Source organism: Glaciimonas sp. GG7 (assembly GCF_052976905.1).
Window position 1 is genome coordinate 1 of sequence record NZ_JBRIIQ010000017.1, and the last position, 57,671, is coordinate 57,671.

At 49.1% G+C, this 57,671-nt stretch carries 56 protein-coding genes (1 of these 56 running past the window's edge); 28 read left to right on the plus strand and 28 right to left on the minus strand.

The genetic code is table 11. The features are described 5' to 3' along the window. The 9 genes from ACVBEF_RS06275 to trbB all read right to left on the minus strand — a co-directional run. Window positions 1-1,061, minus strand: a 1,061-nt coding sequence (locus ACVBEF_RS06275; RefSeq protein ID WP_447123079.1) for a type IV secretion system protein, incomplete at its 3' end; no start/stop codon positions are given. Window positions 1,062-1,074: 13 nt separating this feature from the next. Then, complete coding sequence (locus ACVBEF_RS06280; protein WP_447123080.1) at window positions 1,075-1,767, minus strand: hypothetical protein; 693 nt, start codon at window positions 1,765-1,767, stop codon at window positions 1,075-1,077. Window positions 1,768-1,789: 22 nt separating this feature from the next. Further along, window positions 1,790-2,971, minus strand: a complete 1,182-nt coding sequence (locus tag ACVBEF_RS06285) for a hypothetical protein (protein WP_447123081.1) — start codon at window positions 2,969-2,971, stop codon at window positions 1,790-1,792. A gap of 17 nt (window positions 2,972-2,988) precedes the next feature. Further along, window positions 2,989-3,624, minus strand: coding sequence for a hypothetical protein (locus tag ACVBEF_RS06290; RefSeq protein ID WP_447123082.1), 636 nt, complete (start codon window positions 3,622-3,624; stop codon window positions 2,989-2,991). 145 nt (window positions 3,625-3,769) lie between these two features. Further along, window positions 3,770-6,277, minus strand: a complete 2,508-nt coding sequence (locus ACVBEF_RS06295; RefSeq protein WP_447123083.1) for a TraG/VirB4 family ATPase — start codon at window positions 6,275-6,277, stop codon at window positions 3,770-3,772. Between the two features lie 159 nt (window positions 6,278-6,436). Next, a complete protein-coding gene (locus ACVBEF_RS06300) occupies window positions 6,437-6,745 on the minus strand; it encodes a VirB3 family type IV secretion system protein (protein WP_447123084.1) in 309 nt (102 codons plus the stop codon). 3 nt (window positions 6,746-6,748) lie between these two features. After that, window positions 6,749-7,057 carry a TrbC/VirB2 family protein gene (locus ACVBEF_RS06305; RefSeq protein WP_447123085.1) on the minus strand — a complete coding sequence of 103 codons (309 nt, stop codon included), beginning with the start codon at window positions 7,055-7,057 and terminating at the stop codon, window positions 6,749-6,751. A gap of 12 nt (window positions 7,058-7,069) precedes the next feature. Further along, complete coding sequence (locus tag ACVBEF_RS06310; RefSeq protein ID WP_447123086.1) at window positions 7,070-7,252, minus strand: hypothetical protein; 183 nt, start codon at window positions 7,250-7,252, stop codon at window positions 7,070-7,072. A gap of 20 nt (window positions 7,253-7,272) precedes the next feature. Further along, on the minus strand, window positions 7,273-8,253 hold the full coding sequence (trbB, locus tag ACVBEF_RS06315) for a P-type conjugative transfer ATPase TrbB (protein WP_447123087.1): 981 nt from the start codon (window positions 8,251-8,253) through the stop codon (window positions 7,273-7,275). A 110-nt stretch (window positions 8,254-8,363) separates the two neighbouring features. Between trbB and ACVBEF_RS06320 the strand changes: the two genes are divergently transcribed. The 11 genes from ACVBEF_RS06320 to ACVBEF_RS06370 are packed head-to-tail and all read left to right on the plus strand — an operon-like array spanning window position 8,364 to window position 19,815. Next, window positions 8,364-9,512 (plus strand): TcpQ domain-containing protein, encoded by a 1,149-nt coding sequence (locus tag ACVBEF_RS06320; protein ID WP_447123088.1) that lies wholly within the window; start codon window positions 8,364-8,366, stop codon window positions 9,510-9,512. Further along, window positions 9,512-11,197 (plus strand): PilN family type IVB pilus formation outer membrane protein, encoded by a 1,686-nt coding sequence (pilN, locus tag ACVBEF_RS06325; protein ID WP_447123089.1) that lies wholly within the window; start codon window positions 9,512-9,514, stop codon window positions 11,195-11,197. Before ACVBEF_RS06320 ends, pilN begins: the two co-directional genes overlap by 1 nt. Next, the gene (pilO2, locus tag ACVBEF_RS06330; RefSeq protein WP_447123090.1) at window positions 11,198-12,487 is read left to right on the plus strand and encodes a type 4b pilus protein PilO2; all 1,290 of its coding nucleotides are present in this window, start codon (window positions 11,198-11,200) and stop codon (window positions 12,485-12,487) included. Further along, window positions 12,474-12,992, plus strand: coding sequence for a type IV pilus biogenesis protein PilP (gene pilP / locus ACVBEF_RS06335; protein ID WP_447123091.1), 519 nt, complete (start codon window positions 12,474-12,476; stop codon window positions 12,990-12,992). Before pilO2 ends, pilP begins: the two co-directional genes overlap by 14 nt. 3 nt (window positions 12,993-12,995) lie before the next feature. Continuing rightward, the gene (locus ACVBEF_RS06340) at window positions 12,996-14,549 is read left to right on the plus strand and encodes a GspE/PulE family protein (RefSeq protein WP_447123092.1); all 1,554 of its coding nucleotides are present in this window, start codon (window positions 12,996-12,998) and stop codon (window positions 14,547-14,549) included. Continuing rightward, window positions 14,546-15,628 (plus strand): type II secretion system F family protein, encoded by a 1,083-nt coding sequence (locus ACVBEF_RS06345; RefSeq protein WP_447123093.1) that lies wholly within the window; start codon window positions 14,546-14,548, stop codon window positions 15,626-15,628. Before ACVBEF_RS06340 ends, ACVBEF_RS06345 begins: the two co-directional genes overlap by 4 nt. Window positions 15,629-15,657: 29 nt before the next feature. Next, window positions 15,658-16,185 (plus strand): type 4 pilus major pilin, encoded by a 528-nt coding sequence (locus ACVBEF_RS06350; RefSeq protein ID WP_447123094.1) that lies wholly within the window; start codon window positions 15,658-15,660, stop codon window positions 16,183-16,185. 26 nt (window positions 16,186-16,211) lie between these two features. After that, window positions 16,212-17,165, plus strand: a complete 954-nt coding sequence (locus tag ACVBEF_RS06355; RefSeq protein ID WP_447123095.1) for an ATPase, T2SS/T4P/T4SS family — start codon at window positions 16,212-16,214, stop codon at window positions 17,163-17,165. Continuing rightward, complete coding sequence (gene pilM / locus ACVBEF_RS06360) at window positions 17,165-17,614, plus strand: type IV pilus biogenesis protein PilM (protein ID WP_447123096.1); 450 nt, start codon at window positions 17,165-17,167, stop codon at window positions 17,612-17,614. The genes ACVBEF_RS06355 and pilM overlap by 1 nt, the downstream gene beginning before the upstream one ends. A gap of 11 nt (window positions 17,615-17,625) precedes the next feature. Beyond that, entirely contained in the window at window positions 17,626-19,338 is a 1,713-nt protein-coding gene (gene pilV / locus ACVBEF_RS06365) for a shufflon system plasmid conjugative transfer pilus tip adhesin PilV (RefSeq protein ID WP_447123097.1), read from the plus strand. 15 nt (window positions 19,339-19,353) lie between these two features. Continuing rightward, on the plus strand, window positions 19,354-19,815 hold the full coding sequence (locus ACVBEF_RS06370; protein WP_447123098.1) for a lytic transglycosylase domain-containing protein: 462 nt from the start codon (window positions 19,354-19,356) through the stop codon (window positions 19,813-19,815). A gap of 83 nt (window positions 19,816-19,898) precedes the next feature. Here the strand turns inward: ACVBEF_RS06370 and ACVBEF_RS06375 are convergent, their stop codons facing one another. Both ACVBEF_RS06375 and ACVBEF_RS06380 read right to left on the minus strand, forming a co-directional pair. Beyond that, window positions 19,899-20,150 (minus strand): type II toxin-antitoxin system RelE/ParE family toxin, encoded by a 252-nt coding sequence (locus ACVBEF_RS06375; RefSeq protein ID WP_447123099.1) that lies wholly within the window; start codon window positions 20,148-20,150, stop codon window positions 19,899-19,901. Next, a complete protein-coding gene (locus ACVBEF_RS06380; RefSeq protein ID WP_447123100.1) occupies window positions 20,147-20,416 on the minus strand; it encodes a ribbon-helix-helix domain-containing protein in 270 nt (89 codons plus the stop codon). The genes ACVBEF_RS06375 and ACVBEF_RS06380 overlap by 4 nt, the downstream gene beginning before the upstream one ends. 212 nt (window positions 20,417-20,628) lie before the next feature. Between ACVBEF_RS06380 and ACVBEF_RS06385 the strand changes: the two genes are divergently transcribed. Further along, the gene (locus ACVBEF_RS06385; RefSeq protein ID WP_447123101.1) at window positions 20,629-20,994 is read left to right on the plus strand and encodes an antitoxin VbhA family protein; all 366 of its coding nucleotides are present in this window, start codon (window positions 20,629-20,631) and stop codon (window positions 20,992-20,994) included. After that, entirely contained in the window at window positions 20,969-21,109 is a 141-nt protein-coding gene (locus ACVBEF_RS06390; RefSeq protein ID WP_447123102.1) for a hypothetical protein, read from the plus strand. Before ACVBEF_RS06385 ends, ACVBEF_RS06390 begins: the two co-directional genes overlap by 26 nt. 397 nt (window positions 21,110-21,506) lie before the next feature. Here the strand turns inward: ACVBEF_RS06390 and ACVBEF_RS06395 are convergent, their stop codons facing one another. The 13 genes from ACVBEF_RS06395 to ACVBEF_RS06455 form a co-directional block, all read right to left on the minus strand. Next, window positions 21,507-21,815 carry a hypothetical protein gene (locus ACVBEF_RS06395; protein ID WP_447123103.1) on the minus strand — a complete coding sequence of 103 codons (309 nt, stop codon included), beginning with the start codon at window positions 21,813-21,815 and terminating at the stop codon, window positions 21,507-21,509. 12 nt (window positions 21,816-21,827) lie between these two features. Further along, on the minus strand, window positions 21,828-22,271 hold the full coding sequence (gene radC / locus ACVBEF_RS06400; RefSeq protein ID WP_447123104.1) for a RadC family protein: 444 nt from the start codon (window positions 22,269-22,271) through the stop codon (window positions 21,828-21,830). Between the two features lie 264 nt (window positions 22,272-22,535). Beyond that, on the minus strand, window positions 22,536-22,892 hold the full coding sequence (locus ACVBEF_RS06405) for a nucleotidyltransferase family protein (RefSeq protein WP_447123105.1): 357 nt from the start codon (window positions 22,890-22,892) through the stop codon (window positions 22,536-22,538). 261 nt (window positions 22,893-23,153) lie between these two features. Next, complete coding sequence (locus ACVBEF_RS06410; protein WP_447123106.1) at window positions 23,154-23,393, minus strand: hypothetical protein; 240 nt, start codon at window positions 23,391-23,393, stop codon at window positions 23,154-23,156. A 175-nt stretch (window positions 23,394-23,568) separates the two neighbouring features. Continuing rightward, on the minus strand, window positions 23,569-23,913 hold the full coding sequence (locus ACVBEF_RS06415) for a hypothetical protein (RefSeq protein ID WP_447123107.1): 345 nt from the start codon (window positions 23,911-23,913) through the stop codon (window positions 23,569-23,571). A 62-nt stretch (window positions 23,914-23,975) separates the two neighbouring features. Next, complete coding sequence (locus tag ACVBEF_RS06420) at window positions 23,976-25,145, minus strand: hypothetical protein (RefSeq protein WP_447123108.1); 1,170 nt, start codon at window positions 25,143-25,145, stop codon at window positions 23,976-23,978. Window positions 25,146-25,314: 169 nt separating this feature from the next. Continuing rightward, a complete protein-coding gene (locus ACVBEF_RS06425) occupies window positions 25,315-25,626 on the minus strand; it encodes a hypothetical protein (RefSeq protein ID WP_447123109.1) in 312 nt (103 codons plus the stop codon). Between the two features lie 119 nt (window positions 25,627-25,745). Then, a complete protein-coding gene (locus ACVBEF_RS06430; protein ID WP_447123110.1) occupies window positions 25,746-27,569 on the minus strand; it encodes a hypothetical protein in 1,824 nt (607 codons plus the stop codon). Between the two features lie 22 nt (window positions 27,570-27,591). Then, window positions 27,592-28,020 (minus strand): hypothetical protein, encoded by a 429-nt coding sequence (locus ACVBEF_RS06435; RefSeq protein WP_447123111.1) that lies wholly within the window; start codon window positions 28,018-28,020, stop codon window positions 27,592-27,594. A 54-nt stretch (window positions 28,021-28,074) separates the two neighbouring features. Beyond that, window positions 28,075-28,797, minus strand: coding sequence for a nucleotide-binding protein (locus ACVBEF_RS06440; RefSeq protein ID WP_447123112.1), 723 nt, complete (start codon window positions 28,795-28,797; stop codon window positions 28,075-28,077). Between the two features lie 97 nt (window positions 28,798-28,894). Further along, on the minus strand, window positions 28,895-29,722 hold the full coding sequence (locus ACVBEF_RS06445; protein ID WP_447123113.1) for a P-loop NTPase: 828 nt from the start codon (window positions 29,720-29,722) through the stop codon (window positions 28,895-28,897). A 46-nt stretch (window positions 29,723-29,768) separates the two neighbouring features. Beyond that, window positions 29,769-30,479, minus strand: a complete 711-nt coding sequence (locus ACVBEF_RS06450) for a TraX family protein (protein ID WP_447123114.1) — start codon at window positions 30,477-30,479, stop codon at window positions 29,769-29,771. Next, the gene (locus ACVBEF_RS06455) at window positions 30,476-31,579 is read right to left on the minus strand and encodes a hypothetical protein (RefSeq protein ID WP_447123115.1); all 1,104 of its coding nucleotides are present in this window, start codon (window positions 31,577-31,579) and stop codon (window positions 30,476-30,478) included. Before ACVBEF_RS06455 ends, ACVBEF_RS06450 begins: the two co-directional genes overlap by 4 nt. Window positions 31,580-32,214: 635 nt before the next feature. Between ACVBEF_RS06455 and ACVBEF_RS06460 the strand changes: the two genes are divergently transcribed. After that, on the plus strand, window positions 32,215-32,550 hold the full coding sequence (locus ACVBEF_RS06460) for a plasmid mobilization protein (RefSeq protein WP_447123116.1): 336 nt from the start codon (window positions 32,215-32,217) through the stop codon (window positions 32,548-32,550). Between the two features lie 65 nt (window positions 32,551-32,615). Beyond that, a complete protein-coding gene (locus ACVBEF_RS06465; protein ID WP_447123117.1) occupies window positions 32,616-35,225 on the plus strand; it encodes a relaxase/mobilization nuclease domain-containing protein in 2,610 nt (869 codons plus the stop codon). Window positions 35,226-35,280: 55 nt separating this feature from the next. On the opposite strand, the gene ACVBEF_RS06470 is transcribed toward ACVBEF_RS06465, so the two are convergent. Further along, window positions 35,281-36,693, minus strand: a complete 1,413-nt coding sequence (locus ACVBEF_RS06470; protein ID WP_447123118.1) for a RepB family plasmid replication initiator protein — start codon at window positions 36,691-36,693, stop codon at window positions 35,281-35,283. Window positions 36,694-37,224: 531 nt separating this feature from the next. On the opposite strand from ACVBEF_RS06470, the gene ACVBEF_RS06475 reads away from it, so the two are divergent. Both ACVBEF_RS06475 and ACVBEF_RS06480 read left to right on the plus strand, forming a co-directional pair. After that, window positions 37,225-38,415, plus strand: coding sequence for an AAA family ATPase (locus ACVBEF_RS06475; RefSeq protein ID WP_447123138.1), 1,191 nt, complete (start codon window positions 37,225-37,227; stop codon window positions 38,413-38,415). A 1-nt stretch (window position 38,416) separates the two neighbouring features. Next, entirely contained in the window at window positions 38,417-39,400 is a 984-nt protein-coding gene (locus ACVBEF_RS06480; RefSeq protein ID WP_447123119.1) for a ParB/RepB/Spo0J family partition protein, read from the plus strand. Between the two features lie 674 nt (window positions 39,401-40,074). On the opposite strand, the gene ACVBEF_RS06485 is transcribed toward ACVBEF_RS06480, so the two are convergent. Continuing rightward, entirely contained in the window at window positions 40,075-41,256 is a 1,182-nt protein-coding gene (locus tag ACVBEF_RS06485; protein ID WP_447123120.1) for a tyrosine-type recombinase/integrase, read from the minus strand. A 225-nt stretch (window positions 41,257-41,481) separates the two neighbouring features. Between ACVBEF_RS06485 and ACVBEF_RS06490 the strand changes: the two genes are divergently transcribed. The 8 genes from ACVBEF_RS06490 to ACVBEF_RS06525 all read left to right on the plus strand — a co-directional run bounded on the left by ACVBEF_RS06490 (window position 41,482) and on the right by ACVBEF_RS06525 (window position 51,666). Further along, window positions 41,482-42,369 carry a DNA-binding protein gene (locus ACVBEF_RS06490; RefSeq protein ID WP_447123121.1) on the plus strand — a complete coding sequence of 296 codons (888 nt, stop codon included), beginning with the start codon at window positions 41,482-41,484 and terminating at the stop codon, window positions 42,367-42,369. A gap of 506 nt (window positions 42,370-42,875) precedes the next feature. Beyond that, window positions 42,876-43,247 carry a hypothetical protein gene (locus ACVBEF_RS06495; RefSeq protein WP_447123122.1) on the plus strand — a complete coding sequence of 124 codons (372 nt, stop codon included), beginning with the start codon at window positions 42,876-42,878 and terminating at the stop codon, window positions 43,245-43,247. Continuing rightward, window positions 43,244-45,739, plus strand: a complete 2,496-nt coding sequence (locus ACVBEF_RS06500; protein ID WP_447123123.1) for an Hsp70 family protein — start codon at window positions 43,244-43,246, stop codon at window positions 45,737-45,739. The genes ACVBEF_RS06495 and ACVBEF_RS06500 overlap by 4 nt, the downstream gene beginning before the upstream one ends. Before the next feature lie 4 nt (window positions 45,740-45,743). After that, complete coding sequence (locus ACVBEF_RS06505) at window positions 45,744-47,186, plus strand: ATP-binding protein (protein ID WP_447123124.1); 1,443 nt, start codon at window positions 45,744-45,746, stop codon at window positions 47,184-47,186. A gap of 9 nt (window positions 47,187-47,195) precedes the next feature. After that, window positions 47,196-48,047, plus strand: a complete 852-nt coding sequence (locus ACVBEF_RS06510) for a hypothetical protein (RefSeq protein ID WP_447123125.1) — start codon at window positions 47,196-47,198, stop codon at window positions 48,045-48,047. Window positions 48,048-48,101: 54 nt separating this feature from the next. Next, window positions 48,102-49,793 carry a hypothetical protein gene (locus tag ACVBEF_RS06515; protein WP_447123126.1) on the plus strand — a complete coding sequence of 564 codons (1,692 nt, stop codon included), beginning with the start codon at window positions 48,102-48,104 and terminating at the stop codon, window positions 49,791-49,793. Between the two features lie 1,046 nt (window positions 49,794-50,839). After that, window positions 50,840-51,058, plus strand: coding sequence for a hypothetical protein (locus ACVBEF_RS06520; protein WP_447123127.1), 219 nt, complete (start codon window positions 50,840-50,842; stop codon window positions 51,056-51,058). 290 nt (window positions 51,059-51,348) lie between these two features. Further along, window positions 51,349-51,666, plus strand: coding sequence for a tyrosine-type recombinase/integrase (locus tag ACVBEF_RS06525; protein ID WP_447123128.1), 318 nt, complete (start codon window positions 51,349-51,351; stop codon window positions 51,664-51,666). 148 nt (window positions 51,667-51,814) lie between these two features. Here ACVBEF_RS06525 and ACVBEF_RS06530 read toward each other — a convergent pair whose 3' ends face one another. Continuing rightward, complete coding sequence (locus ACVBEF_RS06530) at window positions 51,815-52,591, minus strand: hypothetical protein (RefSeq protein WP_447123129.1); 777 nt, start codon at window positions 52,589-52,591, stop codon at window positions 51,815-51,817. Window positions 52,592-53,003: 412 nt separating this feature from the next. On the opposite strand from ACVBEF_RS06530, the gene ACVBEF_RS06535 reads away from it, so the two are divergent. After that, the gene (locus ACVBEF_RS06535; protein WP_447123130.1) at window positions 53,004-54,353 is read left to right on the plus strand and encodes an IS4 family transposase; all 1,350 of its coding nucleotides are present in this window, start codon (window positions 53,004-53,006) and stop codon (window positions 54,351-54,353) included. Window positions 54,354-54,565: 212 nt separating this feature from the next. On the opposite strand, the gene ACVBEF_RS06540 is transcribed toward ACVBEF_RS06535, so the two are convergent. Beyond that, window positions 54,566-54,802, minus strand: a complete 237-nt coding sequence (locus ACVBEF_RS06540; RefSeq protein WP_447123131.1) for a hypothetical protein — start codon at window positions 54,800-54,802, stop codon at window positions 54,566-54,568. An 867-nt stretch (window positions 54,803-55,669) separates the two neighbouring features. Here ACVBEF_RS06540 and ACVBEF_RS06545 point away from each other — a divergent pair. After that, window positions 55,670-56,365 carry a VIT1/CCC1 transporter family protein gene (locus tag ACVBEF_RS06545; protein WP_447123132.1) on the plus strand — a complete coding sequence of 232 codons (696 nt, stop codon included), beginning with the start codon at window positions 55,670-55,672 and terminating at the stop codon, window positions 56,363-56,365. A gap of 687 nt (window positions 56,366-57,052) precedes the next feature. Beyond that, window positions 57,053-57,671, plus strand: the beginning of a protein-coding gene (locus ACVBEF_RS06550) for a carbohydrate porin (RefSeq protein WP_447123133.1). Its footprint extends 776 nt past the window's final position; 619 of the gene's 1,395 nt are visible here — the first part of the coding sequence; it begins with the start codon at window positions 57,053-57,055; the stop codon falls past the right edge of the window.

The window sequence follows — 57,671 nt, forward strand, 5'->3', positions numbered from 1 at the left end:
CCCAGATTACCGCCACCACCACTACCGCTCGCACCACCGAGTAACGACTGCATGCCTCCACCAATCGGTCCGTTACCCATCCCAGCCGGATTCGAGCTCGCGCTCATTGCCGCACTAGCCGCCGTTGCTCCCATAGTTCCTACCGCAGCAGCAGTACTGACCATTTGCAAACCACCTCGAATAGCATCAGAGCCACTGAAGTTCGAAGAACCGGAAGCGATTGCAGAAGCAATTTTCCCCGCATTGAAAGCCATCACAGCACAAGCAAATACGCCACCCAACGCGTACCACACAATTTCCAACGGGTTCACCTGCGGCATGTTCTCAAAAGCGTTAACAACTTCGGCTTGCACGCTCGCAAGAATCTTGACAATCACGCCTAAAATAATCAATCGCATGCCTAACGATATAACCCCCTTCAATGGCGCCATACCTTGATCCCGGAAGGCCTGTAAGCCAAGTAAAGCGATGGCGATAGGAGTCACTGTGAACATCAACCAAAATTCAGATACCGCGACCAGGATGGATATTGCGATCACCCCGTACGACACCAGAATCAACAGACAAGCCAGCATTAACAACAATGACGGCAGCAGATTTTTCAATGACGAATACAGCGAGTCCGCAGCCCCAGTGCGGTTATTGAAAGCGATCACCATATTGTTTTGGAGATCGACTCCGTTGGCCCACACATTTTCCGGCGTAAATTTGATACCAGTCACATTTGACGCCATGTTCAAATACCCGGTGAACATCGTGGATAAAATATCCTGATTCCCCATCGCCCAAAAACAGATTCCGGCCCATGTCACTAGTCCGGCAATCTTCTGAAATAACGACGTAATCTCACCACTGAATAGTTCTTTCCAGTTTGTCAGAATCCATTGCAACAACAATGCCGCACCCAGCGTCCGTAGCGCCATAGTAGTGAGCTGGGAATTGACGGCAACGGATGTCGATTGCAGGGTATTCATCACCGTTGGCAAAGACGTTTCAGCCGCCAGAACTGAAAATCCAGACAGCATCAGCGAAAGTAGTATTAAGAGATGACTCTTTTTCATGGACATAGCCCTTTTAGTTGATCAAAGATCGCATCGGCTTTACCGCGCCACCGAAAAACTGCTGTGTTTCAGCACGATCTTGTTCTTCTTTATTTTGGACCGCCAACATGCGCGCATTCATCGCGCTGGCCTGCGCCAGATTCATTTGTCGCAATTTTTGAAACTGCTGCAACATCTGAATACTGATTTGGTTACCCGTCTGTGAAACTTGCAAATTCCCTGCCGATGAATTCGACAAGGTCTTCAACGACATGATCAGATCCGCCTCGCTGGCCATATCGTCTTGCTGCACTCCGACACTTTTCATCGCGCCGCGAATACTATCCTTCGTGGTTTTCATCCATGTTTCAAAATCCTGACTGGAATACGCAGCATTTTTTTTGTAGTCCGACCCATAAGCAGTTTCAAGCTTTTTGGTGATGCGCGCCCCACCCAATCCAAGCGCCTCCCCGCCCTCAGCGGCATTTGCCAGGACGGTAATGTATCCCCTCGGATTTAACGTCAACAAATCTTTTTGCTTAAGAAGATTTTGCAACTGAGATTCATATTGCTGTATCTGCGTGGTGTATTGCATCACCAACTGGACATTGTTGAGCAGCTGGGTGATTTCTGTCGCACCACCGGTCCCAGCGACGGTACCAGCATGCACCGGTGCCGTGACAAGACTGATTACCCATAAGAGTGCTGTGATTATTTTATTTAACATAACATTTTAATATTTTAATAATTCAGAGATTAACCGATGAAATTAACTTCCAACCGAACAGCCTACTAATGGCATGCAACGACTGCGCTTGTACAGCTGGAATCGAAGAGTTACTAGCCCACCAATTATTAGCAATCCCAATGACAATTTCCGGCTGGGATAACTCAGAAAGAATAGCTGGCCACAGTATTAACTGTTCATAACATATTAATATTGCACTTTTATATCCTAATACACCCACAACGCCGTCACCGTACCAATCAGCAACAGCACCGGTGTTTTGCCACGGTCGCCACATCGCAACCGGGACCGGTACACGTTGTCGCACCACCAGGCCATCCAATGCACCCAGACCCATTACCGCATTCGTGAAACTACCCATCTCATGACCGGGTAACTCTGCGCCAATCAAAATACTACCGCCTCTGTTTGCCAGCGCTACTGACACCTCGCTAACTACCTTCGCCAACACAGGGTCAACCGATCCAAGAACTGTTTCTGGAAATAGTTGAAGTTCGCCGCGTGACTGATTCTTTGCAATGCGACGGACATCATTGATACGTCGAAAAGTCTCTCGACTATCTTCCGCACCGGCATCGCTGGATAACTTCCCATAATACGTGTTGATTCCAACCCAACCAACTGGAGCGGCTAGTGGCTTTTCTGTCGCGATAGCAACGGTGGAGAAAATCACGAAGCATAAGCCGAGCGTTTTAATCCTATATGCCCATGCAATGAATCCACAAACGAGCAGCAAAAGTCCTGAGAAACCAAAATTGGGAAAAATCACGCTTGCCGAGAGCAATGGCGAAGTCCAGGATATAAAGCCCAGCGGAGGAAGTACCGAGATAAGGAAGATCACTGGCAACCATAACGCCCTGCTTTTCCGAGAAGTTCGCCAAAACAACAACCACGGCAAACTACTCAAGAGCGCCGCGCCCAGCCAGAGAAATACACCCAACCACCACGAGGCATACTCACCAAAAAATACAGCGGCACCGGAAGGTAATCCTCTGCTTGCAGCTAAAAAATACGCCAGCATAGTCAAAAATGCGGGAACACGATGGGCCGACTCAATCCAAAGAATCGCAGGTAATACGGCCAGCGCCAACAGCCATGTCTGTTGCTGACCCCATACCATTCCGGCACACGCCCCCAAGCCTACCGACAGCAGCGAAATACTGAATCGTTGAAGGTTGCGCATCGTGCTATTTTCGATTTTCACAGCGGCCGCATCGGCTTCATTTTCGTGCCGAAAAACGCGTCATTACCGCTCTTCACAACTTCCCACCCGTTTGATGTTTCATGGAAATACTCAGTTGCGACAAGGACCTGACCGTCTGCTTTTTCTGCAATCACCGCATAGGCCAGTTTTACCTTCGTATTCTTCGCCCACTCAGGGATGTTATTGATGCGGTATGAAAAGGTTACTTCGCTGAATTCCTTTTTCCCGCTTTCTTTGATCGGCGTTACTTTCGTCACCTGAACGATGTCTGGAACGTCAAGACACAATTGTTGAGAACCATCTTTGCTAACAAAAACCGTATTGCCGATATCAGTCGGCGAAAAAATACTGCCAGATGTGCTGATCTCAACTTTCAATAATCCAGCACTGACGAAGCTGTCTAGCTTGCTATAAGTATTTGAACCTGCCGTCGCTGTCGCTGGCCAGCGAGAAGTGACAGTGATGCATTGATGTCGATTGGCAAGATAGGTGGAAATACCCTTTTCCAATGCTGATTGTGGTGCGACCACCTGCGGGGTGCTCGCTTCTTTACCGCAACCAGACAGAACAACCGTTACGCAAACAGCAAGAATCTTGGTGGCGTTGATTTTTGCATTGATTTTATTCAGCATAGTTATCTCTTCCGAGCAGTCAATGTGAGAGTCCGAAGCATACCCTCCTCGCGAGGCATCTACAACAAAACAACAATAGCATATATTAATTGCATAATAATTCTTTAGTCACTAAAACTTGAAGCAAATACTTTAAGAGCCTTGGCTATGTACCCACCAATACCCTCGGCGAAATCCCGCGTTCACTAAGCCAGTGACTTACCCATCCGTCACCATGCAGCTGTTTGAGCTTACGTGCATTCACACGATCGTCTTTGCCGGATGTAGCAACAAAAGATAATGCAACCGGTCCCAGTTCCAGTTGGAACATGCGCCTGCCTGAAGGTGAAGAAAAAAAGTAATCGCGTTTGTTCACACCATATTGGAGTAATTCTGCTTCGCGATATGTCAGCCCAAGCTCTTTGTAGAGCTTATAGCCGTCATCGCTTGTCGCAGCGGGATTAGGAAGCAGAATTCTTGTTTTACACGCCTGATAAATAGTGGATTTAATTTTCGACCCGGCCAGATCTTCCAACTCTTGCGTAGCAAAAATAACTAGTGCGTTTGCCTTACGCAAAACTTTTAACCATTCCTTAATTTTTGCCTGAAACAATGGATGATCCAGCATCAGCCATGCTTCATCCAAAATGATCATCACAGGGCTGCCATCTAACGCACGCTCAATCGCACGAAACAAATAAAGCAGTACTGGAACGACGTGCTTATCGCCCATAGACATCAAGTATTCCATCTCGAAAACCGTAAACCGGTTGAGTGAAATTGAATCCGCTCTGGCGTTCAGCATTCCAGCGGCGAGTTGCGTTTCATATAGTTTTAAAACTTCTCTGGCATGCTCAGATTGAACTATGATCGCCAACTCCGTAAAGGACCGCATGTGTACTGGCCTCGTCCCCAGCAATTCCAGTGCATTGAGTATCTCTTTCGACAGATTGTGATCAACCGTAATGCCGTTCAGTTGCAACAAAGTCTCTACATAGTCAGCTGCCCAAATCCGCTCTCCAATCCGATGTACTCGGGCAAAAGGACACAAGCCGAATTTTTTTGCGCTCTCATCGTCATCCGACAAAAAGGCGTAATGATCACCCCCGGCGGCATCGCAACCAACGAACATCGATTCTCCTTTTTCAAAGGCAAAAAGTTTGGCGTTGGGATACCTGAAATGCTGCATGGCCATCAAACCAAGAATGACGCTTTTACCCGCCCCGGTCGGCCCGACAACCAAGCTGTGTCCAACATCGTCGTTATGCAAAATAACTCTGAAAGGCGTCCCGCCTGACGCTGCGCCGTAAAACAGGGGCGGAACAATCTCTCCGGCTTTGTAGGCTTTCTGATAGAAGGAACAAGGGTGTTTAACCGGGCCTTGCCATACCGATGACAGTGGCAACAGATGGGCAAGATTCAATGAATGCATCAACGGCCGACGGACATTTTCATAGCCGTGTCCGGGAATGCTGCCCATGAACGCATCTACTGTATTGACATCTTCATCGCGGACCACAAAATGTGAAAACCGCAGCGTCTTCAGCAGATAACTAACAGCCGCCTCCAGCTCCGTGGGGTCTTCGTGCATCAGAACAATGGTCGAGGTGTAATGCCCATACGACACCTGACCAGAATCGATATCGGTATGCGCAGCTTCTGTGTCAGCGGCCATTTTCACCGCATCTTCGTTCACCTGTCCGGTATTACGACCAGTCGCTTGTGAAACAAAACCGCGTATTTTTTGCCGCCATTTGCGCCTGGTGTCGGCAAGAATAGACTTAGCGTGCTCAGCGTCACGCGCAATCCATCGCGTAGTCCAACGATACTCAACAGGAACGCTGTTGAGTATGTCCAGCATCCCGACCTCAGTACCCGACTCTGGCGGCGTCTCAATGGAGATGATCCGAATCAGTTTCTTGCCGACTTGAGGACGAATACCGCCGTAAAAAGGCTGTGAACCAATGATCGCATCCAGTCCGACTGGTGCCACCCGAAGCGGCAATCTGACCTGCTGATGAATCCCCACAGCACACCACAACAGAAAGCCTAACTGATGATCAACATGGATCATTTTCATCGTCGCAGGATCGTATATCCACTCTGAGCGAAGCGCTTCCATGCCGCCTAAATCTCTCGAAAGTTCAGACACAAGTTCGTCGACGCGTTTTTTAAAATACTGTAATTCTTTCCTGCCAAGCGCCGCATCATCGAGCACCTGGCCTTCCTCCTTTTCAAATACCAGCGAACGAATTTTGCTTGCCAGCAGAACTGGCGGCAAGTATGTCACCGTCAATACATAATCGTTTTGAAAATGCGTACCCTCTTGCTGATATTGGGTGCGTCGCTCTGCCTCAATCGCTCTTGTTACCGGATCGGGAAAAGCACCTTCATCAATATATTCTTCGCATGAGCGGCGCGAACTCGTGGTGTGCCACATCCAGCCTGTCCCGAGTTTTTTAACCGCAGTGTTAACCCGCAAAGAGATCTGCTCCAGCTCAGGCCTGGAAGCGCATTGCAAATCCTGTCCACGGAACCGGAATGACACAATGAGCTCACCACCCTTACCCAAAATAATACCGTTTTCAATCACCGATTCGTGTCGTAACAAATCCCCATACGATTGACGGGTATTGCGAAATTCACTCGCAAAAAAATCAACTCGGGCATGCATACAAACTCCTGATAATAATTATTCGCTTAACCCTGTATTACCCCAAATAGTTATAGGACTTACGCAAAACCGTCCCAGCAAGGCGTGCCGACGAAGACAGTACGAACGTACGGCTAGGAGAGCACAACGCCGCTGGGGCGATTTTGCGTAAGTCCAAAGTTAAATGAAATCTTTAACCTTTGGCACGGGAGAAGCATGGTGTGCGCCTGCCGAATAATATTTTTTATAACGAATATGCCGTCGCCAGACATCAAACGCGTACGGATCAGAAGCCACCAGCTCACGCCCCATCCAGATGCCTCCTAACCAAAAGAAAGCGCCTATAGGCAACGCATAGAACCAGCCATAAGAATTCATCAGCATCCATCCCAGCAAGATGCCGATGATCATTCCCACGCCCACAATGCGCCGGTCGCCCCCCATCCACGTCTGCCGCCTGATCAGTGACAAGCGAACTGGCGCTGCCATGAATTAACAACCTACCATGGCAGGGAAAATAAACTTCAGCACGCTACCGCCGAATACCAGAAACGCTACCGCGGTCACGAAACCGGCGATTTTTTTCATCATTTCGCTCATCTCGACACCGAACAGAAACGCGGTAGCAACCGACGCCAGTGCCACGACCGAAATACCAAACGCCCATTTTCCAGTCAACATGTCTACCACCTTGCACATGCCACTACCGAGCGGATCAGCATTTCCAGCCAGCGCTGCCCCAAAATAAAGTATCAGCAACGCGGCGAATGTAACTTTGCCAGCGATATTTTTTTTAGCCATTTCCCTACCTCTTCATTTAAACAAATTAATCAACTTAGAACGCAATGCATCCCGACGCGCCAAGATAATCGGCTTCCATTGCTGCGCGCCGTAGCAGGTCCAAACCAACCACCCCAGCACCAACACAATTCCTGGTATTCCCAACAACAACGCCGAACTTAAATGTGCGTCTGCCGTACATTGCATAGGTTGCATATTTCCTCCATAAATGACCGCTAACCGCGAGCGGCGTACTGATACAACATTTCGTGCTCATATTTGTTAGTACTTTCGTTATATCCATGAATGCGGACGACCTCTTTGACGCGCCGACCTTCATTGGTGCGCGCCAGGAACACGGAAATCTGCACAGCCTCGCCGATCAGAGTGCGTTGTGGTGTCGCGGAAACTTCCGAGATTAATTGGTCCAGACGGTACAAACCTTTCAGCGCAGAATTGGCATGCACCGTACACAACCCACCCGGATGCCCTGTGTTCCATGCTTTCAGCAAAGCAAGCGCCTCCATACCGCGTACTTCCCCCACCACAATACGATCTGGTCGCAAACGCATGATTGCCTTCAAAAGCCGCTGCATTGATGCAAATTCATATGAGCGCATTGGCACCTTATTTCTCAGACTGCATTGCAATTCCCTCGTATCCTCCATCAACAACACCCGTGCAGCCGGGCAAATATCGTTCATTTCATGCAAAATTGCATTACAAAATGTTGTTTTTCCTGAGCCTGTTCCACCTACTACTAAAATATTATCCTGACCCGCAATCGCATCTCTGAGCATCTCCGCAATAGAGAACGGCAAAATACTGTGCTTAACGTATTCCGACAACGTATAGACACGCGATGCTTTTTTGCGGATGTTGAATGCAACCTGATCGACGATGGGTGGAGCAATGCCCTCGAAACGCGAACCATCCAGAAGCAACTCTCCTTCGATAATCGCGTTTTCCTTCCATACTTTTTGATCCAAAGATGACGCTACCTGGCGTAGAAATATCATCGCATTCGTCGGCGACATTTCTCCAATAACAAACATTTTTCCGAATTCCTCTGCCCATAGCAGCCCATCAGGGTTAAGAAAAATTTCCACCACGTCTGGACGCAACAAATAATCGAGCATGACCGGCCCCATGGCATAGCGCAAACTCTCTAATCGCCGTTCATGTAACTCATCGGATATGCCCTCTGTTACGGTCATTTTTAACAATTCCTTTAGTCACTAAAGTATATTTCAGCATTGCTTTATTATGATTAGCCTCGTAACATAATGCAATGCTTAAATTTATAATCATTCCCGGAATGGATAACATGCAAAATCATCCCGTTCGAAACAGTCTCCTGATCCTCGCCATTCTGGCATCACTCTCACAACCCGCTCATGCCGGATATATGGTGATAGATGACGAACTTTTCACCTATACGGCTGTACCTATAAGTATCGCTTTACGTATGAATCCGCCGCTATCGGTTGCTAAAGTAACAGGTGTCCAACACGAAGCGACAACGACTATTCGGCGCAAGAGCATAAATACATTTTCAATCATATTCAAGAAAGATAGCGCCGTATTACCAGATCGCAGCAGTGAAGCCTTAAGCACGCTTCTTCCGCTAATGGACAATAAATACATTGCCATTACCGGTCGTCCTGACCAGCGAAAAAATCAATTACTCGCTCAAAATAGAGCAAAAGCAATTCGTATCTGGTTGCTACGTCAAGGATTTGCGTCTGATCGCATTCAGATCACGATAAGTAACAACCCCGTCGCGCTCGTCGATGCTGAAAATCCTAGCGAAATCCAGATTCTCGATGCGTGGCATCAGTCAAACATCTCCTCATCAACAGATGTTTCGGTTCAACGCGTTTCCGCAACAACGTTACTAATGAAGCTAGATACACGATTGGAAATGTTGAAAGCTGCAGCGCAAGTTAGTCAGGTCGATGCGGCAAGCGCGATTGCAATGATCGATACACTTCTCAACACACAAGCCGGGTCGCTTGTCAGCGCAATTCAGGTCACACCAATCCAGAAACAAGCTAAAACACAGCCCATCACGGAAACGCCAGAAGAGTTGCAATTACCCGGCACCGACCTTCCCGGAACGACTACCGCAGTGAGTCCCGTCATCGACGCCGAGCTTGCTACCGCGCTATCGCCATTGCCATCGCAAGTGCAAGAAGTGGTTCCGACTCCGGCGCTTGAACGCTGGAAAATCGACAAGGGCGAAAACATCTCAACAGCCATCGGCAGATGGAGCCAGAACACCAACAAATGGAAGTTAGCGTGGGAGGCACCGGATCTGGTTGCCGACCGGGATATCAGTCTTGAAGGCTTGTCGTTTGAAGACGCAGTAGAAAAGGTCATTGACGCCCTCAACAACAACGGGGCCGGAATGGTCGCACGGTTTTACTCCCTGAATCAAACCAATCACGTCCTGCGCATCATGGAGAAAAAATAATGACGGTCCAACGACTCCTCGCCACAATTACCGTAGCGACTGCACTAACCGGTTGCACGACCGGGTTGATTGCACCGATTAAGCAAGATATCCAGGCCCGTGATGTTGAAGCGCAAGATTTACTCACACAAGCGCGGCAGGGACCGGGTGCAATCCAAGCGCAAAAATCTTCGTCCGTTGAGCGCATTGAGGCTTTGTGGCTACCAACCCGTAAGGCTGCCGAGCTGGCAGCGCAATCGGCCAGCATCGATGCCAGCGAACGCCGGTATGCATCGAACCGTAGCTACCACAGCATTCAGGAGGTGGCCGAGCGTATTACCGCATTGACGGGCATTCCGGTGAGCGTCGCGCCGGACGCGCAAATGCCGATTGGTGATGCGGCATCATCAATGTCTGGAACGGTCGGGCAAGGGTCAACTTCATCGGCACCGAAGCCGCCATTGCCAGCACTGCCTAACTTTGCTCCACTTGGTCAAATGCCAGGTGGTGGTCAATTGGGTGGCGTGAATCTGGTGTACGACGGCACGCTCAAAGGTTTTCTGGATGTGGCCGCTGCACGTTTTGGGGTGAGCTGGGAATGGACGGGTAGCAGTTACAACCTGTTTCGCTACACGACCCAAACATGGCAACTCAAGGGCATTCCGGGCGACACGACTTTGCAACGCGCCATCACTAGCCAGACAGGTGGGGCGACTGGCGGATCGTCGGGATCAGGCAATGACGGCTCTGCTACTGGCGGCAATGCCATTTCTGGCGGTGGCTCATCGACCACCAGCACTTCTTTTTCGAATATGTCGATTTGGAAAGCGATCGAGCAAACACTCGACAAAATGTCATCCACCAAAAAATACTCGGTAACACCGGCAACGGGCACCGCGTCTGCGACGGATACACCACAAAATCTGGCACGCATGCATGCGTTCATCGAAAGCCAGAACGCGTCCTTATCAAAGCAAGTCAACGTGAATGTGCGCGTTTTGGCGGTGGACCTCTCAGATGATGACCAGTACGGCATCAACTGGAATGCGCTCTACAGCTCGCTCTCGGGCAATCTTAGCCTTGGCTTAACCAATGCGTTTGCTGCCGATCCGTCGGCGACCAGCCTGACCTTGAAAGTGCTGGGCGGTGGCACGAATAAAAGTCCCTGGGCAGGTTCACAAGCGATTCTGTCAGCACTCTCCAAGCAGGGCAATGTTTCGCAAATCACCTCAGCGACATTGACGACGCTGAATAATCAGCCAGCGCCCTTGCAGATAGGGCGTCAAACATCCTACCTCGCCTCTTCTACCACCACTGTGACCCAAGGTGCTGGATCGACCACGACCATGCAGCCTGGACTTGTTAGTACGGGATTTTCGATGTCATTAGTGCCGCATATCCTGGATAAAGGCGAAATGATGCTGCAATTTTCCATCGATATTTCATCCCTGTTGAAACTCAACGAAATTACTTCTGGCGACGCGACGATTCAAATGCCGGATGTGGATACCCGCAACTTCCTCCAACGCGTAAAGATGAACTCCGGCGAAACACTGGTACTGACGGGGTTCGAACAGTCGAATCAATCGACCAGTCAACAGGGCGTGGGAAGTGCGTCGAATGTGGCGTTGGGTGGCGGTGTCGCTGGCAAAAAAGGACGTACCGTTTTGGTGATCCTGATTCAACCGATATTAGGAGATGCCTGAGTGACTACCGAAACTACGCTGCAGATTTTTGAGTTTGGCGACAAAGGACGGCTCTTTGTCTCCGGGCTGTTCTGGCAACCGTTGCCGGGCATGGCACCTACGGTCAGAAAAGCTGAGATTGAAAAAATCGCTAAGGAACAAAATTTCGACTTGATGGTGGTGCGTACTGGCGCTAACCCGCAAGTGGGATTTTGTTCGAGCACCGACATGGGTAAAGCAGGCTTGCTATCGGCGGCTGCAGTGATTTCCGAAACGGTCGAAATGGAGGGCGGGGACCGCAATGTACTCTGCGCAACAGAGGTTAGTAAAGACCAGTGGCTGTATGTAGCGCAGCGTTCCGGGGTCATTCTGTATGACGGTGATCAACTCGGGACGGAAGATGAAATCCGCATTCGGATGCTGGCAGACCTGTCAACCAGCGAGTGGGAGCTGATTTATGCGCCGTCACACTGGCAAGTACAAAACGCTAAGGAACGCAATAAATTTGAAGACTTCTTTCCGAAGAAGGGCGACAAACTTGCGTTCAAAAAGTGGTGGGCCGTGCGGCCGGTTAAATCAAGCATTAAAGACCTGAAAGCCTATTTGCCTGCGTTGCTTATCGCGATCGTACTGATCGCCATATTCACCGGCTACATGCAGTGGAAAAAATGGCGAACCGTGCAAGAGCTTGCGCAATTCATGGCACAACAATCGGCAGATGCTGCGGCTACGGCCAACCATGTGCAACGACTTGAACATCCGTGGAAAACGATTCCTGGCGCAGCGGCTTTTACCGTTGCCTGCAATACGGCCCTCAACAATATCCCGTTTCTGTTTCCTGGTAGTTGGAGCCTCAGCGACATTCTGTGCAAGGGCGAGACGTTAGCCCTGAATTGGACCCGCGCTGACGGCGGCACGATCGCTGACTTACGCGCGATTGTGCCGGGCGCTGTCATTTATGGCGCTGGCAGCAGCGCCACTTTCAGCGTGCCATTAGGCCCAATATCCAGCGCAGATGAAAAAGTCCCGGTGCAACAAGCGCGTATGGGCGAGCTGTACAACCTGGCGCAAATCCATCACCAAAACCTGACCCTTGCTGAGGCAGCACCACTGCCAGTGTTACCTGGACAGAAGCAAGTCTTCAGAGATTGGAAAGAAGTTGTCTGGTCAGTCAACGACAGCACTCTGCCGCCGGAGATTCTGGTGCCGCTATTTGACGGGGATGGCTTTAGGGTCGGCAGTATTCAAACCAAAATTATCGATGGCGTCATGCGCTGGAACATAGAGGGGGTTCAGTATGTACAACCATAAATGTGTATTGATGGCCGCAGCGATGGCCGCCAGTTTTTCAGCTAACACGGCACTGGCCGTCGAAAACACTGCTGAGCAACTCCAGCAATTGAGCCAGTCGCGCGCAATCTGGGCAGCCAGAAAAGCCGACGAGGACATGCGCGGCCAGTATTTGGAAAAGAAGGCGGCAGCAGATCGATTTTTTCCTGATGCCAGTGCGATGAGTACACAGGATGGCAATGCGTCTGCGCCGGTGGTGTATGGGATTGAAGGCATCGATGACAAGCTGTCGGCCACCCTGTTATTTGCGGGCGGTGTCAGGCAAACCGTAAAACGCGGCGACAAAATTCGTGGTGGCTGGCGCGTGCAGCAAGTCACTATCAATAGCGTCGCGCTAGCCCGGGGCAAAGAAAATCTGATTCTTGCCTTTGGCGAGGAAGCGCCCCGTCAGCCGGTAGCACCAGCAGGACTACAGTTTCGTCTGCCTGACGCGAGTGGTGTATTGCCCTTACTACCGGGGCGCTAATCCATGAGCCTGCCAAACAAAGCCATCCAAGCTGATGCAGTAGAAAATATCGGCATACCGCTTACCGCTAAAGGTGGTCCATACGAACTCCAACCAAGCCAGCAGGAAATACTCTGCTTCTTGCCGGATGGTCGTTTGTTGGTCTCAAGATCGCATATGTTTACTGCGGAGGTCAAAGGCTTCATGGCGCGCATCAAGCGACTTGAAGTTACGCATACCATTCATCCAGTCGAGATGTCGGTTATCTCAAAAGCATATACAGCAGTAAGTCAGTATGAAAAGGGAGAAGCCACTTCCAATATGCAGGTAGCGGCCAAGCAGATATTTTACGAGGCAACTCAAAAACGTGCCTCTGACATTCATATTCGCGTCAGCACCGTCACCAAAACACACATCCTGTTTCGCATCCACGGCTCGCTGGAATGGCAAGCAGAACATACCTATGAATTTGGCGATGAGCTGACAACAGCGATCTATCAGGCGATGGCCGACATTGCGGAAGCGACATTTGAAAAGGGCTCGCCGCAAGATGCGCGCATTGCGAATAAGCGCAAACTCCCGGCAGGATTAGATGGCATTCGGATCGCCACCACGGCACAAACTGACGGTCATGTGATGGTGTTGCGTTTGCTGTACGACGACGCCAGGACATCGCTTGATGCGCTGGCGCTGGGATACACCGCTGAGCATGCCGCTGCTTTCGATGTGATGGCGATGAAGCCGTTTGGTATCAATATCATCGGTGGCCCGACCGGAAGCGGCAAGTCCACTACACTCCAGCGTCGTTTGCTAACCATCATCCGCGACACCAAGGGCCAAAAGCACGTTATTACCATCGAGGACCCCGCCGAGTATCCGATTCCGGGAGCGGTGCAAACGTCGATTATCAATGCCGCAACCGAGGAAGAGCGTTCGGCGGCCATGCAAAAAGCCATCAAAGCGGCTATGCGTCTGGACCCTGACGTCATGATGATCGGCGAAATGCGCGACGCTCCATCGGTGCGCCTCGCAGTGCAAGCGGCCATGACTGGACATAATGTCTGGTCCACCCTGCATGGCAATGGTTGGTTCGCCCTGCTGGACCGAATGATCGAAATGGGCGCGCCGGTCGATTTTGTGTGCGATCCGACGATCGTGACCGGGATTGCGTGTCAGCGCCTGGTAAAAGTACTTTGCCCATGTTGTCGTACACCACTCAGCAGGGTCACAGAGCGTTACGCTGAAGCGGATTTACAGCGCGTCATGAAAGTGGTCTCACTGGTCCAAACCAACGTCATTGGCGCTGGCTGCGATGCCTGCGTACATACCGGAATACAGGGGCGCACCGTGGTGGCTGAAGTGGTGGTGACCGATGAAAAATTAATGGCCTTTGCACGCAGACGCGACCGAGTCGGTGCGATTCGTTATTGGCGCAATGAAATGGGTGGCAAGACGATGCTGGACCATGCCATTGCCAAGGTCAAAGAAGGCGTTTGTGACCCCTTCCTCACTGAAAGTATCGTCGGACCGCTAACAGATGTCGTATTTGATTCCGATCTCAGTGAAGGTCCTCAATGAACTTCGCTGACATTGAACTGGCGTATGCGCGCTACAGCTTCAAACGTGGTTTTGCCGAGCGCAGACGCCTATGGCTAAAGCTGGCCAAGTTGATGAAAAACGGCGTCAAGCTACTGCAAGCGATCACTTCTATACGGGACCGCAGAATAGCCGCTGGCGGCAAAAATCATCCGACAACGTTAGCACTCGATGCATGGGCAACGGCGCTGCGCAACGGTAAACGTCTCTCTATCGCACTCAACGGTTGGGTCAGCGAACAAGAAATGATGTTGATCGCCGCCGGTGAGCAATCAGGCGGGGTTGAGGAGGCATTGATTGCGACCGCGACAACGATGGAGGCGCAGAAGGCTATTTCTAAAGCTATATTTCGTGGGCTTGCCTATCCGATCTTTCTGGTTTTGATGGCCTTCTCAGTACTCTGGCTATTCGGCTTCAAAATCGTGCCCGCGTTTACCCAGGCCTATTCTGGCGATGGCTGGCATGGTCTTGCACGCGGGATGATTCATGTGAGTTTATTTGCACAGCAATGGCTCTGGTTAGTCATGCTGGCAACGATCGTCATCGTCTTCCTGTTTTTCTGGTCTCTATCCCGACTCGATGGCGCTGTGCGTATCAAGTTAGATCGTTACGCGCCGTACAGTATTTATCGGGTGATCCAAGGCAGTACCTGGCTCATTGCGATTGCCTCTTTAGTCAATGCAGGTTTGAGCAATATCACGGCGTTAGAACAGATGGCCGCCACGGCCTCACCTTGGCTGAAGACGCGAATACAAGCCTGTATCGCTGTCATGCGCTCCGGCTTAAACATGGGGGATGCGCTGGCGCGTACCGGCTATGAATTTCCAGACCGCGAAATCATCGACGACCTCGGAGTTTATGCGGGTCTGTCTGGATTCAATGAGGCTTTAGCCATGCTCGGTGAAGAATGGCTCAAAGAGTCGGTCGAGCAGATTCAGATGCGGATGAATATTGTATTTGCAGTGGCTGTGTTACTGGTCGGTGGGCTGGTCGCTTTTATGGCTGCCGGGATGATGCAAATGCAGCTTCAGCTTGGCGACTTAATACGCATGGGTAGTTAGTTTTAAACTTTTTAATCTTGGAAAATCATATGAAAAACACGTTTAAGAAATATAAATATCAAGCTGGTCTGACCCTGATGGAAATGATTGCAGCCCTTGGCATCATGGCAATCGTGGTCGTCGGTGCACTTGCGCTATTTAACAATGCGAACTCTAGCAACACCAGTACTCAGGCCTTGCGCGACCTCATTAGCATCAGATCGTCGACGCAATCACTATTCATAGGGCAAGGCGGATATGGCACGGCTTCCATGAATCAAGCGCTGATCTCATCGAAAAAAATTCCCTCAACAATGACGGTCAGCGGTTCCACCATTAACACGGTCTGGGGCGGCACCGTCACGGTCACAGGTAACAACACCAACTTTACGATTGCGATCACGAATATGAATGAAGACATTTGCACGTCGCTGCTGAGTAATGCCTCGGTTGGATGGCAATCGGCAAAGGTCGGCAGCACTGTTTTGAGCACGTTTCCGATCTCACCCAACATTGCGAGTGATAGCGCCCATTGCGGAACAGCACCTGCGAGCATCGTTTGGACTACCCAAGGCTAATCTGCGCCTGCAACAGAAAAAGACAAATGAATCAACTAAGCGATCTGGTGTTTTCTAATATCTATCTGGGGCAACACAAAATCTTGTTGGGCGGCGTGCCTGGAAAACTTGATCCAACGTCAGCGCCGCAAGGCTGCACCGATGAATTGCAAGCACTGCGCACCAAATGTGAAGTCGTCACCGCCGCGACTGGCCGTGAAGACTTTAACGTCACGCACAACGGCGTCATCTATCGTGCCGCGATATTACTGGCACTCAATGAGATTGTGTACGTGCTACGCCGATTTCCAGACGCGACTCCGCCATTGGAATCGCTTGGCATCCATAAAAGTTATGTCGAGCGTTTGATGAGCGCCAAGATGACTGGCCTGGTGGTCATTTCCGGTTCCTTTAATCAAGGCAAAACGACAACCGCATCGGCGACGGTTAAATGCCGGATTGCCAGATATGGCGGGGTTGCCGTCACTGTCGAAGATCCGCCTGAAATGCCCTTGGAAGGACGGCATGGCGAAGGCGTCATTTATCAGACGGACGTGACACAAGGTGGTTTTGGGCAGGCCTGCCGCAAGGCGGCGCGCTGGGCACCATCGATTATTTTTCTCGGTGAAATACGGGACGCAGAAAGTGCGGCTGAAGCATTACGCGCTTCGATCAATGGCTGTCTCGTCATTTGTACTGCGCACGCCGATAACATCGCCACCACTATTGAACGCCTGTATGCATTAGCCAGTGCGCAGGCGGGTAATACCGATGATGTCGCCAGCTTGCTGGCGAATGGGATCACCGCTGTATTGCACCAGAAACTGGAAGCCGATGGTGCCGGAATTAAACGCCCCAAGGTCAGTTTTTTATGGATGCCGCAAGGTGCTGAATCAGCGGCGATCCGCACCACCATCCGTAAACGGAGCTTCAACCAGATTGAAAATGAAGTGCAGTTGCAGCTAAACCAGACGCTGATGCAAAAGGAACGGACTACGTAATGTTCGCCATGCTGATCGCCCTGTTTGGTGCCATGTTATTTACCTGGAGCATCGCCACCCACGAGCCGCAAGAAATGTCGTTTCGGACAAATGTTGCTGGCGATGTCGTTGCGACTAATTATTGGTCGTACCAATCCTCGGTGTCGTCCTACATGTATCAGTATCCCGCGACTACCGGCACTGTCGTCGATGCGAGTCTGGCTTTTCAGACGGGATATATCCGCAACCCTGCGTGGACCAATATCGTGCAAGCAGGGATTTTATATACCTATTCCAACACCACGCTGCCAGCCAATGCGGTCAAGCGAATCGCCGATCTGGGCGGCAATAGCATGATGGTCGGTGTCGCTACATCGGATGGAACGATGACCAGTTTGTCTGGTGCGGCCACTGGATTTATGTTGCCTGCGGTGATTCCGATTGGTGCCATCGTCACTATTGGACATTAGGAAATGAACACATGAGAAATGATGCAGCCGACACAATCATCGAACAATCATTAAGGAGAGCGGCTTCAAGTAACATGCGCAAAACGCCACTCAAGCGACAGCGCGGTATGACGCTCATTGAGATCATCATCGCCCTTGGCATTATGGGAACGGTGATTGCTGGCCTGGCTGCTGTCGCCGATTCTTACGGCAATAATATGCGCACCAGTATCGTCGGCCAACAGACCGCGACCTTTGCACTAGGTATGCAGAAATATGTGGACGATAACTATGCGTCACTTGCTGCGGTCGCTACTGCGACAACGCCCACAATCGTGACCGCCAGTACTCTGAATGGCGCAGGAACGAGTTACTTACCGGCAGGATTCACGCAAAAAAATTCATACGGTCAAAGCGTGTGCGGTTTGGTTGTGCAACCAACCGCTGGCAAACTTCAGGCGATTGTTGTGACTGAGGGCGGCACTGCGATCAATGACGTGGATCTGGGCCAGATAGCCGGTGTCATCGGCGCAACCGGCGGCGGCATTTATTCATCAGAACCTACGACCATGCGCGGCACGATGGGCGGCTGGGCCACACCTATCGGTAACTACGCTAATGCGAACAACGCTGGTACGGGTTGTGATGGTTCACCCGGCGCTGTCAACTTGCGCGTTGGTCATCCAGTGGTTGCACTGTGGTTCCAGGGCGGCGACAAAACGGCAGGCGTGTTGTATCGCAACGCCATCCCCGGCCAACCGCAATTAAATCAAATGAACACACCGATCGTCATGGCGTCCGTCCACACCATCGGCACGGCATGCAGCGCCACTGGTGCGATTGCACAGGACGGCACTGGACTGATCTTATCGTGTCAGGCCGGGCTATGGACCCCTTCCGGCGATGGCAAATGCGTCTACAGCACAGCGGACTTGAACACTATGCAAGATGATGGCCGCTGCTTCAATAGTGCAGGTAGCGCGAATTCGCCCGCTGGTGCCGATTGGATATTTCTTGAGGTCTATCGTCACCCCAATAAAACCAACTTTTACACAGCGCAACGTGCCGTCGGTATGACAGGTCCGGCGGCTGGCCGGGTCTGGCAACGCAATCAACAGTCGGGCGCTTCCGGCACGGGCTGGGGTCCATGGATCCAGCAAGCCGATAGTCAGGTGAGTATCTCCGCCGGTGGCAATGTCACCGCAGCAGGCGCGATCACCGGCGCACAGCTTACCGCGACCAATGCCATGTATTCGTATGGCACGATTTGCTCGCAAAATTCGTCCTTAGATTGCACTGGCACTGGGGGCACCGTCATCAATGGAGCGCAACTGAATACCGGCACCATCACCACCACAGGATCGATCACTGCCAACGTCGATGACTGGGGTCTGGCGCTGAATAACGGTGCAGGAACTGGCAATGTGCAGCGGCAAAGTAGCACAGGTTCGGCCAACGTCAATGATTTGTACATTCGCTCCATCGGCAAATGGGTCAGCCAAATTGATGGAGGGATTAAGAGTTATGCAGACTTTTCATGGTCTCGCGGCATGGGCAGATACAGCACGAATTTATCGTATTCAAAATGGAACTGCGCGGTGACGCAAGTCGGTGGCAAGTGGTCTGGCGGCAGTGAGAATATCCAGGTAATACGAGACGGCGCTAGTGGCAATTGGATCGTCGACGGCTCCAGCAGAAGCGACAATAGCGGCGCTTTTGCACGTATCACGTGCGCTCAACTATGAAGCAGGAGAAGTAGGATGAAGTCAGGGAAAACGTCTACAGCATTAGTCCTCCTCTTCTCTCTGAATATCACCATTGCGGGACAAGCAATGGCCAGCGATTGTTTTGAAAGTGCAGCGGCATATCAGGGGATTAATTCAGGTGTGCTGAGAGCTATTTCAATCAAAGAAAATCGGCGCTGCGATGCGACCATCAGCAAAAATACCAATGGCTCGGTAGATATCGGCTGCATGCAAATAAACTCTATCCACTTGAAAGAATTATCGACACATGGCGTCTCACAACAGGACCTGTTAGACCAGTGCAAGAATATTTACGTGGGAGCCTGGCACTACAAAAAAATGATTCGAAAGTATGGTGATACCTGGATGGCGGTCGGTGCGTATCACAGTGAAACGCCTAAATTCAGAGATCCGTATGCGGCGGATGTACGTAAGATTTGGATTAAATATGGGCTTGATAAGTTGGCTGTTCACTAGTTTTAGTACATGCACGGATCACGAATATTTTCACCTACTAACTGATGTTAATGATTGCTTGTAAATGCTCGGAAAACCCACAATCAGCACAACTTTTTTTCTTCATCGAGCGCGTAGATGATGTAATTGCCCTTGTGACGCACAAAGCGTAACCCCTCTCCAAGGTCAGGGCTAAGCGGATACAGCATAGGATTACGTACAATCTTGCGTACTTGTTCCAAAAGCTCACGCTTATAAACGGCCGCTTGCCGGACACCCCACCGCTCTTTTGAATACGCAATCTCGTGATCGAGTTCGGCCTTTGCCTCTTCCGTCAGAATACCGCGATAGGTCATGCCTCAAGCTCATGCTTGTCAGACAATTCCTTGAAGGCTTCCTCAACGCCCTGCAAATGATCGAGGTTGTTCAACGCCCGCTGCCGCCGTGCCTGCATCTCTTCGCGAAGCTCTTTCATGTCTACCAGTTTAGACCCTGCCAAATGATCGAAAAAATCGCGCAAGGCTTCCCGTACCAACTCGCTTGCGCTGCCATACATGCCTGTTTCAACTTCTTGGTGAACAAGCCTTTCCAACTCTTCCGGTAACGACACATGCAATCCCATGACATCTCCTCCATTATGTAATTCGATGCTAGCACGATGTAAATCTATGTCAATCTTTTACATCACGAGGGAAGCTGATCGATTGCCGTCGTCTGACAAATGCGCGTTTTACGGATAAATGTATGGGCATTGACTGTGCATTAATATAGCGTTAAGTTGAAATAGAGGCTGGTTTACACGCCAACATGATCATTCTTCAGAAGGGGAACGCTATGTCGAAAGACGTTCAGATGACGTTCAGAATCGAACCGGAATTGCGCGCCGAATTCACCGATGCCGCTTCGCAAGAACATCGGCCAGCCGCGCAGGTGCTACGCGAATTTACGCGCACCTATGTCAACAAAGCGCGCGAGCGCCAGAGCGCCTCGGCCAATGACGCAATTAATGAGGTGATTTCAGCCAGTGAACGTCGCCGCCGTGAAAACGCCGCCAACTTTGCCCGTGCGTCCGTCGGTCTTGAGGGCTTCAAGCTATCCAAGGAAGTAGAAGCGCAAACGCGCCGGTTTATCAACGGTGAAATTGAACTTGCCGAGTTTATTCAGGTGAAGGCCGATGCAGCACCAGCCAGTAGTCGGTAAGGCAATGACGCCAGAGCAGCGCGAACAACTCGAAGCCGAGTACACGTACAAGCGTATTTTCGAGCTAGAGCTTGACCCGGTGCGCGGCAACTTCGATGCTGCGCATTTACAATAAGCGGAAAATTAAAATAACCATACGCATTGCTTGAAATTTTCTTGCCTCATATCAAAGCAATTAACTATTTCAAAAAGATCTGGCGCGAAAAGGCAGGTCTACGCTTGGGCGACGAACAAATGATTAAGTTACTACATACCCATGAACTACCGAAGACTTCAGGCTTTATTAGTGAAAAAAGAAACCTTTTTCTGCTGCATTGAAATTGGCTTCGGATCTCTCGGGCAAGATTGAATTAGTGTTTTAGCTTCCGGATACTTTAGTCACAAAAGGATGGAGATCCCGACACCATTATTGATGTTTTATTTTGTGCCATCTAAAAAATTAAGCTGGATAAAGCAGGTCATTTTTAGAAGCCGCTTAGCATTGCCATCGCGTTTCCTTTAGTTGAAATAGATCACTCAGAAATATCGATTGACGGCGGATTAACCAAATGTGCGGCGATCAAGATCAACCGCCATGCGGCAAACGGCATGGGCGTGTGGTTGGCTGAATCTGGTGGACTCATCCATTTGCGCACAGTACGCGGAGCCACTCCGACGAGAGTGGCGGTTTCTGAGCCAGTTAATCCAATACGTTGTATGACGGTACGAATATCGAGCCAACTGGGCTGACAAAACTCGGGATCGTCAAACGCAAGTAGCGTTTCTTGTTTCGGACCTTCTCGAAGGTCCGAAACAAGATACGGTGTTCTTGTTTCGGACATGATTTTCCTTTATTAGATTAATGCGCGTTCAGCGAAAGACATTGTTTGCGAGCCAGCGACGATGATGTGATCCAACAACCGGACATCAACTAGTGCAAGCGTATCCTTGAGTACCTGTGTCAGTTGCTCGTCAGCGCGGCTAGGCTTGGGCGAACCTGACGGATGATTATGAAAACATATCGCCGATGCTGCGTTGTGTTTGAGAGCAGATTTAACGACTTCGCGAGGATAAACACTTGCATGCGTGAGTGTGCCAAAAAATACTTCTTCATAAGCAATCACCCGATTTGCGACATTGAGCCACATAACCCCAAATATCTCCCGTTCTTGCTGGCCAAGTTTGAGGGTTAAATATTGCCTGACGGCTTCTGGGGATGATGCCGATGTTTCCGGCTGTAGTGTGCGGCGGGACAAAATTTGTAATGCTTTAGCGATGATTGCGTCATCAGAGGTCATGTTTCATTTCTCCGGGTATTGGCCTTGTCGAATCGACCGGCCTTAACCACAATATAGGACTTAAAGTCCTAAAACTCAAGCAGTATTTAACAAATAGTGTGCTGGAAAAATCGATGTGCGTCGAAGTCGGATTCAGTGAATTATCAAACATCGCGTAGTAGGCACGATTACATGCACCGTCAATATCACCGATGTTATGAAGTACTTGAGTAGATCCAATTGCGCGATGGGCTTTAAGGCTTAAATCTTGTGGTGACCTAATGTTCATCGGATGATGATTCCGTCACTTGCAATATTTCGCAGCAAAAACGGATTTCTGTACGTATCTGGATTGGCCCATTCATCCTCCCAAACCGGAAGCGCCTCCACACGAATACCGGTGTCTAACATGACGTCAAACGCTATATCTGACATCGCCATTTTCGCGGCCATGAATTTACCGTGTTGGCCAGAAAGCAGAACTGCTACATCGGCATCGCTATCGGGCATAAACTCACCTCGTGCACGACTCCCAAACAAGATCGCGCTACGTACAGAAAATACAGCGCTCACTTTTTCCAAAAAGGCTTTTACCGTTGTGGCTGTCGCCACATCCAGCGGATGACTTTCCATAGTCTGCATTTTGTCTTTCCTCTCAGGCCAATACCGACTGCCTGTTTCGTTTATTTTCTTCGTGCATCACATCAGGCGCTAAATCGAGTTCGTCAGACCATGTCACAGCACCATGTTTAACAAAAAACCCGCCAAAGCATCACTGTCGAATTTAAAAAATCAATGCAGTAGATTGAGCTTTTTTGGTGACTGATTGCGTAAGCATAATTCCCAATCCTCCATAAGTACTGAACGGTGTTCTTGTGCCAATTTATCCTCAATGAGAATTGATCAGGGAACTTTAATAATCTTTTTCTCTAATTTTTCATGTTTTTGTTTCAGCTTTTCGTGGGCAAGAATTTCACGTACGAGGTTCCATATAGGCTCACCCATTTCTCTGAAGTCATTTGATGAATCCGGCAACAGCCACTTATCCAATGAGCGTTTAGCGCAGCCAATTCGCAGTGCAAATGTCTCTCTCGATAAAGCAAGCTCAGACATCGCATTGCGTAAAAATTCCTGTTGATTCATTCTGCCCTAATCCATGTGTAGTATCCCTGTTGGGGATACTACACGATCACAAGAATTCAGAAAACATCTAACAAAGTTTTTCTGTGGTGCTTCCAAATAAAGCCTCACATCATCAAGCCTGAATGAACAAGAAACGACTGGAGCGTAGCAAGATCGTCGCCATGGAAGAGAATATTCATAATCTGGACCGTGCACGGGATCGTGAAAGTGTTTCGCGTATTTGAGCGGATAAACTTCTGATTTCAGCGACCAATATTTTCGACAATGTTGCCACTTGATCGGGATCGAATACTGAACTTTGAGAATACCCATCTTCGATGGCACTCATCAAATAGGCCATATCTGACAAGCAGGCCGATAATCGCGCAATCAAACCAGCTATATTTAAATCATCAATCCCATCAGAAAACAATTTGGTGTAATCAAGTGTTTTTGTTCCGGCAACAAAAGCAGGGATGATTTCGCCCAACAATACATCTTGCTGCTGTACTAGTTTAAAGAAGCCACCATTACTGGACATTTTTACTCAAGCGCCTCGACCGTGTTGGATCAGGTCTTTAGTGACTAAAGACTAAATCACTTTCATTTGTGAGCGCGGGAGATACGGCCAGGTCGCAAATGGGCCCGTATATTTGCTATTGCCTGATCATAGCCTCGAATAGCCCTCACCTCAGGTAGCATGGCTGGCCCCACATCCATATTCTTCCGCAGGAGGTTTTGGCTATTTATACGATTTTCGCGTAATGCAGCCACCGCAATTCCAGCACTTAAGCCAAATGCGCCTTGGCTTGCTTTTTTTACCAAGGCAATGGCTAATGGGACAATACCTTTCCGTAAGCTGCCAGATGCACGATTTCCCTCAAGTTCATCCAGGACATTCTGCTGCTGATCTACCGGACATAACTGCATTAAATTAAGTAATTCATTACGTTCACGGTTTGATATCCGTATTGGAAAAACTAAATCTACATCCAGACCACCACCACGATCAGTTTCTGAAATTGAAGTTGCTGCTACATGAGTGACTGTGCTTGTCTGTTGTGGTTGTCTGGTAATTTCTTTTGTAAGTTCTGTAGTAGGGAGCTGTGTAGCTTGCATTTCCCGGGCTGCTAAAACTGAAGTTCTCGGTATGTGCGAATCGAATTCCCCGACCTGCTGAATGCCTTTTTCCTGACCTGTTGATTCTGCATTCACTGGAACGGTTGTTTGTGGATTTACAGTAAATGCGGTATTGGTATTTGGGTTGGAAATAGGGGCTTTACGCGGTTGTTGCGCTTGGCCTTCGTCCGGATTTACCGAATATCGCATCACCAGATCTTCTAGTTTTTGATCTAATAGAGCATGATTTCTGACGTAATACGTCAAATTGGAGCGCCTATCGACGTAACTTGCGTAAAAACGATCATTAAATATGTTTTCTGATTTGTCGTACTCACCTTTGCTTTTATACCGGTACGCAATCTTGTCAAATGCAGTACGGAATTCGGCTACGGACATACCCATTTCTTCAACCCAGCTCGATCCGGGCTTGTAGCGTTCATGATTTGGACTTGGCTCTAAGAATTTCCAAAATCCGTCAGGATATCGATCAAACCAATAGTCGAGTTGTTGCATCAGGATCGAGGAGAGAATGTTGCCGGTTATGCCATTTAACTCCTTGACATACGGGATCATATTTCTGGTGATATTGAGGGTCCGATTCCTCATTTCGATGGTCTCGTATTTTTGAGAAAATTTTTCATCATTCGTCACCTTTGCTAATTAAAAGCAGTTGCTTATATGGGCGTGACGAAATAGAATGATTGCAACATAAAATGTTAAATCACCCAGGTTCATCATCTGATCTAGCGAACTTCCCTGAACTCTAGATACAATTTTTTAAGAAAAAAGCCGAGTTCAAACTCGGCTTTTTCTTGCTTAATCACTCGCTACTTACATAAACAGTTTTCCTTGATTGAAGTGTATTCAAAACAATCTCCGGCTGTGTCACCAACAATTTCAAAAAAGCCAGCCCGGCACCTGACGGTCGCCGGCGTTTGATTAACCAGCTATTCCACGAGTCCTGACTAATATCTGTGAGCACACTTAATTTTTCATTTTTCGACCGTAGGTCTCTGTCGATCTCACGTAGCTGTTTGATGACCTCTATCGTCAAATAACCGTGGTCATCCAAAATAGATGGCCCGACAGGGAATAGTAATTTTTGTAAAGTGATCCTGTGGGCCAATCCCATAGTTGTTCTCCAGAATGGATATCTGATCTCGCTTAGTATAATGTATTACTAATACAAACAACATAATTTAATTGTACATAGTACCTACATTATACTTTTACCCGATAGTCTCCATTAAGTTACAAATCATCATTATGCAAACTTATCAGACCATCATTTCCTGCCGGTTTTCTCATCGATTTTTCAACAAATTGATAAACTTTTGCGAGGTCAGCCTGCGTTACCGGCCTATCATCTTTTTCAGAATTATTTGTATCTGTCATATTTAGCCCTGAAAAATAACGATCGCTTAGATAAATATGATGTAAGAAGCGCCAGAGGCTTTGGCCGAGAAGATCCCCAAGCCCACCTTGATCCATTCCATCGGATTTAATCACAACCAAGGTAGGTCGACATGTACTAACGAGCGCACCTAATGAGAACGATGCCGCTGGTGTGATATCCATGTCGCTCATGAATAGAAGTGGTGTAAGCGACGTTATTACCGCAGCTAATCGATGCATTGATTCAGGAATTACCGCTGTTACGCTGGCCACAGCGCTTGCGAAGCGTTGTCCGGGGAATCCGTCTTCTGTAAGTGCGGATAACCGGCCAGCCAATTCATGATGCCAATCAGTACCGGTAAGTAATATGTCGAGCACATCCGACAAGGAAGAAACCACACTGTTTTTATCCGCTTCGACTTTGACTAACAGCAGCAGCGCGGTTGCTAACAGGAGTTCCTGCTCATTTAATTCCGGCCAGAAAGAATGCGCCAGTATCCGTGCAATATCCAGACGGTACACAGAACTGCAATTGTCTGTAATCTCATCAAATAAGCGCCACTGCATAAGGTGAGTACCCGGTATGAACTGCAGAATCTCCGGGGCCTCACAATTTGAAAACAAACTTTTCAACGAAACTAGCTGCTCATTGGAAAGTTTCTCCCCCGCACTCACTTTTACAAACAGGGCCGTTCCGCAACGAATTGCACCGAGCCTGTCTGCGATATCCCGCTGATTCAATGACCATTGATCTGATCGCCATACGGTCGGATGCAATGGTTTTGTGACGGAGGCGTGTTGCCCAGTTTTATTGATTGTTGCTTGCCTGCTTTCGATCCCGATAAAACGATTACTGATATATGCTGGTATCGATAGTGGCTCAGTTGTTCGAACATGTTCTACCGTCGTGACGGCAACGCCCATAGCTGGCCGTGACGTCGAATGCACTTCTGGTATTGGTATCACATCATCATCTGGAATAGTCTGCGGTACGGGAATAGTCAAAGAATCAGCAGCGTATGAACCTGCACGCATCTGATTGATGGAGGTACTAGACGTCTCTGGTACAGGCGATGGCGTAGTTAAGGTGAGTATTCGCGCCGCAGGTAGCGGTGTCTGAGTGGTTTCTTCGAATAACCCGGTCGAAGCGATGCCCTCGCTCTTTCGAAATGCAGTCAGAAACTCTGACGAAGATGATTCCTGCGTTTCATTACTCAGCACCGACTGAATGTGGGCAGAGAAACCTGTAAGTTCCTCGTTGCCGAGGTCTTCCGGAACGTCTTTCAGTGAAATATGGATATCCACCGTCGCAGGCATGCTACCGACTAAGTCAGTATAAAAGGCATCGCCATTCACTGAATACACGTCGATGTTGTCCCAGCCAAGCTCCGACAGGACGCGAAGCAATTCACTCATGGCCTCGACAATAATACCGCCTACACTGACTACAACTGCCTGGCCAGTGTAGGTCACCATCGTGCCCGATTCATCATGACAGAAGCAAAGCCCGGAGCCGTCGCTCGGCGATGCTGAGAATTGGAAAGTGGAAAACGCCCTGCTTATGGCTGTTTCATCCCACACCGGAAGTTCAACATTGCAAACAAGTACACCCTCTTGCTCCGGCAGATCAGACAAAATTGTTGCCAGCTCTTGAGGCGGCATAGCGATAGAATTGCTCACGTGATACTCCTTTATTTAGGGACTAAAAATATTTCAGCACTTTCAAGACTACGGCGATTACAAGTACCAAAATGACGCCGCTGGCAAATCCCCACATCCGATCCCACACCCGAGATTTACCGCTGGCGTGAACTAAGCCAGCAATATTGCCAACCAGGTCTTTAGCAACAAACATGGACTGGTCCCGTAAAACCGAACGATGTAACTCGATAGCTTTTTCTGTTGCATCAGTGATTTTTTTTGGCACTTCTTCCACTAATATTTTATGAGCGCCTAACATCGCAAGAACCGGGATCAAAGGATCACCATCGTCGTATCCGTAGCGATCACGAAGACGAATGAGCATTTGTGCTTCTTCGTCGGTCAATGTTCGCCCAATGATCGATTCGATGGCCGACTCCATAGTGGGCACCGCATTGGGTAAGCCCAATTGATTAGGTGATGTATTCATTAACGCCTCATTTTTCATACAAAATATTATTTTTGACAATATATAATTTTATATTTATGAAGTAATTGGAAGAGTATTGGCAACGTCTGAATGTGTGAGTGTATAAAACAAACTGTCCATTTCCGCCAACCAATCGCTGACACGTTGCCGCGACAACAGCATCCCGGCCTGACTATCAACGTACTCCGATGGCAAATAATGCTTCTCTAATAACCTTGTTACTTCAATTGACCTCAAAACAGGAAAGTCGAACGTTTCTTGAAACAGTCTTGAATATTGCCCATTAAATTCAGTAAAAGCTGGGGCACGCGCGAAATATAGATTTCGAATTGGAAATAGATAAGCAAACCGCTTGGACATTTCAGGTAATAACTCAAGACCGTCGGAACGATGGTTAACTACATATAGCATCCGAAACGTGCAGTGCGCATTTTCAGTAAAACGTAAAGTTGCATCAAACCACTGCATCAGCACATCATCGGTACCATCAGGGGTGTTAATCACCAGGTCGGTCGAGATTGCTAGTAACTTTTGAATAAGCATCTCGTATTCGCCGTCATGCATGTCGTCATATCTATCGGGACGAAGTTTGCGAAAATCTACCGCTCTTGCTGGCAATTTTCCTTTGCAGGCCTTAAAGACATCAGGAGAACGTCCATCACCATCCAGAACAGCTAGCTGCCTCGACAATCGGATCAAACAAGAGATTAAAGCAAGACAAAGCAGCGACTTCCCTACTCCGCCTTTGTTGCCGCAAACCACCCATACTGTTTTCATCATTACCTGACCTTCTCTGTATTTCATCGGTCCGAAGGACCGTTTTTTACTTTTGTGACTAAAGTCAGCTATTGCTCAGGCTGCTAGGTCTTTCTGTCTACTTTAGGGCGCCAATTAGATCTTTCAGTGCACTGCCAAAGCCGCTCGGAACATGTTCCATTAGCCAACTTTCCAGCTTGGCACGCTCAGAAGGCATAAATTCTAGTGCGTCGCTCATTTCATGCTTTATCGCAATTGAAAAGGGAAGAATTTTGCTCGGGTCAAAGAGTTTCTTGAGTACACGCAGATGGAGCCCGGGTAGATCAACCGTCATCCCGTTCGCGGCTTCTACCATTATTTTCAATGGCGACTCATTCCAAAAAATGAAATCTGCCGGTAAACCAAAAACGTTATTGCGCACAACCACCACTTTATCGAATTGATTTGGATGAGCGTCTAGGGCGGACTTTAGTAAGTTGACTGAGTCAGGGAACAGATTAAGTACCCACCACATGTGCAACTCCACTGAATTACCATTTTTGGCTTGACTGCGTAGAAATCTGACAAAATCGCCAAACTCTTGCTGCATAGACTCGCCGATACCAGCCGGCATCGAAAGAATGAACGTGTACCCGGGGTTGGCGTGAACAAAATCGATCACGTCCATCCACCCATCGGAAACGCGTAAATTCAAACATATCTTCGGGCAGTCTGAATTGTTAAACATTCGGACAACATCAGGATTGCGCGTATCGGCATCGATGATGGCCGTGCTGATTTTTGCTTGCATTAACAGATCCACCAGAACGCTGGCGACCATACTTTTTCCGACTCCGCCTTTATCACCGTGGACAATAATGAAGCGGGTTTTGCTGTACTGTTCTTTGATACCGCCTGCGATAGCAGGCGTTGCGGCTTCGGTAGTTCGTTTGGTACTCGTGGGCATAATTTTTCCAATGAAGATTAACAATATTTAATTATTAAAAATAATCTCAATGTTGCGAATAAAAATATCCAGGTTTAAGAGCCGCAATAAGATAAATATGGATTACGTATAAGCCACCAAATGAAACCTGTATGACTGACGCTACCCTGCCCCACCTGAGTGTTATTGCAGCAACTATTGCCACTGATACTATTCCCATGAAGCGCTGCTCAGGGATCGACAGCGACCAGATCGTCATACCTATTCCGGCAATCATCCATCGCTTGATGCCGTTGGAAGCAAAAGCAAACAATCCGCTAGCGACACATACAGGACCGATCACGCCATAGGAAAACTGTGCAAACAAGCGCCAGCTCATCATCAGAAGGATTAAAGCACCGAGCCAATGATACGTTCGCCCCATGCTTGCTAATTTCCACACTGCTCCGCCGACCACAAAAACAAACAGAATATTTAAAGACCACCAATGAAGGCCGAATACAAATGGAAAAACTAACTGCGCAACGAAACCAAAGCCGGTAATTCGTAGCCAGTGTATTTCTCTTCCCAAGCGCCAACGAGCAATCGTGCCAGCAGAAAACGCGATCACGAATAATGGGAAGGCCAATCTACCGAATGCACTACTCAACGGTGTGCTTGTCCACAACCCAGCCTTTTGCGCATGATCAACAAACATGCTGACGAAGGCGATCCATTTCATTAGCTGGAATTGTGGCTCTCTTTCTTTTGTCACTAAAGTCGAAGGAGTTTTGATCATGGAGAAAACAATGACATATCCATCGGTACAAAGTCAGCTTGTGTTGCAGATTCGGTCATCTTTCTTCCTTTGCGCCAGCCAAATCTGGCGGCCATCTGCTGACCGCTCTCCATTTCTTGCACACCGTTACGCGAGTATGAGAGACGTGATTTATAAAACCGTTGTTCCTTTGATAGCATCAATGCCGATATCACTGGATGCTCAAGAATTGCTTCTGAAAAAAATTCTTGTGGATTTTCATGAAAAATCTCACTCGTTGTTAAATGCATTGTTGATGCAACCGGATGCGTCATGCAAACCAGCAGTAAGGTAGTCTCATGGCCAATGATCGGAACTGACGGTATCTGCGCTGGCCCTTGATTTGACTGAGCAGCTGTGGTTTCGGCAAGTACTATTGGTGGATCAATCAAAGAATCTACTCCGGGAATCACCAACCCGTCTGCCCCGATCTCTGCATTTAATATCGGCTCCGAAGGAGCCGCCGCGACCGCCGGCCGTAAGGCTGGAGGTCGCTCGGTTTTTTTCGCCGTTGGCAACGCCAACGGCGCCACTACTGCCTCAGGAACGGGGATTATCAATGATGCAACATGATTTTTTTGTCCACTTAATATTCGATCTGATGCTGCAGTCGCCGCACTGTCTCGCGCACCTGTCATGATTGAACGCAACCTGGTGCCTTCTGCAATTAATTCTTGTGGTGATTTAGCAGTACTTTTTTCGATCTCTGCCATTAACTGCACATGTTTTTTTAAATGCTCGGAGCACTCATCCAGGCGCTCTACGATGAATTCGTTGTAATAAGTCTTGATGGTATTCGGCTGCAGTTTTGCACAAGGATCACCGATCGCATCATTGATCACACCCGTCAGTGCTTTGTATGAAAAACCTTTTTTTCGTAACTGATACAAATGCGGCATCAATCGTTTGATTAATTCACGACCAGAAACTTCGTCTGGTCGCAAAGTCAGCGCCGCTAGTTGCAGTGCTTGTTCAATCCCTTCAGCATCAATTATCTTCGCTCGTTGGATAGGACGACTATTTGATCTCATCTTCAAAATCTGCGGATAGGCATCTTTGCTTTTACCCATCATTTCTTTCATGCATTCTCCGAAGCATATGAATTATCTGGTACGTGGCCGATGTTCAGACTGACGGCTAAGTGTCGGCCACAGCACATCACTTTGGTTATACAAACTCCTGTTACCTGATAGCCGAATGTCTGACGCATATCGGGATAAGCTTCATTGCTCCACCACACCTCAGACATTTGTATAACCCACCGAACTTTAATTTCATCATAACAATATTTTATTTCAATCTATATTATCCCATTTCCCGCTTCTTGCGTAGCTTCAATACAACCCGTCACAAAGCCAATTGGTCTACCAACCCATCGGATATGGTTATCAAGGCCATCACTATATTTTCACTAATCAGTGCCACCTACATCTCGACAATACTGCTGGGATATAGCGAATTTACTACTTTTACAAGCCAAACCGTAAGGACAGGATGCCAGATGTAGCTACACGCTGCGCATGCATCTACATCCGGAACTGCACCGTCCGCTAGGTCGCTTCGCGCCCGTCGCAGCCTACTCAGGGCTCCGCCCCGAGACCCGTAAAAACTTGCAAACAACAACATAGCAATAGATAATGTAACTACGGTACATATTTGAGGAATCATTCACCAACTACAAATGATAGATTTTAGTGACTAAAGAATTGGTAGATCAATGACAAAGACAAAGTTATTCCACAAAAAGTCTGACAATGAAAAACGAACTGAGATCATACGTTTTCGTACTACTTCCGAAGAAAAGCTGAAAATTTACCAGCAAGCAGCAATCCGTTCTTTAGAGCCTAGTGAATATATTCGTCGTACCGCGCTTCATCGTAGAGCCGATGTCCGAATTGAACTGGATATGATTCTTGCTCTAAATGGTGCCGTTCGAGCCTTGAAAGAATTACATGCGGCCTACCTTAAATCCGGGCTAACTCCCCCACTCCCTTCTTTACAACCTATATTAAATAGTTGCGAAAATGCAATTATAAATCTATCTAATTACTGAAATATGGCTATAAATTTTGATGATAATTCAATGTCTATTCTTTAGTCACTAAAGGCAAAGATTATATGATCGTCGCAATACCAAAACAGCGTCAGTACCGCAATGGTGGTGGAAAGAATCCCTTTAACGACCTCACGCGCTATCAGACGGAGAATTTCCGGCTTTCAAAAGAGCAAGAAGTCCCCAGTTTCGCAGACATCATTTCTTACGCGGCCGACACGCCGCAAACAATAACAACAAAACTAGACGTACCGGAAATCCAACATTTAAGAGATGAGAAGTGTCTGGCCATCCAGCTTCATGGGGTGACTTCCGTACTGACCGCAAGCGCGGAAATGAATGCTACCGCCGCACAAAATTCACGGGTTAAGGATGCGGCGTATCACTATATTTTGTCTTGGCCAGAACATGAACGACCAAGTTTCGAGTCGATATTTGAGGCCGCTCGTCACAGCCTCAAAGCTTTGAATTTGCAGGATCATCAGTACATGCTGGCTATTCATGGGAATACAGACAATCTTCATTGTCATATTGGAGTAAATCGTGTTCATCCCATCACTTTTAAGTCCCAGCATCTTCCATTTGCACAGCGCACCCTGCACCGCGCAGCACGGGAATCGGAGATCAAGCACAACTGGACACATGACAACGGCATATACATCGTTGAGCTAGATTCAAATGGCAAAAAACACATCATTCGCAACCCTTTAATTGATCAAGGGAGCGCCGACAAGGTGTTTGCTGCAAGTCACCGAAATTCACAGGCCTGGACAGACCCTGATTCGTTAATTAGTTGGATACGGAACACTGTTGCCCCACAACTTAAAGACGCATTATCCGATTTCAACACTTGGCAGCAATTGCAAACAGCTTTATTCAGATACGGCATTTTGCTTAAACATACCGGTGGAGGCTTACGGCTCAGTTGCACGGACTCGGACACCGGCGAAGTATTAGAAATAGCATCCAGCAAAGCACTACGGTTTTTAAAGCTGAGCGAGTTGGAGGCAAGATTCGGAAAATTTAAAACTACCGTGCCCGGTATGACGGACACGGAATTCGAAAAAGTATCTCCCCCTAAAAATGATCCATGGAGCTTGTCAAATGCAGAAAATTTCACCGGTATTAATGGCAATGACCGAAGCGGATTCAAGCTTCAAAGCCCCGGAAACAGCATGCAGCACGTGTGCAGCCTCGATGTGGTTGACGCGCTCGACGGAATTGAAATGCTACTGCCGAGTGACGCATACGTGGTCTTACGAACAAATGAAGCCAGTCCTGATCAAAATGTGCGACATGGAGATGTTGGTAGACCCCAGCAAAGAATAAGTAACATCAGTGACAGCAACATTCCTACACAGCCATATCCAGGAACGCGGATACGCAAACGTGACCCAGAAAAGAGACGAGAAAGAAAGCAGCGGCGGGCGGAGTTCCGCGATGACTTAAAACAACGCTACCAACGTTATCGAGTAGTGCTCAGAGAAGCAGACGTACCTCACACTGTCAAAAAGAAAGAATTACGCAACCTCCAACGAGAAGATAAACAGCTACTCGTGACAGAATTTGTTATCAGAAAAAAGGCATTACGCGACTCTGGAATGCAAGGTTCTGATAAGCAGGTAGCGTTGGCACTGTTGACCGCCGAAGTACTTGAAGCAAAATTACGGCTGAGTAATCAACACCGATCGCAACTCTCAGAACTGAGTGCTGCTCGCCAAGCGCCATTAGGATGGCGTGAGTGGTTGCACGAACAAGCTCAAAATGGTGATCAAGCTGCCTTGTCCGCACTGCGCGGAATCATTTACCAAGAAAAACGCGACGCCAGGTTCAACAATGTCGACCATCAGTCATTCGCAGGTTTAGATGCTGATACTGAGACTTTTTTACGCGTGCTTGGACAACTGCGCGATGATGAAAAAAAAGAGACCGCGATACGCAGCGCAGATCATGCACAAACTCGTCCATATCAATGCGAGGCATTGTTAGTGACAGTCAATAAAATGGCATATCGCGTTACTGGCAACGGGAATGTTGAATTTTATGATGGGGATGCAAACCATTTATTTACTGATCGTGGCAATAGAATTACCTTCGACAAGAGAAAAGTAAGCGATGAAGATTTGCGGCTGGCGCTGATGCATGCATGCGAGAAGTTCGGTCCTGCGTTGACTCTGACCGGGCTAGATCCCGTTTTTACAAACAGAATGGCGTTGATGGCTGATAACCTCGGCATCAAAATTCTCAATCCTGAATTGCAGGAAATTATTGTCAAATATAGAGCCAACAAGAAAAAATCGCCAACACCAGTTGCTCCTCTAAAAACTATAGTTACGAAAACTCCGGTCATCAATGAAGCACCGAATAGAGTGTTAGTAGTGCCAGAAAAGTTACGCGGCTTAGACGATTTGCGAGCAGAAATCCTGCATAGAGATCCGCTTGCTACATTCGTCAAAATCAATAGAAGCAAGAAATCACAAACATTTATCGGTCCGTTAGCTGGACAAGTGATGAATGGATTTGCACAACATTTGGGACGTAATGAATATGCACTTCATGAACATGAAATGCCGCATACGCTCACTGAGAGTAAGCATGATTCTGTGCAAATTAAATATAAAGGTGGAAAACCAATTTATGTTCACGTGAGAGAAAAGTCCCGAGGCGGTCGGTGACACAATTCGAAAATCTACTGATGAGTAAGTTATGAATACTGGCATTGGGCTCAGCTCAACCCATTTTCCCACCGAGATCCATGCGTGCTTTCGATCCATGCCGTAAATCGCCAATCTGTTGCTGCTCATTCTTTGACAGAATCGCCAGATCAATCAGCTCTGAGTCTGTCGGCTTTTCCCAACCGTCATCCCACATTTCGTTACCGAGAAATTTTAAGAATGCTGGTCTGACGATAGGACTTGCAATTCCTTTGGTATGAAATGCCTTACGAATAGCACCGCTGGCAGCCAAAGCCTCTTGATCAAATTTAGTAATCCAAGTCTGCTGATCGCTTTCAGGCATCTCCTGGTATATCGCATGCAAGTCTGCTCTTTTCTGTGCCATGAAACGCTCAATAAGCTTCATTCGCTCTGCTTTGGTGTCATACACCACTGGTGCGGGCTGATTTACGGCTTCCGGCAAACCAAATTGGCCAGACTGTAAGATGGTAAGCAAGTATTTTTCAGGGTTACGTACCGGTTCCATTTTTGCCCGCTGCTGACGCTCATGCATAACTACCAAGGCATCATCAAGTGCCTTTGCACCGTATTTAAGCAATAGCTTCTCCGCCCTGTCCTGCGGTAAACCAGCCTTGATTGATGCGCCAATAGTTTTTAAATCGACTGGCTCGATTTTCCTGTCGAGTTGAACTGCTTGTTGCAATTTTCGTTTTACTTTGAACTGTAATTCTTGAACTGAGCGGCCTCTTTTATGCTCGATCAATTCGATTTCCAGATCGGTGACTTCATTGACTTTTTTAACCGCCTTCTTTACGACATCACGGTTAAATATTTTATATTCCTGATAAGCACTGGTTGCACTATCTGGCGCTCCGGTCAATACCGGCCGCCACCATCCCCAAGGCTGGCGAGCCGTCAATCCGCTTGGATTATCGGCATACCTACAACAAATTTCATACAACACGACCGAGGCCATGGTGTTTAGTGACGCAAGTACCTGCAACGACATCTTTGCAAACCGCTGCGGGTCTAATAATTCTTGCTTTATATTTGGCGCATAGCTCCACTCGAGAATCAGCTCATTACTTCGCTGCACAAGGTCTGCATGCGCAATCAACGCCGAAATACTCCATCGTGCACCCTCACCCGTTGTTGGTGATTGCCACTCAACGCCAGTCGTTGCCATTTGGCGAAAATACTGTTTGATGAGCTCGGTGTTGTTGGATTTGAAGTCAATTCCGATGGCTATGTCTGCGAGGCGGGCTTGGTAGAAGTCTTTTTCGACACCTTGCTTTTGCGCTATCTGCAACATAACGTTGTAAATTTTTCTCGCAGTAACCGTTATTTTTTCTGATTTAGGTACGATTGCGAGTGTATTAACAGGCTTACGCAGCAACAGATCTTGTTCTGTGGCAATTAGTTTTGACTTACTCACAACTCGCTTAGATTCTGTTTTCGTTATTTGCATCACTGGCTGCCGCTATAGATTGTGCGCATCAGTTTATAGTGAGTCCAAAGTGAAAGCAAACTCACCTTTAACATTTGTTGCCATGTCACGAATAAATATCAAAATAACCGCTGTGGTCATAACTAGTTAATTCCCAAAATCTCTCACCTTAACCACTGTTTTGATGTTTTAAGATAGTGAGTCAGCAATCCCATATCCACTCACCTTGCTCCCCAGAAGCTCTCACTAGTCCACCCAATAACCTTCACCTTAAGCCCCAAATCCTCTCACTTAATGCCCCAAATCCTCTCACCATAAATCATCTAAGTTATTGAATTAATTGAATAATGTATAGGCTATAGTTATTATAGTTTTTGATAGTTTTTTTATTTTTAATAGCCTGTAATTTATTGATAGCAATAAAAAGTATCCTATGTTTAGTATGTATTAGTGTAAAAATCGATATTTCTGCAAAAAACGAAAAATCAGTAAGTACTTATAAAAATAGATATAACGTAGAATACTTACTTACTGAAAAACAAATTGGATATCATGATTACTAAGAATATGAATATCTCGCAAAAAATCCAGATAAGTGACATTGTCGAGCAAGCAGAACGAGCTGCTCAAATGGTCAATCAAATCCGGTCCCGTATGCTCTCGCCAAATACGGTCAAAATTCCTCCCGATTTTTCTATCACTCAATTAGCTAGCTTATGTGGTATCGATAAAGGTCAGGTTTCCTATCGAATAGGGAAGGGCGATTTGCCCGCTGGACATATGAATGATAAAGGTTCACGTCGAGAATTTTCTTTAGAAGAAGCAATTACGTGGGTTAAACATTATCGGGCTAGCAACCTTCGACCAACAGGTGCAAGAGCCGTAACTATTGCAGTTGGTAACTTTAAGGGTGGTGTCACTAAGACCACTACAGCCATGGTTCTTGCCCAAGGTTTAAGTCTTCGTGGCCACAAAGTTCTTGTTATTGACGCCGATCCTCAAGGTTCATTAACTACCTTGTTTGGAATAATGCCAGATACAGAGGTTTCTGAAGATCAAACGATAGCGCCACTTGTATACGGTGAAACTACTTCAATCAGATCAGCAATTCAATCGACTTATTGGCATGAAGTTGATTTGGTCGCTGCTTCATCCAGTTTGTTTTCAGCCGAATTTGTGTTGCCATCCAGGCAAATGAAAGACCCTGAATTTCAGTTTTGGGATGTACTTAATTTAGGTTTAGAGGATGTACGTGATGACTACGACATCATCATCATTGATACCCCACCTTCCCTGTCTTACGTAACAATCAATGCATTTATGGCAGCTGATGCGCTCATTGTTCCTCTCCCGCCTAATGCCCTGGATTTTGCCAGCTCAGCTCAATTTTGGAATCTATTCAGTGATCTCGCTTCAAACCTAGTTGAAACTGCTGGTATTACCAAGACCTTCGACTTCATTCATGTTCTGTTGGCCAGGGTTGATTCTTCGGATGTTGCTAGTGATGTTGTTCGATCATGGATTACTGCGACTTACACAGACAAAGTACTACCCGTTGAAATACCTAAAACTGCTGTTACATCATCCAGTTCAGCTGAATTTGGCACTGTATATGATATTAGTCGCTACGATGGAAGCATGAAAACTTATAGCAGAGCCCGAGATGCTTATGATCGAGTCAATGACCTAATCGAAGTTTCTATTCGGAATGCCTGGGCATCACAACTAATGGAAGGATTCTAATATGTCAATTAAAGACAGACTTAGGAATAAAACAGAAGGTCTGGTCATTCCTAATAAGGTGGTAGGGGATTCGTCAACTTCTGCATCACCATTGCGTACCGGGCCTGGACAAATGCTAATGGTCAGCTCGTTGATGAAAGAGAGTAATCAAAAAGTTGCTTTGTTGGAGCAGCGTGTAAAGGAATTTGACGGTACCCTCCCAGTCCGTTTGATAGATGCAGATAAGATCGTAGCCTCTAAATGGGCAAATCGTATTAATGAAAGTTTTCTAACTGCTGATTTTCTCGTATTAAAAGATGAAATTGCATCGTCTGACGGTAATGTCCAGCCGATAAAAGTTAGACCATTAGCGGAGAGACCAGACCATTACGAAATTGTTTTCGGACACCGCCGTCACCGTGCATGTCTTGATCTAGGCTTACCAGTTCTCGCATTAGTTGAAGATATAAATGATCTTGATCTGTTCAAAGAGATGGACAGAGAAAATCGAAACCGATCTGATCTATCACCTTGGGAGCAAGGCCGTACATATCAAAAAGCTTTAAATGAAAAACTGTTTTCATCCCTTGGTGAGCTCTCTAAAGAACTTGGAATTGATAAAGGAAATGCCAGTAAAGCATTACGATTAGCAGAACTTCCGGATTATGTTGTTCAAGCATTCTCATCGCCACTCGAACTTCAATTTCGTTGGGCAAAACTGTTAGATGATGCTGTTACTACCTCATCTGAAGTTGTGCTGGAACGTGCGAAGCGTCTTAGCGAAGATACCGACAAGGGAAAACATTCTTCTAAAGAAATCTTAGGGATTTTGATTGGCGCAAAAACTAAATTCAGTTCTCAAAAGTCAGTGGTTGTTGGAGGTAAGTCTTTAGCAACAATACACGTTAACGGAGATAGAATTTCAGTTGAGTTCTCAAAAGGTTTGTTAAGTGAGGGAAGAACAGCTGAGTTATATAAGTTACTAGAGGAATTTTTGAAATATTAGACTTCATTAAACGCAATATTCATGGGTGTTGTACTGTACAACACCCATCTTACGAATAGTTATTGCTATAGCAATAACTCATGTATTCCCAAATCTTCTCACCATTAGATAACCCCCTACAAAAAAAATTATTGGTATGTAAATTTCTTTTGGAACAATTAGTGCAGAATTAAGGTTGAAGGATGATGCCTGTTAATTAATTTCTGTAAATAACAGTTATATTTGTATCTTGTAGAGAGGTCTTGATTTTAGTACTTTTTAGATGTTGTACCGTACAACCCTTAAAAGTCTAAAAAAATTATAGATTAATTCAAAAATACTTATAAATTGAACCGTCGGGGTTCTAACTTACTAAGCTACTTTGTAAGTCACAAATAGTGCAGAGCGACAGGTCAATTAGTACTACCTTGGGGTACGAAGATTTTGCTAAACCTTACTCCCAAAAGTTCTCACCTTGAACTACTTGGGAGCACGAGTACGATTAAATGATGATAATACCCAATATCTCAAAATCTCCATTAGTTTTCCTTCGCTTAACTATCCTTTTCATAGTTATTCAATTTCAGAAGTTGCCGTCCTTTAACTATCCTCTATTGCACGATAGCCAGTAAAAGAAGACAGGGGAGGGGACAGATATGTCTGAATATGAATATCCACTTCTCAAGTAACTATGATTAATTATTCTTACTATCTCTTGATTTTAACAACTCATCGTGACGCTCATTGTCCAGCTTGTGAAGGTAAGAAGCGGTGGTAGTGATATTGGCGTGTCCAGCCTGTAGTTGCAATGTTTTCAGTTGTACATCGTTATTCGCATGAAAGGTGAGCATTGAGTGACGCAGCCAGTGCGCGGTAGCTGCGTCCAACTTTTGTGCTGTATCCAGATCGCCGTCTTTTCTCGCCTGCCTGGCAGCTTCCCCGAACATGGTTTTGAGCGCCTTTCCAATCGTTTCATCAGTAACGCTCACGTATCCTTTGCATCGTGTCGATAACACCAACGGCATCTTGTCGTCTGCATCAGTGTGAGAGGGCAGTGCGAATGCTATACGATATTGCCGGAATGCCAACAACATCGTTGGTTCCACCGGAAGTCTGCGCGGCTTAGCTCCCTTGCCAATCACATCGATCCACCAGCGATCATTCGCTTCCATGTAGATAGAACCCATGGTCGCGCCGACAATTTCAGACAGGCGGGCACCGGTCGTAGCATAAGTCAGCAGCAGGAAGCGATCCAGTGCCTGCCGTTTAACGGCAGCAGGCGAGGGCAGGGTGCGCGACTCAACGATGCGCAGGGTATTGTCGATCGCGCTTTGCGTCAAATAACGGGTGATTCTGGCTGCACCAGAAGTCTTAATGTTTTTGATTAAAGCTCCTGCATCGCGTCGCAGGTAACCAGTCCGCGTTGCATACGCGAGCAAGCCCTTGACGGCTACCAGCGCTAAGCGCCGGCTCGCATCTGACAAGGGACCGCTGAAAGGGCGATAGCGCGGATCAGTGCGTGGCCACTTGGTAATCGATACCCAATCAGGGGGCGGTTTCTTCAAAAATTCTTTATACGTGTTCAGATCGGCCACCCGCAACGCCCGCAACGGCTTGTGCGCTTCTTCACGACACCAGGTTAAAAATCGAAACAACTCCTTCTGGCTATTCGCACGTGATGTAGCGGCCAGTTCGCCGTGATCAAGATATTCCCGTGCTATTTCACTGTCAGTGCGGGCGCTGGTGATCGCGTCCGGGGCGATCTCAAAATGTTCCACGCTGTCTGACGCGCCATCAGCGGCGCGTTGGTCAAACGGCAGAGCCAGCACTGGCGCGGGTCGCAGATCGATCGGTGCAAATTTGAAGGGGGTAGTCATGAAATGTTCCACGAAAAAAGGGCAGGGCAGGTGTCCTCAGTCTAGCAGTGATCAAGTACTTCGACAATATAAGCAGTAATGTCGAATGAGGTACTATTAACATAATTATTATTACTTGATATTGACGTCATAATATTTACTTTTACGATGATAATTGTCTATACTTGGGGCGTGACTATTTGAACGTGTATTTCCGGCCTGCGCCGCCCTCCATAGGAAAAAATCATGAATGATCGTCGTTCTCTGACGCATGCGGCCTGCGATGCGATTGCCCGTGCCGGGAAGAAACCGGCGATCACCAGCGTGCGCGAATGGACCCTGGCGACCCATGGCAAGAAGCAAGGGTCCGACACCGACGTCCAGGGCGACATCAACGCCTGGTTTCAGGAGTTGCTCGCGCTGAAGCAGGAAACGCTGGTAGTGTCCGGATTGCCCGATGAAGTGGCCGCCCTCGCACGGGCGCTGTGGCTGAAGGCGAATGAAGCGGCCGCGACGACCCTGGGGGACGAACGGGCTGAAGTGCAGCAACAGGTTATCCGTGCCCACGCCGCGATCGCTAGCGCGGAGGAACAGGCGCAGGTTACGCACAGGCGTGCGGAGGTACTTGGCCATGAGTTGGACATCGCCCGGGAAGCGATTCGACGGCTGGAAGAATCGTTAACAGAAATACGCAGCACGGCAGCCGCGATTGAAGAACGGCATGCTGGTCAGCTTCAGTCACGCAATGAACGCATCGCCGCTCTCACCACCGATTTTACGCGCAAGGAAGCGGAATACGCGGCGCGGATCACCGAACTCGACGGGGTGCGCCGGCATGCGCTGTTGCAGATTGACGAGGCACGCGTGGAATCGCGCCACTGGAAACAGGAATTCGACCGGGTCGACGCCGAGAACAAATCGACGGTGGTGACCTACCGCCAACATGCCTCGGCACTGAACGCCGAACTTGCTGGCGTGCGCGGACGACTCGGTGCCGTGGAAGAAGCGCTGACGGCGTCGCGGGTGCGCTGTACCCAATTGGAAGCCGGCCTGGTGGCGAAGGAACGCGAGACGCCTGCGGCACCACGCCGTCTCAGCCCCGGAAAATCACGGGTACTGATCAAGCGACGTTAGCGACTTGCCATTAGCCGTCGATGTTACGGCATTGTTACCGTAACGGTACTGACATCAGGCTACTCAGTGCCGTAAAATCATGATGGTTTAAAAGCAAGTTCAGGTACAGTGAAGATTGCTGCGTAATCGGCAACTTCAGAAAAGTAAAATTGTGATATTGACTTTGTTTTGATTTTCGCAATAAGTGGTTTTGTATTTTTTTTCGCAAAACCGTCGTGTTTCGCCCGCAAGATAAACATTCATTTTTTATTGCGGTTGTTACTTTCAACCTTACGCCCCTATGAAAAAATGTGCTGTTATTCAATTCCGCAGAAATCCTTACCGTCCCACTGATAGCGCTATAAGGCCGCTCCAGGCCTTTTCTTAGTGTGAAAACATTGGATCATTTCTAATAAAGAAAGACTATAATTCTTGTGATCTTATAAGCAAGTAATGCTTAGCTTTCGTCAATGGGGTGTGGGTGTATGCTGTCCCTACCATCAGGTCTTACGGTGTGTGGAGGGGAAATGGAATCCGAAGACCAAGCAATCGAGAATGTCCGCAACGCTCTCATTGACATGTCCATAGAAAGCTGGCGCTTCGCCAAGCTCTTCAATCGCGCACTAACTAAGCTAGATGCAGGGGACGCCTCCCGCTATGCTAACCAACTCCGATATTTCCTCAAGCGCGTTGACGAAGGCCTGGAAACTTCAGGGATGCGGCTCGTGAATCTTGAGGGTCATCCTTACGACTCAGGGGTCGCAGCGTCCGCGCTGAATGTCGCCGATTTTGGCCCTGATGATCACCTGGTCGTTGACCAGATGGTCGAACCTATCGTTATGGGAGCATCGGGCTTGGTCAGATCTGGAACCGTCATGCTTAGGAAAGTGGAACAATGAAACAGTACGTCGGGATCGACCTCGGGACAACTAACAGCGCGATTTGCTCCTTCGATGGAGAAACGCTCAAACTTTACAAAAGTCCGGAGCAGCATGATGTCACGCCGTCGGCTATTTTCATCGACAAGCGCGGCAACAAATACGTCGGCTCGCGCGCCTACAATAATGCAGCCCGCAATCCGGACAACGCGGCGACTCTCTTCAAGAGGTTAATGGGCACAAGCACCCCCATCAAACTGTCCGGCGCTGATCTCACCATGACCCCTGAAGAGTGCTCGGCGGAGATGCTACGCGTTTTGTTTTCCTATTTGCCAGAAGAAATCCGCAATGATCCAGAGACTGGCACCGTCATCACCGTGCCAGCGGCGTTCAATCAGATGCAGAAGGACGCTACGATGGCCGCAGCCTCAAAGGCCGGCATGGGAAAGGTCGCGCTGATGCAGGAGCCCGTGGCCGCAGTCATGAGCGTGATGCGGCAGCGAAAATCCGACGGAGTCTTTCTGGTCTACGACTTGGGCGGCGGGACGCTTGACATTGCCATCGCTGAAAGCATCGCCGGACGTGTAAACCTGATCGCACACGGGGGCATCGCCATGTGCGGCGGACGTGACTTCGACCGCCTCCTGTTCGATAACATCGTCAAGCCTTGGTTACTGGACAACTTCGACCTGCCAGATGATTTTTCTGGCAACCCACAGTATAAATCCCTCACGCGGATGGCCACATGGGCTTCCGAGAAGGCCAAAATCGAGCTCTCATCGAAGGATGAGACCGTGATTCAGCTTTCCGAAACAGAGCTGAGCGTGAAAGATCGCGCGGGAACCGAGATATACCTTGATATCCCATTCGTTCGAGGTACACTCGACGAGCTTGTTGGTCCGAAGATCAAGGAATCCATACAAGCGGCTAGGGAAACCCTAGAAAAAGCTGGGCTGACTTCCCATGATGTCGAGCGTGTGGTCTTCGTTGGAGGACCTACCCATTACAAGCCATTGCGCGAACGTGTGGCATTCGAGCTGGGAATTGCGGGTTCAACCGACGTCGACCCAATGACTGCAGTCGCGGAGGGGGCCGGCGTCTTTGCGGAGTCGATTGACTGGGGTTCCGAAAGTCGCGGTCGCAAGAGCACGCGCGGCGCGATCAGTGTTGGTGGCCGCCTTGACATCGCATTTAACTATATCGCGCGAACCCCGGACGCGAAAGCCAAAATAGCACTCAAGTTAGGCGGCTCGGCAATGGCTGGTGCTGAGTTCCAGATCGACAGCCTGGATACTGGCTGGTCTTCGGGACGCGTGACACTCAGAGACGGCGCGACGGTCGAGGCGGCCCTTTCTAAGCAAGGGGATAACACGTTCAAGATCTTCGTATTCGATGCGTCTGGCGGTCCAGTTTCGTTGGAGGCCAACAGAATCGTTATCACCCGGACGGCTGCCACGATCGACTCGATTCCCTCCTCTTCCTCTATTGGCATCGAGGTTCTCGACAAGCTCGGCGGCAAAGTAGTTCTCTCCTATTTAGTTAAAGAAGGTGAGCCTCTGCCGAAGAAGAGCCGCATCACGTTCAAGGCGGGTGAATCGCTGAGAGCCAGCAGTCCTTCGGCTCTTCACTTCCACATTTGGGAAGGAGAAGTTACGGATCCCGTCATGGACAACCGATACATAGGCACGTTCTCAATCACAGGGCAAGACTTCGACGATGGGGTGATCTCGGCTGGGTCGGAGCTTGTCTGTGAATACGAGGTCCTTGACTCGGGGAATATCGTGCTTGAAGTGACAGTTCCCAGCATAGGCGGTACCTTTCATAGTGGGCGGAACTATTATTCGCGTCAGGCAGGGCAGATCGACTATTCCAGCGCTGCGAAGCTTGTCCGCGAAGAAGCTGTGTCGGTACGCTCCAGACTGGAGAGCGTTTCAGAGAAAGTCGAAAATCCTAAGCTTGGCCAGGCTATGCATAAGCTTGATCAAGCGTCGTCGCTTGAGAAGGCCGAGAGCGATCCCGAAACGACGAAGCAGGCCATGGACAATGTGCTTGAAGCCCGTCGATTGCTGGCACAGGTCCGAAAGGAGCACCAGAAGGAAATCCGGCAGATGGATCTCGACTCATGCATAAAATTCTTCGATGAGAACGTCAGAGAATACTCCCGGCCGGCTGAGCAGAGTTCTTTCGATAATCTGGCCAGAACGGCTCGGCGCTCCATCGACAGCAATAGTCCCGACTTTGAGAGCCAGCTGGACCAGTTGAAAGGTAAGAACTTTCAAATTCTCTGTCGACAGGATTGGTTTGTGGTGAATCGGTTTAAATGGCTGTCTGAAGACGACTATCTGTTTCCGAACAAGGGTGAGCATGCCGAGCTAGTCTTGGTCGGGACTGAGGCAATCCAGGCTGACGATATGGAGAAGCTGCGCGGGGTCGTCTACGAACTAGATTCTATAAGGATCCGGTCATCGTCAGACGACGGTCTGATGTCCTCCGCAAACATTGTCCGGGGCTGAGACCATGCCGCTTGATCCGTGGCTTCCAGTGAGGTTCGAAGTTCCCGGCGGTGCCCGCCTTCGGCGGGTGGTACATGACGGGATCGACTGGCAGATATACGTGACGCTGAGCGAAGGTATGGTCCTCGTTGCCCAAGAAACTTTGGCTCGAAAATGGACTGAGTCTGGTCTCCTCGATGAGGGGGCGATGACGCCATTCAGATTCGGCGGCGAACACTATTCCGCGCTAGTGTGCTCAAAGGAACACACGCTTGCGCCGATCGGAAGGAAGTCATCCCCAAACTCCAAAGCGGAAGCCATATCCTGTGCGGATGCGTTCGCGTTCACGCGCCGGATAGACCCGGAAAGTTCTCTTCACGACGCCATTTATGCAGAGAGATTTTCACGGTTATTGCCCACCTACAGCCTCGCGCCTAAAGTGGCCGATGATATCGTCTTCGGCTCATGGATTTCAGACGGCGTTCCAGTGTCTATCGCTGCATTTCTCCGCGTGCGCTCGCTTGTCGGGTGGCTTGGTGAACCCCATCTCAGGGATGTCATTGATCGAGCGGGATTTTCTGTTTCAAAAACTGCAGGTGGGTTCCAGGGTCTTAACGCAAAGACGGCCACGTCGAAACCACAGTATCTGGAGTCGGACGACGCTGCCAATGTTCAGCAGAATGTGATGTCGACAAAGTTCGAGCTTGCAGGCAGGCCTGAGTTGGAGGAATTTTTCAATGAGCACGTCATCGACATCATTGCGAATCAAGAGCGTTATAAGGCGCTCGGCATTGATTTCCCATCAGCCATCATCTTGCACGGGCCGCCCGGGTGCGGGAAGACGTTCGCAATAGAGCGCCTAGTTGAGTATCTCGGCTGGCCAAGCTTCCAGATCGGAGCCTCAAGCATTGCCAGCCCTTTCATTCATGAAACAAGCAAGAAGGTAGCCGAGGTCTTTGATCAGGCGCTAAAAAATGCACCGTCGTTGTTAATTATCGATGAGATGGAGGCATTCCTCGCCGATCGCGAGATTGGCGGCGGATCCAGCCACCATCGAGTGGAAGAGGTGGCGGAATTCTTGCGACTCATACCGGAGGCGGTCATGAACCAAGTCCTCGTTATCGCCATGACGAACCGGATCGAGATGATTGACCCGGCGATCCTGCGCCGAGGTCGTTTTGATCATCTTGTGAAGGTCGATATTCCGTCTCGCGACGAAGTATTCGCACTTCTTGAAAAGCTTGTCAGGGACTTGCCCTCCGAAGTGGGCCTGAAACTTGACGCCTCGGCATCCAAGCTCGAAGGCAGGCCTCTCTCTGATGTTTCATTTGTTGTCCGAGAAGCCGCGCGCCTTGCTGCCAGATCGGGCAAAGATAGGCTTGATCAAGATAGCTTGGACATGGCCATGGAATCTGCGCCGACTCGTAATGGCGACGAGGAGCATGGTCGCAAGATTGGTTTTGTTTAAGGTTTGAGGATGAATAAGAAACCAAACGATGGAGATGCGACAGGGTTTTCTGGCCTTGACTCCATGCTTTCAGATGTCGATGACGCCATCGCCAATGCCCCCTCTCCAAAGCCGCCCGAGCAGAATTCGCGAGGGCACGCTTTCGAAATCGATGTGCACGCGGGAGTGTCGGTGTCCAAGCCATTGTCGAAATGGACTGTCGCGAAATGGCTCTTCGGGATCGCCTGCGTCGGTTTGGTGATTGTCGTCATCGCGAACAGTAAGCGAGATGAGGTTCCTGCCCAGCCCGCCGCCGCAGCGCCTGAAGCAGCTTTAGTTCCGGCTCTGATCGAGGCCCGTGCGGACTCATCCCAAGAGCCGATTGCGGAGCAAGACATGCAAGCGCCGCCGGTTGGAACCGGCCTTATGCTGAATCCCAGTCAGATTCGATACTGCCTCACGGAAAAAATCAGGATCGGATTGATCAAAACGGTAGCTAACCAGAATTCGTCGGAAGAGGTGGATGCCGTCAACGGCATGGTTTCTGATTACAACAGCCGCTGCAGCCAGTTCCGGTATCTACAAAGCACGTTCGATGGAGTTAATGCTGATGTGGAGTCGCGCCGCGCAGCCACAGAGTATGAGGCTAAGGGACAGTGGGCGCGCAAACATCTAAGCTTTGATGCGCCTGTGAGGCCGAGCAATCAAATAACTCCTCCTCTCATTGAGGATCTGGCACCAACCCGAGATACAAGTCAGGCACCGCCCATCGAGAACGTGGTACCTGGAATCCGACTGCCAAGTTCTCAAAACCTAGGCGTGCAGTCACCGCGAGAAGAAAATAATGTGAGAATGCCGGCCGATTCTGTTCATAACAACTAAACACAGCAGAACTCAACAACCCTGCTGGCAAAACATTTGGAATCCGACGAAATCATGAATGAACTGAAAAGGCGCCCTGACGCGCCCTCTTTAAATACATTTAGCCGCAGTGCATTTGGCTTGCTGGGTGCGACATCTCGTGACAGTCGTCACTCGATCGTAGCGCTGGCGGAAGAAAAAAGCCTTTTCCTTGATCCGGATATCTGCGTCAAGGCTCGACAGGATCTGACGAATCCGCGCAATAGGTTGGCTTCTGAAATGGCGTGGCTCCCGGGTCTTTCACCAACCAGGGTCGCCGACTATTGCTTACTTTTGGATGGGGATTTAAAAGCTTTGCTGTTTGCTGCTTCTACCGAGCAACCGCTCGTTCGAGCCAACCTTCTGGCAGCCGGGGCTGAATTGCTAAGCCCTGCCGCGTCCGCTGATTTGTGGGGAAATTGGATTCTTAAGCTTTCGGTTGCAACAGACGCCATAGATGTCTCTGAGATTTTGCGAACAATCAACGAGGAACGCGGTGTGGCTGGTTTTCCCGAGATTCAGTCCCTGAAGGCGGTGGCGGACGAGTTGACTGAGCGCAGGCGAATATTCAAGGACGTAGTACGCGCAGCAATCAATCGGATGCCTACGGCGAAGATGCTTGAGGTGATGAGTCTTGTGACGGAGATTGCGACAAACTCGGGTGAAAAGCAGGCCCCTATGATCATTGATGACCTCGTCGACAGTTATGCGTTGGATGCAAGATCTTTTCTTGAAAAAGAAGCAGGGAACATTTCCAAGCTGATCGACGCGACCAAGGAAGCCGCGCCTCAAGGTGCTTCAAGCGTTCAACCACTGCTCGACAAACTTGATGCCGTTGTTCGCAATTGGTGTAAGGTTGCACGCCCAATTCAGCTAAGCATGAAGGCGCGCGGACTGGCACATGATCTCAGTCGGGATACTGGCTTTGGCCTTAGAGGTCTGTCGATAGACATGTTCAACGAACATGATTTGCTCGACTGCTCCCGTCGCCTAACCGACCTTCTCCAAGAACTGTTCTCTGGCTTTCCGGAATTGCTGGAGCGTTTGTCTGATGACGTTCAGACACTGGCGGATATCGCCCGTCAACAGGGTTATCTTAAATTGCTCAATCCGCTTCGGAATCTTTGCAAGGAGGCGGGCGAGAATGCGGATAGCAATGCTTCCACTGCCGATCGGCAGGCGCAAAGGATAATTTCGGAAGCGCCAACTCTTATTTCCAACCTTGAGAAAGCCGGAGCCCCTGCTGACATTGTCTCGCAGGGCAAAGATGAGATTGCCCTCGCCGTGGTTCATTGCGCCGTCGAGTTCGGTAATAAATCAGAAGAATGGTCTACATGCGTTGGCCTTCTCGAGGATGCCCTGCGTTTAGGCGTCGGCTCCGAAATCCGTGAAAGGATTGCAGCTAACCTTGAAATCGTTGAGCGAAATGTGCGCTTGTACCGCGACTTGAAACCCATCTCCTCAGCGCCGTCGCTGCGCACGATAAATGGTTTTGGTTGCAAGCTATATGGACACACGGACGATGATAGAGAATCAGGTTCTTACATGTCTACGTACTACTTTGTCGCTCTGTTTATTCCAATATTTCCAATATGCCGTTATCGGGTGATTTACTCGGGTGTAAATAGCTACCGTTTTCTGGGAAAGGGACCCCTTCGCACTTTTGATAAGTGGCATATCGCCATATCGATTGGGATCATTGTCTGGTTGTTTGCGTTCGCGAAGTAGAAGAATGGGTCGCGGTAGGGACGGCTGTTACCAGCCGCCCCCCGCACAGATCCGTACTTGCAGCATTACCGCATACGGCTCCTACCAAAGGTGTTGACGTAAAATCGCTCTGACGGAAATGGATGTGCTACTCGACAAGGTGGTAAGTATTTTCTGGTCAAACGATTAAACCGATCCCACGGTAGATTATGTCGCTGACTTCTTGGTAACAGAGCATGTCGCCATGCGCGACAAACTTCGCTTCGAAAGCCATCTAAACGACGTAGATTTCCCGGTACCGCATGATAGTTAAAGTAACCTTTTATCACGCGCTTTAACCATCGACCTACTACTGGCATCGGTTCGTGTCGTCGTCGCATCAATGTTGCTCGAATAGCTGCCAATGTTGCACGCATCCGTTTCTTAATCGTCAACCCGTAGACCTCGGTAAATTCATCTACAGTTTTCTGACCCCTCTCATAGGTAGCGGTAACTTTTTGTAGACGAATTTACCCTCACAATAAAAACGGTAAATTTGTCTACACGCAGCATCTCCTGCAAAATTCATCTACACGCAGCTTGAATTTCTTAAAACTTATTCTAAGCTGTTGAAACGTAGACAACAGTAAATTCGTCCAAATTTTTCACCCTGCTTTTATAGGAGAGTACTCACACATTTGGACAAATTTACTTTTTAAATTGTGTGGGCAAATTTGTCCTTTGGCAGCATGAGAAAGTAAATCTGTCCTTACGCAGCTTGAAAAGCCTAAAAAGTATTCTATGCTCTTGAAAACATGGACAATTTTTCGCGATATCGCTTTGCGATGTTGTCAATAAGACAGTGTGGCGAATGATCAAAGCCTACAGTTCAAAGCTGCGCCGCCGTTTACAATGTTTTGATGGGACTAGGTTGGTCATGATGTCACCTTGCGGTCTGAGATCATGAAGAAGCGCGGTAACAAGCGTCTAAAGGTCACGATCGATCATGTATTTATTGATGATTTATCGCCGACAAAAAAAGTCAAAGCGAAGCGCAGTCAGCGTGCGGCCATTGAGCTAGAAAGACAATGCGCATAATGGCGAAAGCGTCGACTTCGGCTCCGCCACCCGGGCTGCTGCACGAGCATAGTAGCGCAATCATAAAAACTGAGACACAAGTCCTGTCAGCAGAAATAACATCGCCCCCAAAGCTCGACATCAACAAAAAAATCGTCCTGATACTACTCACCATCGGCGGTGGTTATGGATCCAGCATTTTCAATCCAGCATGGCTGGATCCGCAATAATTCATCGTCTCGACCCTATCAATTTGAAGGCGCGGGTCGCCATCACGCGCATGCGATTGAATTATTACGAACATTGAATCGTTCATTTCGATGACTATTTATTAAAAAAATGGCTTGAGCAGATGGACGAATTTGCTTTCCTCAATGCTTAAAAAATAATTTTGGACAAATTTACTTTCTAAAATCGGTAACGCATTGAATTTATTGAGTAAATTTCTGACACTTTAGAAAAAATCAGGATTTGGACAAATTTACCGTCACAATTTGGACAAATTTGCTTTCGTCTACGGATGACAAGAGCGGGCTTCGCCTTTCTCCTGAGTCAGCACGCAAAGGCAGCCGAAGATCTCTGTCCGTCGTTACGTGATAAACGAATATCACCACACGTCCTGCGCCACACCTGCGCCATGGTACTCTTCCAGGCAATCAAGGACCTGCGCAAGGTGTCTCTCTGGCTTGGACACGCTCAGATGCAGACGACGGAAGTCTATCTTCGGGCTGATCCGATGGAAAAAATCGAAATCATTGAAGGTATGACGCCGCTGCGACTGAAACGAGGGCGATTTACGGTGCCAGACAAGCTGATCGCGTCGTTACAGGCGAAATAAGGGGAACCATCTTCATTCCATTTACGCGCTAATTGACACGCTGGTCTGCCGGACCAGCGTGTCGAAAAACGCGAAAAGGCAACATGCCACCGACCTTCGCCGACCTTGGGCCGAGGTCCATTTGTGCGCGCGGCCATGCGTGGCACCTCTATTGATTGAACGGCTCCGATGCTGCAGCACCCTCTGTTTTCAAATCGCCGACGGCCACGCCACCATCAACGATGCCGACATGGCGCAGCACCAACCCCGGATATTTTCTGCAAAATTCATCGTTCTCCACATCGAGGCGGGCGAGCATGGGCCCGCTATCAAGATGCTGTTCCATGTGGAAGGCCAAGGCGGACTGACCAAGTTTGCGCAATCCAGTGGCGAGCCGCTTCGTGGCGCGTGCCCATTTTGCAATGGTGCTCTCCGAGTAGTATTCTGGCTCGAAATCCAAGTCGACAGCGGCGCGCACATTTCCAAATTCTTCGCTCAAGTAGATTGGCCTCGCAATCTCATAGATGGACTCGATAGCGACAAGTTCATTTCGTGTCATTTTCGCCATACTCAACTGGCCATTGAACACCAAATTGAGATTGTCGATCATGGCCATGGTGAGGCCCTCAATTGGCGTGCACAGGCCTATATGAGAGCAGAACTCCGCGTGAGTCTTGATTGCGCACAATGCCCGACTGAATTCTCCCTTAGAGATGCCAAAATGGGTTATGAGGCTTGTTTTTGCATCATTGAATGCTGGACTCCCTCCCCATTCAGCATGCGTTGGCAAATTCCTGGCAATATATTCGAGGTCGGCCCTGGAGAGTCTTTTGGTGGATACGCCGTGTAGGTACTCGTAGTGGATGGCATCGGAGAGAAATTCGAAGTCGGTGATCATGCCCGCTAAGGCCATGAAACGGCCGCGCAGCGCCGGGATATTAATCACAGGGGTCTGCGTCAGGTGTTTAACACTCTCCGTATCCTCTGGATAGGGGTTGTAAGCCCAAACCGGCGGAATTTGTCCAACTCACTAAAAGGTGTGACTCGGCTGCCCCGATCTCTCGTTAAATACAGCCATCGCCATACAGGACGTAAGAACCTGTCGCCTCGATGCTAAGGGAGCGACTCAAGCGGTGACCCCACAAGCTAGGGCATGGTCGAAGCGCTCACAGCACAGCGACTACGTCTTTTTGCTCATTGGAATATCACCCACGCCGGGATGGCTGAACGCACCTCGTTATACACAACTCCAGAGCACTGGATGCGAACTCCGGAAAAGTGTTTACATTCAATGACTTGCAGCAGCCCTTGTAAACTTGGCCGTTTTCGCGTTTACTCTCGTCTTTTAGGTGAACCAATTGACGACGGCATCGACGCACTGGGCAGCAACGGAGTTTGACCAGCTGGACTTGGGCGATGCGCGTCTGAACAAGCGAGCGAGAATATTGATGGAACGATTTGTGGCCGATCCGATGGCGAGCATTCCGAAGGCCAGCCTGGGCTGGAGCGAGACCGTGGCGGCGTACCGCTTCTTCGACAACGAGAGCGTCGACTGGCAGGATTTGATGGCCCCGCATTGGCAGCAGACGCAGCAGCGTATGGCGGCCTACCCGGTGATCCTGTGCCTGGAAGACACGACGGAGCTGGACTTCAACGGTCAGGAAACAAAGGGCTTGGGCCCGCTGAGCTACGAGGCCCAACGTGGCATGTACGTGCACCCGACCTACGCGGTGACGCCCGAGCGAGAACCGCTGGGCATCCTGAATGCCTGGATGTGGGCGCGCACCTTGAAAGACGCGGACGGCCAGCGCGGCGGTCCGAAGGAAAGCCTGCGCTGGATAGAAGGCTACGAACGCGTCGCCGAGATGGCGCCCGATCTGCCTGGCACGCGCTTGGTGTACGTCGCCGACCGCGAGGCCGACCTGATGCCGCTGATGGCCCGGGCTCAGGAATTGGGCACGCCGGCCGACTGGCTGGTGCGCGCCAAACACAATCGCTGCCTGCCCGATGGCGACAAGCTGTGGGCGCACACCACCGAGGGCGCGCCACTTGGCGAGATCAGCTTTTTGATGCCCGCGCGCAACGGTACGAAAGCACGTACTGTGCGCCAGCAACTGTGGGCGCGGCGCGTCGAGCTGCCGGCCGGTAAAGGTAAAACGGTTACAGCAACCTGCCTCGTTGCACGCGAAATTGGCGCGCCGTCTGGCGTCACACCCATCGAATGGCGATTGTTGACGAACCGAACGATCGACACTGCCATCGACGCCGTCACCCTGATCGACTGGTATCGCGCCAGGTGGGAAATCGAGATGCTGTTTGACGTCTTGAAAAATGCCTGCCGCGTCGAGGCGCTGCAATTGGGCTCGATCGAGAAGCTCGAACGCGCGTTGGCCTTGTTCCTGGTCGTCGCCTGGCGGATCGCCTATCTGATGCGCAGCGGGCGCACCTGTCCAGACCTCGATGCCACGTTGTTCTTCGATCCCGACGAAATTCATAGTGCTTACCTGTTGAATGATCAGGATGAGCCGGACCAGCCCAAGCTTAACGACGTACTGCGCCTGGTCGCCCGACTGGGCGGATTTCTGGGCAGGAAAAGCGACGGCGAACCCGGCGTCAAAACTATATGGCTCAGAATGAAAGATGTCTACGTGGCAGCCAAAACGATGGGGAAATTACGAGACCGAGCCAATGCCAAGACTTATGTATAACGAGGTGGGCTGAACGGTAGAAGCGGTATGAATCGAGAATTCACGCACCGTTGCATGGGAGCCTAAAGGTGAGATTCCTTTGGGCTGGTCGACCATGTAGTGGCAGACCGCGCGCAATTTCCTAGATATAGTTGGGAGAATCTGGTAAAAATTATGAGAACCGACAGAAGTCGCCCCCAAAAGGATGACTTCTGTGTATTTACATAAGCAAATTATTTTTTTGCAGCATGTGTGTCAGCGTATTTTTTGCTGGCTTCGGTGGCATGTTCCGATGCTTGGGCCGCATGACCGTGAGCCGCTTGGGCATGATGTGCAGCGGTCTTGTGATCATCTGCTTCGTGGCTCTTTGCAGCTTCCTTGTGATGCGTAGCGGCGTGTTGGTGGTGATCCGCAGCCTTTTGGTGATGTTGTTGCATTGTTCCTTGATCTTTCGTTGGTGCTTGTGTCATCTAAATCCCCTTGAGAAAATCATCAAAATTACCGGTATCGATACGTCAAAAAAAACGTAGCCGAACAAAGATAAACCGTTAACGAAAAATCATGCGTTCAATAGAACGCATGTGCTCGGTAGGGACACAATTAATGGTTGCCCTTAAGGACTAGGAAATACCCTGTTGGACGAAGTCGCTACGCGGCAGGAGTGATAGATCCGGACTGTGAGCCGGTAAGTTGTTTCAGAGTTTGACTTCGTCCCTCGCCCAAGGGTTTGAATCACACGAAACGAGGTCACATCGCTATGGAAACACATACCGCGCGGCAAATTTCAAACGCAATTACGAACGCCACCTTCAGCACCTGAAGCTCAAAGCTGAACCGAAGACCATGACGCCTACTCACGCGCCACTCGACAGGCAGGCGAACGCTTCGATCAGAACATCGACGCCCTGTCGACGCAGAAGCTCTCGGAGTATTTCAGCGACGGCTGGAATCCCATTCGTGGAGCGCGGTCAAGCTGGACTTGTACTAACTGCGTTTCTACTACGAACATGTCCTGTCCAAGCCCGGGCCTGCACCCGGACTGGTCAAGCCACCACGCAGTCAACGCCTGCACGACATTGTCACGGTCGGGGAAATGCAGCCCTTGATTTGCGCGACGCGGGTGCTCAGCGTGCTCTTCTTCACCCTCTATAGTTGGGCCTGCGCCTGGCACGCTGCTTCAACGGTGGCGGGAATCGATATGGAATGGCTTGAAATGCTGCGCCGAAATGAGAATGATAACGACACTGATTCATCCTATCTCAGATGGGCATTTCAAATGAACGCACCTATAATTCCTCCTCGTTATTTTTCGAAATACCATTCATTTGGAGATCGGCATGGGGAAAGCGCACTACGAGCAACATCGTATTCAAAATATCGGGTGGCTTCGCGCGGCAGTACTCGGGGCAAATGATGGGATCATATCAACTTCCAGTCTCGTACTCGGCGTGGCTGCAGCGCATGCGGTGCATGGAAATATTGTGCTGACCGCAGTCGCCGGACTCGTCGCTGGCGCGATGTCGATGGCCACTGGAGAATATGTTTCAGTATCGTCCCAAGCCGATACCGAGAAGGCTGCAATTGCCGAGGAGAAGGCGGAAATTGAAAACGATCATGAGGGTGAACATCGGGAACTGACTATGATATACGTGCACAGAGGTCTGGACCGTTCTCTTGCGGCACAGGTAGCGCAACAGCTCATGGCGCACGACGCGATTGGCGCTCACGCGCGGGACGAGTTGGGCATTTCGGAGCTATCGACGGCGCGACCATTCCAAGCCGCGTGGGCATCTGCGGTAAGCTTTTCCGTTGGTGCCGCACTCCCGCTTGCCGTGACCGCATTGGTACCCGTTCAGGATTTGATGTTCTCGATGGTGTTCGCCACCCTTGGAGCTTTGGCGATTCTGGGCGGCATTGCGGCCCGCACGGGCGGCGCGGAAGTCCTTCCGGGAATAGTGCGCATCACCTTCTGGAGTACGCTGGCAATGTCGTTTTCGGTAGCGGTAGGGGCTGCCTTCGGCGCCATTACGTGATGGCGTTATGCCACCACAACACAGTTGCGACTACGACCTGGACCAAGTTGGTCCTGTCGGACCCGGCGGTGCGTCAGGCAGCTGCAGCAAGCGGTTTTTCAAGGTGATCGCGAGGTCATCAGCTCAAAGAAAAGTGGATCAGCATCACATCATCTAATTTATCTGACTTTCGTGCTTTACTTCTTGACAAATTTCCGGGATCATACGCCCGTTATTATTGAATGGAGGTCCAAATGAACTCAGGCAGTTGTAGGCGACCTTTCGGCTACACCGTATCGAACTGTTGAGACACGTTTTCGGACCAACCTGACCTTTGGCGTCCACTGTCTCGACACTCAATGACGAGGCAGTGCGCACGCGAACCAATTCTGGCATGCCGCCGGGATTAATTCTGTAGCGCCCTTCCAAAAAGATTAATTGCGATTTCCCTTCGCGCGCGTGCTTTTGCACGCGTGCTTTGGATTCTCGCCGCACATATATGCCGGATTTTTTCCGAGGCATCCGGCTGCGTGCGCACTAAACATGGAAGTAACACCAATGCACTACACAACACAAAAACAAAGTCTCTATGGAACGTTGGTACGGACCTCCCCGCGCGAGTATGACGAATTCGCATTTCGACCAACGCTGTTGATTGGCTCATTGCAAAAGATCCTAGCTTCACTGACACGCATGGTATCTAACAGTTTGGACACGAAACAATCTGCGCTACTGAGTATTGTCGGCGTCGTGCTGTCTGTGCTGATGTTTCCGTTAAATTCGCTTGCTGCAGACCTTGAAGCGACTGGCGCAACTACGTTCCGTTCGGCGGTGGATGAAGCGAACCTGATAGAGACGCCAGAAAAATTCAACGCCAAATTCCAAACCACCTGGATCGTGGCAGAACACGGTACTTTCAGAGCACCCTACAGCGGCGCGAATAGTCTGCTGCCGATCCATGAGAAGGCCTATACCTGGACCGTTACCGCGTTCTTAGGTGTTCGGCCCTTTGCCAATACTGAGCTGTATTTCAATCCCGAAATGATTCAGTCCGACCAGTTTTCTGGGCTACATGGTCTGGGCGGATTTAACAATAATGAAAATCAGAAGACGGGCGAAACTAAGCCGACCTTCTATCGCGCGCGTTTGTTCGTTCGCCAAACGTTCAACTTGGGCGGTGAATCGATCAAGCTCGAATCGGGACCTAACCAGCTTGCCGGCAGCGTCGACACAAATCGCGTAGTGGTCACGATCGGGAACATTTCGACGCCGGATATTTTTGACAACAACGCGTACGCTCACGATGCGCGCACGCAGTTCCTCAATT

Excerpts from the sequence above, each read along its gene's own strand:
- ACVBEF_RS06280 (WP_447123080.1), bottom strand. The coding sequence starts at position 1,767 with ATGTTAAATAAAATAATCACAGCACTCTTATGGGTAATCAGTCTTGTC.
- ACVBEF_RS06285 (WP_447123081.1), bottom strand. The coding sequence starts at position 2,971 with ATGCGCAACCTTCAACGATTCAGTATTTCGCTGCTGTCGGTAGGCTTG.
- ACVBEF_RS06290 (WP_447123082.1), bottom strand. The coding sequence starts at position 3,624 with ATGCTGAATAAAATCAATGCAAAAATCAACGCCACCAAGATTCTTGCT.
- ACVBEF_RS06295 (WP_447123083.1), bottom strand. The coding sequence starts at position 6,277 with ATGCATGCCCGAGTTGATTTTTTTGCGAGTGAATTTCGCAATACCCGT.
- ACVBEF_RS06300 (WP_447123084.1), bottom strand. The coding sequence starts at position 6,745 with ATGGCAGCGCCAGTTCGCTTGTCACTGATCAGGCGGCAGACGTGGATG.
- ACVBEF_RS06305 (WP_447123085.1), bottom strand. The coding sequence starts at position 7,057 with ATGGCTAAAAAAAATATCGCTGGCAAAGTTACATTCGCCGCGTTGCTG.
- ACVBEF_RS06310 (WP_447123086.1), bottom strand. The coding sequence starts at position 7,252 with ATGCAACCTATGCAATGTACGGCAGACGCACATTTAAGTTCGGCGTTG.
- trbB (WP_447123087.1), bottom strand. The coding sequence starts at position 8,253 with ATGACCGTAACAGAGGGCATATCCGATGAGTTACATGAACGGCGATTA.
- ACVBEF_RS06320 (WP_447123088.1), top strand. The coding sequence starts at position 8,364 with ATGCAAAATCATCCCGTTCGAAACAGTCTCCTGATCCTCGCCATTCTG.
- pilN (WP_447123089.1), top strand. The coding sequence starts at position 9,512 with ATGACGGTCCAACGACTCCTCGCCACAATTACCGTAGCGACTGCACTA.
- pilP (WP_447123091.1), top strand. The coding sequence starts at position 12,474 with ATGTACAACCATAAATGTGTATTGATGGCCGCAGCGATGGCCGCCAGT.
- ACVBEF_RS06340 (WP_447123092.1), top strand. The coding sequence starts at position 12,996 with ATGAGCCTGCCAAACAAAGCCATCCAAGCTGATGCAGTAGAAAATATC.
- ACVBEF_RS06345 (WP_447123093.1), top strand. The coding sequence starts at position 14,546 with ATGAACTTCGCTGACATTGAACTGGCGTATGCGCGCTACAGCTTCAAA.
- ACVBEF_RS06350 (WP_447123094.1), top strand. The coding sequence starts at position 15,658 with ATGAAAAACACGTTTAAGAAATATAAATATCAAGCTGGTCTGACCCTG.
- ACVBEF_RS06355 (WP_447123095.1), top strand. The coding sequence starts at position 16,212 with ATGAATCAACTAAGCGATCTGGTGTTTTCTAATATCTATCTGGGGCAA.
- pilM (WP_447123096.1), top strand. The coding sequence starts at position 17,165 with ATGTTCGCCATGCTGATCGCCCTGTTTGGTGCCATGTTATTTACCTGG.
- pilV (WP_447123097.1), top strand. The coding sequence starts at position 17,626 with ATGAGAAATGATGCAGCCGACACAATCATCGAACAATCATTAAGGAGA.
- ACVBEF_RS06370 (WP_447123098.1), top strand. The coding sequence starts at position 19,354 with ATGAAGTCAGGGAAAACGTCTACAGCATTAGTCCTCCTCTTCTCTCTG.
- ACVBEF_RS06375 (WP_447123099.1), bottom strand. The coding sequence starts at position 20,150 with ATGACCTATCGCGGTATTCTGACGGAAGAGGCAAAGGCCGAACTCGAT.
- ACVBEF_RS06380 (WP_447123100.1), bottom strand. The coding sequence starts at position 20,416 with ATGGGATTGCATGTGTCGTTACCGGAAGAGTTGGAAAGGCTTGTTCAC.
- ACVBEF_RS06385 (WP_447123101.1), top strand. The coding sequence starts at position 20,629 with ATGTCGAAAGACGTTCAGATGACGTTCAGAATCGAACCGGAATTGCGC.
- ACVBEF_RS06390 (WP_447123102.1), top strand. The coding sequence starts at position 20,969 with ATGCAGCACCAGCCAGTAGTCGGTAAGGCAATGACGCCAGAGCAGCGC.
- ACVBEF_RS06395 (WP_447123103.1), bottom strand. The coding sequence starts at position 21,815 with ATGTCCGAAACAAGAACACCGTATCTTGTTTCGGACCTTCGAGAAGGT.
- radC (WP_447123104.1), bottom strand. The coding sequence starts at position 22,271 with ATGACCTCTGATGACGCAATCATCGCTAAAGCATTACAAATTTTGTCC.
- ACVBEF_RS06405 (WP_447123105.1), bottom strand. The coding sequence starts at position 22,892 with ATGCAGACTATGGAAAGTCATCCGCTGGATGTGGCGACAGCCACAACG.
- ACVBEF_RS06410 (WP_447123106.1), bottom strand. The coding sequence starts at position 23,393 with ATGAATCAACAGGAATTTTTACGCAATGCGATGTCTGAGCTTGCTTTA.
- ACVBEF_RS06415 (WP_447123107.1), bottom strand. The coding sequence starts at position 23,913 with ATGTCCAGTAATGGTGGCTTCTTTAAACTAGTACAGCAGCAAGATGTA.
- ACVBEF_RS06425 (WP_447123109.1), bottom strand. The coding sequence starts at position 25,626 with ATGGGATTGGCCCACAGGATCACTTTACAAAAATTACTATTCCCTGTC.
- ACVBEF_RS06435 (WP_447123111.1), bottom strand. The coding sequence starts at position 28,020 with ATGAATACATCACCTAATCAATTGGGCTTACCCAATGCGGTGCCCACT.
- ACVBEF_RS06440 (WP_447123112.1), bottom strand. The coding sequence starts at position 28,797 with ATGAAAACAGTATGGGTGGTTTGCGGCAACAAAGGCGGAGTAGGGAAG.
- ACVBEF_RS06445 (WP_447123113.1), bottom strand. The coding sequence starts at position 29,722 with ATGCCCACGAGTACCAAACGAACTACCGAAGCCGCAACGCCTGCTATC.
- ACVBEF_RS06450 (WP_447123114.1), bottom strand. The coding sequence starts at position 30,479 with ATGATCAAAACTCCTTCGACTTTAGTGACAAAAGAAAGAGAGCCACAA.
- ACVBEF_RS06455 (WP_447123115.1), bottom strand. The coding sequence starts at position 31,579 with ATGAAAGAAATGATGGGTAAAAGCAAAGATGCCTATCCGCAGATTTTG.
- ACVBEF_RS06460 (WP_447123116.1), top strand. The coding sequence starts at position 32,215 with ATGACAAAGACAAAGTTATTCCACAAAAAGTCTGACAATGAAAAACGA.
- ACVBEF_RS06465 (WP_447123117.1), top strand. The coding sequence starts at position 32,616 with ATGATCGTCGCAATACCAAAACAGCGTCAGTACCGCAATGGTGGTGGA.
- ACVBEF_RS06470 (WP_447123118.1), bottom strand. The coding sequence starts at position 36,693 with ATGCAAATAACGAAAACAGAATCTAAGCGAGTTGTGAGTAAGTCAAAA.
- ACVBEF_RS06475 (WP_447123138.1), top strand. The coding sequence starts at position 37,225 with ATGATTACTAAGAATATGAATATCTCGCAAAAAATCCAGATAAGTGAC.
- ACVBEF_RS06480 (WP_447123119.1), top strand. The coding sequence starts at position 38,417 with ATGTCAATTAAAGACAGACTTAGGAATAAAACAGAAGGTCTGGTCATT.
- ACVBEF_RS06485 (WP_447123120.1), bottom strand. The coding sequence starts at position 41,256 with ATGACTACCCCCTTCAAATTTGCACCGATCGATCTGCGACCCGCGCCA.
- ACVBEF_RS06490 (WP_447123121.1), top strand. The coding sequence starts at position 41,482 with ATGAATGATCGTCGTTCTCTGACGCATGCGGCCTGCGATGCGATTGCC.
- ACVBEF_RS06495 (WP_447123122.1), top strand. The coding sequence starts at position 42,876 with ATGGAATCCGAAGACCAAGCAATCGAGAATGTCCGCAACGCTCTCATT.
- ACVBEF_RS06500 (WP_447123123.1), top strand. The coding sequence starts at position 43,244 with ATGAAACAGTACGTCGGGATCGACCTCGGGACAACTAACAGCGCGATT.
- ACVBEF_RS06505 (WP_447123124.1), top strand. The coding sequence starts at position 45,744 with ATGCCGCTTGATCCGTGGCTTCCAGTGAGGTTCGAAGTTCCCGGCGGT.
- ACVBEF_RS06510 (WP_447123125.1), top strand. The coding sequence starts at position 47,196 with ATGAATAAGAAACCAAACGATGGAGATGCGACAGGGTTTTCTGGCCTT.
- ACVBEF_RS06515 (WP_447123126.1), top strand. The coding sequence starts at position 48,102 with ATGAATGAACTGAAAAGGCGCCCTGACGCGCCCTCTTTAAATACATTT.
- ACVBEF_RS06520 (WP_447123127.1), top strand. The coding sequence starts at position 50,840 with ATGCGCATAATGGCGAAAGCGTCGACTTCGGCTCCGCCACCCGGGCTG.
- ACVBEF_RS06525 (WP_447123128.1), top strand. The coding sequence starts at position 51,349 with ATGACAAGAGCGGGCTTCGCCTTTCTCCTGAGTCAGCACGCAAAGGCA.
- ACVBEF_RS06540 (WP_447123131.1), bottom strand. The coding sequence starts at position 54,802 with ATGACACAAGCACCAACGAAAGATCAAGGAACAATGCAACAACATCAC.
- ACVBEF_RS06545 (WP_447123132.1), top strand. The coding sequence starts at position 55,670 with ATGGGGAAAGCGCACTACGAGCAACATCGTATTCAAAATATCGGGTGG.